Raw genomic sequence first — 57,671 nt, 5'->3', positions numbered from 1 at the left:
GCCCCCGCCAAGGTGAATCTGCAGTTGACCGTGGGCGGCCGCAGGAGCGACGGATACCACGAACTCGCCAGCGTTTTCCTCGCCGTGTCCTTGTTCGACCGGGTGACAGTGACTCCGGCCGAACAATTGGGGGTGACGCTTTCCGGCCCGACATCGGGCGGAGTGCCCGCGGACGCATCGAATCTCGCGGCGCAGGCCGTTGAGCTCCTCGCGGAGGTCAGCGGTGCGGAGCCTGCGGTCCATGTCCACATCGACAAGCACATTCCCGTACAAGGCGGAATGGCCGGCGGCAGTGCGGACGCGGCGGGGGCCCTGGTGGCGTGCAACACCCTGTGGAACCTGGGCATGAGCCGTCATGACCTCGCGTCCCTGGCCGCCGAGCTCGGCAGTGACGTGCCCTTCGGCGTCCTCGGCGGCGCGGCGTTCGGGTCGGGAAGGGGCGAGCGGCTGACACCCCTCACCGTCGGAACGACCCACCACTGGGTGTTCGCGACCGCGGCGTTCGGAATGTCCACGCCGGAGGTCTTCGCGGCCACGGAGTCCGGCCGCCGGAACGCGGGGCTGCCCTGGGCCGCGGATGCCGTCCCGTCCCCGCGCATGTCACGGCGCCTCGTCGACGCCCTGGCGGGAGACGACAGCCATGCGCTGGCCGAGACGCTGGTGAACGACCTGGAGCCGGTCGTCACGAGGCTGCGTCCCGAACTGGCCGCGACGCTCGCGACCGGAAGGGGAGCGGGTGCGCTCGCGGGCATCGTGTGCGGCTCCGGAGCCACCGTCGGATTCCTGGCACCGGACCGCCACCGGGCACAGGCCGTGGCGGAAGCGCTCAGGGCATCGGGAACCTGCGCCGCTGCCCGGATCGCCCACGGTCCGGTCCAGGGGCCCGAACCAGAAGAGACCGACACCACCGGGGAGACCCCATGACGATCCAGGCCCAGTCCGGCGACCGCGTACTGGAGACGCTCCGGCGCATCTGGGAGGAGGTCCTGGAGACTCCGGTGGACGATCCGGACGACAACTTCATCGACCTGGGCGGGGACTCCCTGCTGGCTCTCGTCGTGGCCAACCGCGCACAGGAGGAGGGCATCGACATGCCCCCCACCGGAGTGCTGCGCCGGCCGACGCTGAGGGAACTCACCGCCGCGGTCCTGGACCCCAGCCGGTTCGAGCAGTGGTAGCCGCCCGCACGATCCCGGAGGCCGCCGCCCCTTCCAGGGGAACCGGTGAAAGGCTGTGACATTGTCCTCGCGGCAGAACGTCTCCTGGACCCAGCGACACCGGCTGGGGCAGATCCTCAAGGAAGCGGACTCCGGTGTGTACCGGCCGCACCATCCTTTCGTCGCTCTCCGGATCCGTGGCCCGCTCGAGACCGGGGCGCTCGAACGGGCTTGGCTCCGCCTCCAGGAACGCCACCCGGTGCTCCTGTGCGGATTCGACCTGGGGGACTTCACCTGGCGCCTCGATGCGCCGGCCGGGGCGACCGGCATCGTCCTTGCCACATCCGCCACGGACGACCCCGCCGACGCCGTGCACCGGATGGAACGGCTCGCGGACGCCCCGTTCGACTTCGCGCACGGACCGCTGGCCCGGCTCGTCCTGCTTCCACGACCCGGCGAAACCCTCTTCGCGCTGGTCCTCGACCACCTCGTGGGCGACTTCTGGTCGCTCGACCTGCTCATGAGCGACCTGACGGCGTTCTACGCGGAGGAACTCGGACACGCCGCGGAGCCGTTGCCGCCGGTCCGGCTCCCGTATCCCGAGCAGGTGCGGGAGCAGAACGCGTACCTGGACTCCGCAGCCGGCCGACGTGTGCTGGACCGCCTCTCCGAACGGCTCAGGACGATCGGGCCGGTCCCCGAAACGCGCTTCGCCGGATTCTCGGGAGCGGCCCACGCCGGCTACGACCGCACGGGTCTGGTCCGCGCGGACTTCGGAGGCGACCTGACCCGCGCGGTCTTCTCCTGCGCCCGTGGCTTCCGCATGACCCCGTGGGCATTCATCCACGCGGCGGTCCACCGGGCCCTGTACGGGCTCAGTGACCAGCCGTCCATCGGTACCACGCTGATGACGGCCAACCGGGAGTCCGCCACCGTCCACCAGACGGTCGGATTCCTCGCCAGCAAGGTGGTCGTGGGCACCCGGCGCGATGACGGGGCCACCACGGCGGAGTTCCTGCGCGGATTCCAGCAGGCGATGATGGACGCTCTCGACACCATGGCCGTGCCCTGGCCGAGGCTCATCGCACACATGGATCCGGAGGCCTTCGGCTGCCATGCCAGGGTTCCGTACATCTCGTTCAACCCGCAGAACGCCACCATGCGGCGATGGCTCGGCGACTGGCGCTTCGTCGACTGCGAGGCGTCACCGCTGGAACTCGCCGGCAGTACCCCGGACGCCGCCGTGGTCATCTCCCTCACCGAAGCCGACGGGAACATCGAGGTGTCCCTGTACCACCGGACGGACTGGTACCCGGCCGAGGCCGTCGAGGGGCTCTGGAGAGCCACCGAGCAGACCTTGCGGGACTGGGTCCGGGAAGCCGGAGCGGGTGACGTGGCTCCGTGAGACCGATCCCCGGACTGCCCCGTCTCGAAGGACCCGCTCGGCCACTGCTCCTCGGGCAGTTCTGCTACGCCCTGGGCCGGGGGATGTACAGCACGGGAAGCATCGTCTTCTTCAACCTGTCCTTCGGCCTCTCCGTGCGGCAGATCGCACTGGCCCTCTCGGCAGCGGGCGTCGCCGCGTTCCTCGCAGCGCTGCCGGCCGGCTACCTGGCCGACCGCTGGGGCCCCCGCCCGATGGCCGTCGGCCTCACCGTGGCACAGGCACTGCTGCTGTGCCCCATGCTGTTCTCCGATTCCCACTCCGTCGTGGTGCCGCTGGTGGTGGCCCTCGGTGCGGCCGACCGGGCCAACTCCGTCGCCCGGCGCACCCTCGTCTCCCATGTGATCGGCGAGGCGGACCGAGTCCGCACCCAGGCGTACCTGCGCAGCGTCGCCAACACCGCGATGTCGATCGGCGCGCTCGCCGTGGCGCCGCTCCTCGCGGTCGGTACGCACACGGCGTTCGTGGTTCTCGTCACCATCACGATGGCGGCCTACCTCGTCGTCGCCGTGACGACCACCGTGCTCCCCACCAGGCCCCGGACCTCCCCGGTCCGGTCCGGTGCCGCCTCCGGTGATGCCTTGGATCCGGAGCGGGAGCCGCGGCCGGAGCGCCGGCGTCTCGCCGCGTTCACCCTCCTCGGGCTGCTGAACGGTACGTTCGCCCTGCACATCAGCCTTCTGGAGGTGGGTCTGCCGCTCTGGGTGACGGAACACACCGACGCGCCCGCCTGGACGGTCGCCACGCTCGTTTTCGTCAACACCGTGCTGGCGATCCTCCTCCAGGTCGCGGCGAGCCGCGGGTCCTCGAGCGTCCGGGGCGCGGCCAGGGCACTGATCATGTCGGCGGTCCTCACCGCGTCCGCGTGCGCCGTGTTCGCCATGACCTCGGGGCGCACCGGGCCGCTCCTCGTCGCCGCGCTCCTCGTGGCGACCGTGGTCCTGACCCTCGGCGAGATCCTCCAGTCGGCCGGGGAATGGGGACTGTCCTTCGGCCTGGCCCCCGCCAACGCCGAAGGCAGGTACATCGGAGCCTTCACGGTCGGGACCACGGTCCAGGACATGGTCGGTCCGGCCCTGGTCGGTGGTGTGGTGATCGCGTATGCGCCCGAGGGCTGGTTCGTGCTCGCTGCCGTCTTCCTCGTCGGCGCGGTTCTGGTCGCTCCCATGACGAACTGGGTGGCCGGTCTCCACGGTGACCGGGAGGACGTCGCCGCCGAGCACAGCGAAGGAACGTCCCGCACACCCGCCCCGAGCGAGAGGAGCCGATCGTGAAGAGTGTCCACCGCACCATCCATGAGCGCTTTGCCGAAGCCGCGCGCCGCCATCCCGACGCCACCGCGCTGGTCGATGAGGAAGGCCCGGTCTCCTACGGGGAGCTGCAGGCGTCCGTCGACGAGCTGGCCGGGGTGTTGGCACAGTGGTGCACGGAGGACGACCGGCTGATCGCCGCCCGCGTCGGTCGCAGCAGGTCGGCGCCCCTCGGTTTCCTCGGCATCCTGGCCGGCGGACGGGGTTACGTTCCCGTCGATCCCGACCACCCACGGGCACGCCGGGACCTCCTGCTCGACGACAGCGCCGCGCGGCTGGTGCTGACCGACGGTCCGCCGGAAGCCGACGAGACGCCGCTGGCCGAGGTCGCCGGCCTCACACTGGCCTCCCGCCGGGTCCGGCCGCACCGTTCCGGCACCGACATCCCGGAACGGACCGCGTACGTCATCTACACCTCCGGCTCCACCGGGACTCCGAAGGGCTGCGTCGTCGGTCACGACCAGGTACTCGCCCTGTTGGACGCCTGCGCAGAGGTGTTCGATCTCCGTCCCCGCGACGTGTGGACCGTTGCCCACTCCTTCGGTTTCGACTTCAGCGTCTGGGAGCTGTGGGGTGCCCTGCTCAACGGAGGCACGGCCTTGATCGTCCCTTCCGATACGGCCCGGGACCCCGAAGCCTTCGCAGCGCTGCTGGCCTCCCGGGAGGTCACCGTCCTCAGCCAGACACCGTCCATGTTCGGCTTCCTGGTCGGGACGCTCAGCCGGCACGGACGCTCCCTGTCCCACCTCCGCCATGCCGTCCTGGGAGGTGAGCCGGTCAACCTCCGCGACGCCCTCGCCTGGCTGGAAGGGGCGTGCGCGCCGCGTGCGCGGCTCGTCAACATGTACGGCATCACCGAGACGACCGTGCACGTCACCTACGGAGAGCTCGACGCGGACACCTGTCGGGCGGCGGAGGCCGGGCGCACCCCCATCGGCAGGCCGCTGCCCCATCTGCGGATCTCTCTGCGGGACGCGGCCGGGCAGCCGGTCGCCGACGGAGAACCGGGGGAGATGTGGGTGGCCGGCAGCGGCGTGGCCCACGGATACCTGCGGCGGCCCGACCTCACCGCCGAGCGTTTCGTCACGGAGCCCTCCGGGGACCGGTCCACGCGCCACTACCGGAGCGGAGACTGGGCGGTCCGCGGCACCGACGGGACCCTGCACTACGTCGGGCGCACCGACAGCCAGGTCAAGGTCCGGGGGCACCGGGTCGAACTCGGCGAGGTGGAGGCCGTCCTGACGACCCTCGACGGAGTCCGCGGCGCGGCATGTGTCGTGCAGACGAACCGGACCGGACAGCACATCCTCGTGGCCTACATCGTCGACGACGCGTCGGCGGGTCTGAACCCGGGGCGGATCCGCGCACACCTCGCCGACCGCATACCGGCCCACATGCGGCCGCACCGCTTCAAGCGGGTGGAGGCGATCCCGGTCACCGCCAACGGCAAGCTGGACCGTGCCGCGCTGCCCGCGCTCGCCGTGCTCGACTGGTCCGCGGTGCCCACGGGGGCGGCGTGAACGCGGCTCCCGCACTGGTGGTCGTCTACGAGCGGGGGGCGGCCAACGTCACCGAGATCGCCAGATCCCTCGCCAGGCTCGCACCGCTCGTTTTCGTGACCCGCGAGGACTCCGGGCACACCCGCCCGCTCCTGCCCCTGCTCAGGGACCTGGGCCGGGTGTTCACCTACCGCGGCACCCCGGACGAAGTGGCCGGCGGGCTGAGCACGGCCGGAGTCGGCGGCATCGTCACCTTCAGCGAGACGATGCTGGCGGTCACGGCCGAACTGGCCGAAGGGCTGGGCCTCGCCCACCACAGCCGGGAGACCGCACGGTTGCTCACGGACAAGTGCCTGCAGCGGCAACGGCTGAACGCGACCGGCACGGGTCCGGTCGCGGCATCACTGCTCACGCGGCCCGAGGACTGGCCGGACGCCGTGCACCGGGTGGGGCTTCCGGCCATCGTGAAACCGGTACACGGCGAAGGCAGCCGGAACACGTTCCGGGTCGACGACCCCGACGAGGGGCAGGTGCTCGTGCGTCGGCTCCTGGACTCCGAGTCCGCCCTCGCGGTGGAACACCTGCTGCGGGGAAGGCCGTGCGCGCCCTACGGGGACTACGTGTCGGTGGAAAGCGTCACCTGCGGCGGGACGACCACGCACCTGGCCGTCACCGGAAAGTTTCCCCTTCTGCCTCCGTTCCGTGAGACCGGCCAGTTCTGGCCGGCCGCCCTGCCGGCCGAGGAGTACCGGGGTGTGCTGGAACTCGCCGGCGAAGCGGTCACGGCCCTGGGAGTGACCACCGGAATCACCCACACCGAGATCAAACTCACCCGGGCCGGGCCACGGGTGATCGAGGTTAACGGCCGACTCGGCGGGAACGTCAACGAACTCTCGCTCCGCGCCGCCGGCCTCGACCTGGTCGAGCTGGCCGGCCGGGTGGCGCTCGGCCACCCCGTCGACATCGCCCCGGTGCGCCACGACCGGGTCGTGTTCCAGTACTCGAACCCGGTGCCGCCCCGCCCCTGCCGCCTCCTCGGCGTCCGCGGGCAGCGGGAGCTGCGCCGTACACCGGGCGTCACCGGATACCGTGCCTGGATCCGTCCGGGAGCGTCCGCGGACGGAGGGGTGTCCACGCAGGACCTGGACCTGATCACGGGTGAGGCCGCGGATCACGCCGGGATGCTGGACGTGGTCGCCGGGGCCCTGGGCCACCTCGCCTTCACGTTCTCCTTCGACCCCGCGGAGGACCCGGTCGAGATCACCGCCCGGGACCTGCCCGCGAGCGGTGCCGAACCGGAGTAGGACACGGGCGCGGGGGAGGGCTCATGCCGTGCGGCGCCGGGTCCTTCTCCGCGCTTCCTCCTCCTCGGCCTTGACGTCGGAGGCGTAGCGGTCGACGTACTCCTGGCCGGAGAGGGCGTGGATCTTGTACATGATCTCGTCGGTGATCGCCCGCAGCACGGCCTTCTCGCCCTCCATGCCGGCGTACCGGGAGAAGTCCAGGGGGCTGCCGAAGCGGATGGTCACCCGGCGGCCGAAGCGGGGGACCACCTTCCCCGGTGGCTGGAGCTCGAAGGTGCCGACCATGGCGCAGGGGATCACGGGCACCCCGGCGCCCAGGGCCATGGCCGCCACTCCGACCTTCCCCTTGTAGAGCCGGCCGTCGTGGGAGCGGGTGCCCTCCGGGTAGATGCCGAGCAGCTCGCCCTTGGCGAGGACGCCGAGCCCCTCGCGGATCGCCGCCGCTCCGGCCTCCTTGCCGGACCGGTCGACCGGGATCTGGCCGGCGCTGCGGAAGAAGGCGGCGGTCAGCCGGCCCTTGGGGCCCCTGCCGGTGAAGTACTCCGCCTTGGCCAGGAAGGTGATCCGCCGCCGGAGGATCGCGGGCATCAGGAAGTGGTCGGAGAAGGACAGGTGGTTCCCCGCGACGATCGCCGGGCCCTCCTCCGGAATGTTCTCCAGCCCTTCGATCCGGGGCCGGAACAGCAGCCGCAGCAGCGGCCCGAGCAGAACGTGCTTGAGCAACTGGTAGAACACCGGGGTGCTTCCCTTCACCTGGCGGGAAGGTCAGTGTGACGCACCCGCTGCCGGTCCCGTCACCCCTGGTACGCACGGCGTTGCAGGAGGTTCAACGGCACCGGAGGGTCACCGGGACGCGGTCAGGTGCCGCGCGAGGCCGCCATCGCGGCGGTGATCATTCCGAGGACGAGCCAGCCGAACCAGAGCCAGCCGTTGCTGCCGAGGGCCACCGAGTACGCGGCGACGACCACGAGCGTGGCGAAGGTCACCACCGCCATTGCCTTGACGGATCCGGTCATGCCCCATGGTGGCGCCAAAAGGCCGCGGTGCGCTACTGGCCACGCGTCTGCAATGAGGCCAGATAGGCGTTGTACGCCTCCAGCTCCTTGTCCCCGTCCCGGTCCGCGGCCCGGTCGGCGCGCTTCGCGGCCCGCTGCTCCGAGTGGTACCACTGGTAGACCAGCGCGATCAGCACCAGCACCGAGGGGATCTCGCTGAAGGCCCAGGCGATGCCGCCGGCCCACTGCTGGTCCTGCAGGGCGTCGATGCCGAGCGAGGCGGGCGGGTCCGCGTACGTGCCGATCATCGGCTCGGTCGCCATCATCAGCGCGATGCCGAAGAAGGCGTGGAAGGGCATCCCCGCGAACAGCTCCAGCATCCGCATCACGTAGCCCGGCCGGTGCGGGCCCGGGTCCACGCCCATGATCGGCCAGAAGAAGACCAGGCCGACGGCGAGGAAGTGCAGCATCATCGCGATGTGCCCGGTCCTGGACTCCATCAGGAAGTCGAACAGCGGGGTGAAGTACAGCGCGTAGAGGCTGGCGATGAACATCGGGATGGTGAACACCGGGTGGGTGACCACCTTCATGTACCGGCTGTGGAGCAGCGCCAGCAGCAGTTCGCGCGGGCCGCGGCGGCCGCGGCCGGCCGGCGGCAGGGCGCGCAGGGCCAGCGTCATGGGGGCGCCGAGCAGCAGCAGGATCGGCGCCACCATGCTGATCACCATGTGCTGGACCATGTGCACGCTGAACATGACCATGCCGTAGTCGTTCAGCTTGGTGCACATCATGAGCGCGATGCTCAGCACGCCCAGGACGAACGCCGCAGTCCGGCCCATCGGCCAGGCGTCCCCGCGGCGGCGCAGCCGGAGCACGCCCCAGCCGTACAGGGCGAGGCTCGCCAGGCAGCCGAAGAGGAAGAACGCGTCGAAGGAGAACTCCAGGCCCCGGCCGAGGGTGAAGGGCGGCAGGTCCATGTCCATGTGCATGTCCATGCCGTGACCGCTGTGATCCATGCCTTCACTCCCTTGACCTTGGTGCCCCACCACAGTAATGGGGCCCCCGGACGCCGACGCGTCCGGGGGCCCCATCGAGTCACCTTCGGGACATCAGAGGACGTTCTGGGCCTCGGCGAAGCGCTCGGCCGGCACCGTCTTCAGGTGCGAAGTGGCCTCCGCGAGCGGCACCATCACGATGTCGGTGCCGCGCAGCGCGGTCAGCATGCCGAACTCGCCCCGGTGCGCCGCCTCCACCGCGTGCCAGCCGAAGCGGGTGGCGAGCACCCGGTCGTACGCGGTGGGGGTGCCGCCGCGCTGGACGTGGCCGAGGATGACCGGGCGGGCCTCCTTGCCGAGCCGGGCCTCCAGCTCGACGGCGAGGAGGTTGCCGATGCCGGCGAACCGCTCGTGGCCGTAGACGTCCTTGCGGCCCTCCTCGAAGTCCATCGACCCCGCGCGGGGCTTGGCGCCCTCGGCGACCACCACGATCGCGAACCGCTTGCCGGCCGAGAAGCGCTCGCCGACGATCCGGGTCAGCTCGTCGATGTCGAAGGGGCGCTCCGGCACCACGATGGCGTGCGCGCCGGCGGCGGTGCCGGACTCCAGGGCGATCCAGCCGGCGTGCCGGCCCATGACCTCGACCACCATGACCCGCTGGTGCGATTCCGCGGTGGTCTTGAGCCGGTCCAGGGCCTCGGTGGCCACTCCGACGGCGGTGTCGAAGCCGAAGGTCCGGTCGGTGGAGGCGATGTCGTTGTCGATGGTCTTCGGCACGCCCACGATGGGCAGACCGGCCTCGGACAGCAGGTTGGCGGCCTTCAGGGTGCCCTCGCCGCCGATCGGGATGATCGCGTCCAGGCCGAGGTCGGCCACGTGCCCGCGGGCGCGCTCCACGCCGTCCCGCAGGTGGGCCGGCTGCACCCGGGAGGAGCCGAGGATGGTGCCGCCGCGGGCCAGGATGCCCGCCACGTCCTCCAGGTCCAGCTTCCGGTAGTCACCTTCCAGGAGCCCCTTCCAGCCGTCCTGGAACCCGATGACCTCGTCGCCGTGGTCCACGACGGCGCGGTGCACGACGGAGCGGATGACGGCGTTCAGGCCGGGGCAGTCGCCACCGGAAGTGAGCACACCTATGCGCATGGCACAAAAAACCTTTGCAACGTGGGCCGACGACCGGACCACGTCGTCCGGTTGGAACTACCCGTCACCCTACAAGCGGATCGGCAGTGGACTGAACCATCCTCCAAGCCCGCGTTCAATTCTTGGATGAAAAGACCGCCGGGGGGCAGCGGCAGGACTGTGCAAAGACTGCGGCCCGGACTCCACGGGGGAGTCCGGGCCGTACGTCGGGGCCGCCGGGGGCCTTATGCGGGCTGGGTGGCCGCCGCGATGCGCTCCGCGCGCAGCGCCTCGTACCACCGGTCGTCGACCGGCGGCAGCGCGTTCACGTCCAGGGCCAGCTTCAGCAGCAGGTCCGCGATGTGCGGGTTGCGGGCCATCACCGGTCCGTGCATGTACGTGCCGAAGACGGTGTCGTTGTACGCGCCCTCGGTGCCGTCGCCGGTGCCGTTGCCGCGGCCGATCCGGGTCCGCGCGAACGCCCGGGCGGTCGGGCCGAGGTGGGTGACGCCCTGGTGGTTCTCGAAACCGGTCAGCGGGGGCAGGTTCAGCTGCGGGTCGATGTCGGCGAGCACGTCGCCGACGCACCGCTCGCCCTCACCGCGCACGGTGACCACGTCCAGCAGGCCGAGGCCCGGCTGGCGCTCGCCCATGTCGTTCACGAACTCGTTGCCGAGGATCTGGTACCCGGCGCAGACCGAGAACACGATCGCCCCGTTCGACACGGCGCGCTCCAGGCCGCCGTCGCGCAGCAGCCGCTCCGCGGCCAGCCGCTGCGGCCGGTCCTCGCCGCCGCCGATCAGGTAGATGTCCCCGGAGGTGGGGATCGGCTGGTCGCTGCGGACGTCCAGGCGCTGGACGTCCAGGCCGCGCTGCCGGGCCCGGCGCTCCACGACCAGGGCGTTGCCCTGGTCTCCGTACGTGCTCAGCAGGTCCGGGTAGACCCACACCAGACGCAGGCTGTTGTCGCTCATGCTGTTGTCGTCCTTACGGCTGGGTACTAGTTGCCGACGCGTCGGCGGACGTCCTGGAAGGCGGTGTAGTTGGCGATCAGCTCGATCTGTCCGGGCGGAGCCAGCTGCACGGCCTCGTCGAGGGTCTCGCACACGCGGAAGTCCAGGCCGGCGACCTCCAGGCGGACCGCCAGGTCCAGCTTGCGGTCACCGATCACGAAGATCGGGTGCCCGGCCAGCCGCGGGTAGTCCACGTCCCACAGCCAGGAGGTGTCGGTGCCGTCGGCGCCCCGCGCGTTGACCGAGAGGATCACCGGCGTGGGCGGCGGGTCGATCAGCGAAAACGTTTCGAGCCAGCCCGCGGGGTTCTTCGCGAGCAGCAGCCGCAGCTGGCGGTTCTGGAAGGTCACCACGTCGTAGCGGCCGGCCACCGCCTGCACCTGGTACATCCGCTCCAGCGCGACCTGCGGCGGGACGCCGAAGACGGCGGCCACGGCGGCCGAGGTCGCGGCGTTCGCCTTGTTGGCGCGGCCCGGCAGCTGCAGGTGGATCGGCCACGCGCTGCCGTGCGGGTCGAGCACGTGGTCGCCGGAGAGCGCCCAGCTCGGGGTGGGGCGGCGGAACCCGCACTCACCGCAGAACCAGTCGTCGCCGGGGCGCTGCATCACGCCGCCGCAGGAGGGGCACGACCAGGCGTCGTCCTTCCACTCCTGGCCGGCCGCGACCCACACCACGTTCTGCGAGGACGAGGCGGACCACACGATCAGCGGGTCGTCGCAGTTGGCGATCACCACGGCCTTGGTGCCGGCCAGGCCCTCCCGCCACTTCTCGGCGAGCATCCGGGTCTCGGCGGCCCGGTCCAGCTGGTCGCGGGAGAGGTTCAGCAGCGCGATCGCCTTCGGCGTCGTGTCGCGGGCCACTCCGGCCAGGTACTTCTCGTCCACCTCGATGACGCCGTACTTGGCGTCGCCGCCGCCCGCGAGGGCGGAGGTGATGCCCGCCGGCATGTTCGCGCCCAGCGCGTTCGAGACCACCGGGCCGCTGGCGCGGAGGGCCTCCGCGATCAGGCGGGTCGTGGTCGTCTTGCCGTTCGTCGCGGACACGAGGACGACATCGAGGTGCTGCGCCAGCGCGCTGAGCAAATCGGGGTCGAGCTTGAGTGCGACCCTGCCCCCGATCACCGATCCGCTGCCACGCCCCGCGGCCCGCGACACCGCCGCCGCGGCCTTGCCCGCCGTCACGGCCAGCTTGGCGCGCGGCGAAAGCGGCTCCGTGTTGCCTGCCATCGTCCCTTGTCCTCCTTGCGTCGGTCCGGCCCCAGCCTATCCAGAACCTGTCGGGCCCCTGACCTCGGCGCCGCCTTGACGCCCCGGATCTCCTCATATGGTCGTCCCGCGTACCCTTACGGCCATGCGACAACGCCCTATTCCCGGCACTTCCGGTCTCGTCCGCACCATGAGTCTGCTCGGCGATCCGGTGCTCCATTCGGCCTGTGCCGAGGTCACCGAGTTCGGCCCGGAGCTCGACCGGCTGATCGAGGACATGTTCGCCACGATGTACGCGGCGCAGGGCGTGGGGCTGGCGGCCAATCAGATCGGGGTCGGGCAGCGGGTGTTCGTCTACGACTGTCCGGACGACGAGGACGAACGGCACCTCGGGCACGTCGTCAACCCCCGGCTGGTGGAGGCCGACGGGGTGGAGGTGCTCGGGCCGGAGGGATGCCTTTCCCTGCCGGGGCTGGAGGCGGGCACGGCGCGGTACGACCGGGCGGTCGTGGAGGGGGTCGACTCGGCGGGGCGGCCGGTACGGGTGGAGGGGACGGGGTTCTTCGCGCGGTGCCTGCAGCACGAGTGCGACCACTTGGACGGCGTCGTCTACCGCGAGCGGGTCGAGGGCTTCAGGCGCCGCCGCCTCGACCGTGCGATCCGCAAGGCGGGCCGGCCGTCCTGACGGGGCTGCGCCCCACGCCCTCCGGCGCTCCGCCCCACCCCCTCCGCGGCTGCACCCCGCCGGTCGCCCGGTGGGCCTGGCCCACACCGGGGCCCCCGTACGCCGACCGGGCGGGACGGGTCAGAAGCCGGGGCCGTCGGCGAGGTTGCCGGCGGTGGCGAGGCGGCCCCAGAGGAGATCGGTGAGGCCGGTGACGAGCGCCTCGCGGGAGCAGGGCCGTTCGCCGAGCCACCAGTCGCCCGCCGCGTGCATCATGCCGACGATGCCGTGCCCCCAGATGCGGGCCAGCTCGTCGCCGCCGGGCCCCAGGTCCACCCGTTCCCCGATCACCTTGGCGAGTTCCTCGCCCAGCCGCCGCAGCAGCGGCGCCGAATGCTGTCCGACCTCGAAGCCGCGCTCGCCCGTGTGCGAGTCCTCCGCCGGGTGCATCAGGAACCGGTACACCTGCGGCCGGGCCTCGATCGCGGTGAGGTAGGTGTCCAGCGTGGCCTCGACGCGGCGGCGGCGCTCGGCCGGGGCGTCCAGCGCCGCCCGCAGGGAGTCCAGCAGGGCGTCGGTGTGGCGTACCGCGAGGGCCTGGTAGAGCCCCGCCTTGTCGCCGAAGTGGCGGTAGAGGATCGGCTTGGTGATGCCCGCCTCCGCCGCGATGGCGTTCATGGACGCCTTGGGGCCGTCCCGGAGCACCACCCGGTCGGCGGCTTCGAGCAGCTCCCGGCGCCGGCGTTCGGCCGTGCCCGGCTCCCGGCCGGCCTGCTGCGTGGTCTCCATGACGTTCTCTCTCCCCGCCCGTGCGATGTGCGTGACGCACACGCAACGTAACACCCCGCCCCTCCCCCCGATCGAATCGGAGGTACTCAGACCGGATCCGATGCCGGTTGACAGTTACTACTCGTCAGTAACAGACTGTAGCCCTGCTGCGGGTTACCGCAGGTAACGAACGTGGTGCACCGATACAGCTGGAGGGGACATGGCGGAGTTCACCATGGAGCTCAACGAGGACCAGAAGCAGGTCCGGGACTGGATCCACGGCTTCGCCGCCGATGTCATCCGCCCCGCCGCCGCGGAATGGGACGAGCGTGAGGAGACTCCGTGGCCCGTCATCCAGGAGGCCGCCAAGGTCGGGATCTACTCCCTGGACTTCTACGCCCAGCAGTTCTTCGACCCCACCGGCCTCGGCGTCCCCATGGCGATGGAGGAGCTGTTCTGGGGTGACGCGGGGATCGCCCTGTCCATCGTGGGCACCGGCCTCGCCGCGATCGGCGTCGTCGCCAACGGCACCGAGGAGCAGATCGGGACCTGGATCCCGCAGATGTACGGCACCCCGGACGACGTGAAGGTCGCCGCCTTCTGCTCCTCCGAGCCCGACGCCGGCTCCGACGTCGGCTCGATGCGCACCCGCGCCGTCTACGACGAGGCCAAGGACGAGTGGGTGCTCAACGGCACCAAGACCTGGGCCACCAACGGCGGTATCGCCAACGTCCACATCGTGGTGGCCGTGGTGGACCCCGCACTCGGCTCCAAGGGCCACGCCTCCTTCATCGTCCCGCCGAACACGCCCGGCCTGTCGCAGGGCCAGAAGTTCCAGAAGCACGGCATCCGCGCCTCGCACACCGCCGAGGTGGTGCTGGAGGACGTACGGATCCCCGGTTCCTGCCTGCTCGGCGGCAAGGAGAAGCTGGACGAGCGGCTGGCTCGGGCCCGCGAGAAGGCCAAGGCGGGCGGCGAGCGCGTGAAGAACGCGGCGATGGCCACCTTCGAAGCGTCCCGCCCGGCGGTCGGCGCCATGGCGGTCGGCACCGCCCGGGCCGCGTACGAGGTCGCCCTCGACTACGCCAGAACCCGCACCCAGTTCGGCCGGCCGATCATCGACAACCAGGGCGTCGCCTTCCAGCTCGCCGACATGCGCACCCAGATCGACGCGGCCCGGCTGCTGGTGTGGCGGGCCTCCTGGATGGCGGTCGCGGGCAAGCCGTTCGAGGCGGCGGAGGGCTCGATGTCCAAGCTCTACGCGAGCGAGGTGGCCAAGAAGGTCACCGCCCAGGCGATACAGATCCTGGGCGGGAACGGCTACACCCGCGAGTACCCGGTGGAGCGCATGCACCGGGACGCCGCCATCTACACCATCTTCGAGGGCACCAGTGAGATCCAGCGGCTGGTGATCGCGCGGACCATCTCCGGCATGCCGATCCGCTAGGCGTCGTCTCCGGAAGGCGCCGTGGGCCCACGGCGCAAGCCCCCGGCGCCCGGCTGCGGCCCGGCCGGTGTTGTCAGTGGCTGCGGTTAGCGTGAACGCATCACCCACCCACCCGATTGCTGCCGGGCGGTTGGCCACTCGGATCCGCCCCGACGGACCCCGCGAGGGGACAGCGCCCGCCGGGGCGGAGCTGCGTCCGGCCCCGGCCGCGGGGCCGTTGCGGGTCCGCTGTGAGACCGTTGCGTAACAGAGCGGCGGAATGCCCGGTTTGGGGTTGGGGGTGGCGGAGAGCGGCTGCAGGATCCATCGGTGGCGCGACACAGTGATCATCGACAGGGGAGGATCCCGTGCGTTCCATCCGACGCCGCCGTACGGCGGCCGTGCCCGCACTGCTGGCGGGCCTGCTGGCGACAGTGGTGCTGTTGCCCGGCCAGGCTCGGGCCGAGGGCGGCACCGCCGCGCCGGCCCTGGGCCCCGTGGCCTTCAACCCGCCGACGGCGTCCCTGCGGTTCCCGCTGGACGCCTACACCGACTCGCCCGCCGAGCAGCGCCTGCTGGAGACCGCCCAGAACCGGCTGACCACCCGCTGCGCGGCCCGGTACGGAATCGCCTACGCCCCGCGGGACCCCGTACCGCCCGCCGGCCCCGAGGACCGATACGAGTACCTCTTCGGCCTGGCCGACCCCGCCCGTGCGGCCGCCTACGGCTACGACCAATGGGGTGGCCGCACCCGGCCGCCGGGCAAGGAGCGGCCGGAGCTGACCGAGGAGGCCCACCTGGTGCTGTACGGCGTCCGGCCCGGCGAGCCCGAGGGGCCGGAGGTGCCGCGGGGGCCCATCTCGGAGGAGGAGGCCCGGGAGCTGGACAGCGGGGTCGTCGTGGGCGGGCGCACCGTTCCCGTCCACGGCTGTCTCGGCGAGGGCTACCGGATCCTGAACCGCCCCACCAGGGCGTCCATGGACCCGCTCTACGGGCAGTGGGCCTCCTTCGACGCTCATCTCCGGGCGAAGGAGGACCCCAGGATGATCGCCGTGGTCCGCGGGTGGTCCCGGTGCATGGACCGGGCCGGTTACCCGGGCATCCCCAACCCGTACGAGGTGGAGAGCGTGCTCGGGCTGGACGACCCGGCCGGTCCCGCCGCGGTCGCGGCCGCCGTGCAGGACGTCCGCTGCAAGCGCCAGGTGAACCTGGTCGGCTTCGGGGCGGCCGTCATTTCCGCCCACCAGCGGCAGCTCCTCGCGCAGCACGCCGGGGACTTCGCCCGGTACCGGCAGCAGCGGGAGGCGCGCCTCGCGCTGGCCGCCGGCCTCGTCTGACCCGGCGGCCCGGCCCGCTCGTCGGGCCGGGCCGTCTGCAGGCCCGCCCGCCGGTGCCGGGGCCGCCCGTGGTGGAACGGCGCGGCGGTCCTTGTCACAGGGCTGTCGCGGGGCGTCACGGTCCCGTCACGGACGGCCCCGGCGGGGCCGGGCGCGGCCAGCATGGGGTGATGCGTACACATCAGGAACGTGCCGTTGCCCTCGCGTGCGCCGTCGTCGCGGCGTTCGCGCTGTCCGCCTGCGGCAGTGACGGGAAGAAGGACGAGAAGGCCGGCGGCGGCGCGCCGCCCGTCTCCGGGAGCCCTTCGCCGGGCGCGTCCGGCGGCCCGGGGGCCTCCGCGCCGGGTTCGCCGGCGCCGAGCCCTTCCGTGCCCGGGAGCGCCGAACCGTCCGAGCGGTACACCAAGCCGGTGGGACAGAAGCGGATCGTCTACCTGGCCGGGCTGAAGACCGTGCACCCGTCCCTCGTCGCCGACGAGGAGAAGGCCCTGGAGAACGGCGTGCAGCAGTGCTACGCCCTCACCCTGCCCGGGATCGACGGCGAGGAGGAGGCGGTGAAGCGCTTCAGCACCCCCGAGCACCGGGTCACCGACGTCGACGCGATCTTCATCAACACGGTCGCCAAGAGCAGCATCTGCCCCTACTGACCCTCTGCGGTCCCCGTTGGTTCCCCACGGTCCCCGCGGGCCGCTCCCCGGCCCCCGCCGGTCCCGGCCGGTCCCGGCGCCAGGAGGCGGTCCACGGCCCGCCCGAAGAGCCGGCGGCCGGCCACCGCCACGAGCGGGTCGAGGAGCCGGGGGAAGCCGAAGAGGCGCAGTTCCTCGCGCCAGTGCACCTCGCTGCCGGTGTCCGCGGCCGGGCGGACCTCGATCTCCGCCCAGCCGTGGACCAGGCGGCCCCGCTTCTCCAGCCGGGCCAGTCCCGGAGCCCGTCCGAGGGGCGGACGCCAGACCGTGACCTCCATCACGTCATTCACCACGAACCGTCCCATTCCGGTCACCGCGGTGAAGCGCGTGCCGACCCGGGTGGGGGGTGCGGTGTGGAGCGACGTACGCGTGAACGGCACCTGGGCGCCGTGCCGTTCCCAGTCCGTGAGGCGCGTCCACGCCTCGTACGGAGGCATCGAACTACCGCGAACAATCCGAATTCCGGGCATGAACGCATCGTAATCGGGCATACGCTGGGTGAACTGGGCCTCGAATACGGGTTCCGCCGCACGGCAGCGATCAGTAATACTCCTCGCCACCGTGGATGGCGGAAGCGACCGGGTGACCACCGGACCCCCGCCCCACTCAGCGAGGAGGTGCGCCATGTGCTCCCACCAGCCCCCCTGCCCGCCCGCCGAGAGCGCCGACCGGGAAGCCGCCCGCGTCCTGGTGTCCCATCCGGAACAGGGCTGGAGCCTGCTCTGCAACGGTGCCGTGATCTTCGAGGACACCGGCGAGCTGCTCCCTGACGGCCGTACGGTGGCCCCCCACCGCCCGGTCCCGGTTCCGGCCTGAGAGCGGGGGTCCCGATGCGCCAGCAGTTGATCCGCAAGCCCGTGCCGAAGCCGGCCCCGAGGGAACTGGACCTGCGCACACCGTCGGGCAGACCCCTCCCGTACTGAACGGGAGCCCCGGCAGCAGGACAGGACCCACACCCAGGACCCGCACCCAGGGCCCGAGACGGGGCCCGGGACAGGGCCCGTACCCACGACCCAGGACAGGGCGCAGCGCCCACCGGTAGGAACTCAGCCGGTGGGCGCCTGTGTACCTCCCAGGAAGGCGGCCTCGTACGCCTCGTCGCCGATCGAGGCCCGTGCCCGCCGCTCGCCCTCGTCGCGCAGGGCGGCCAGTGAGGGCGCCCCCATCTGCGGACGGCCGACCGTCCGCCACCACGCGTGGCTGTTGCCCAGCAGCCGGGCCGCCAGCTCGCCGTCGCCCAGTCCGGCCACCGCCGCCGCCAGCAGGTCCAGGCCGAGCGCGATCCCGAACCGGTCGCCGAGCAGCCGCTTCCCCGAGAGCATCGCCCGGACGTGCCGGGCCGCCTCGCCGTGCTGTCCCAGGCCCAGCGCCGCCACCGCCAGGACGTAGTCCGCGTACGCGCGCATCCAGCGCTCGCCGAGCCGTACGCAGGACTCCCGCAGGCCCGCCGCCTCCTCCACGGCCTCCTCGAAGCGCCCCAGGTCGCAGAGCGCGTACGAGGTCGCCAGCCGGCACAGCAGCCCGCCCGCGCCGTCGGCCCGCCCGCCGTGGGCGGCGCGGGCCGCCGGTCCGGTGATCTCCAGGGAACCGCCCGGGTCGCCGGGCATCAGCAGCGCGGCGCCCTTCAGGTAGGCGGCCCTCAGCTCCCGCTCCGGATCCGCCAGCCGGGCCGCGGCGGCCGTGGCCCGCTCGCCGTACTCCCCGGCCCTGGCCAGGTCGCCGCGCAGCAGGCAGACGGCCCCGGCCGCCCAGAGCGCCTGGGCGTACGCCGGTCCGGTCGGCCGGGCCGTGCGCAGGGCCCGCTCCAGGAACGCCCCGCCCTCGTGGACGTGCCCACAGGAGAACCACAGGAACCACAGGGCGCCGGCCATCTCCAGCGCGGCCTGCGGGTCGGTGCCCAGCAGGTGTTCCAGGGCGGCCCGCAGCTGCATGTGCTCGGCGGTCATCCGGCGGTACCAGTCCACCTGGCCGGACCCCAGCCAGCCGCGGTCCGCCGCCTGTGCGAGCTGCGCGTACCAGTGGGCGTGCCGGTCCGCCACCGCGTCGGCCTCGCCCAGCTCGGTGAGCCAGTCCTGGCCGTACTCGCGGATGGTGTCGAGCATCCGGTAGCGGGTGCCCACGCCGGCCACCGCGGTGCGCAGCACCACCGACTTGGCGGTGAGTGCCGTGAGCACCTTCTCCACCCGGGCCGCGGGCAGCGGGCCGCCGGAGCAGACCGCCCGGGCCGCCGCCAGGTCGAAGCCCCCGGCGAACACCGACAGCCGCGCCCACAGCAGGCGTTCCAGCGGCTCGCACAGTTCGTGGCTCCAGCCGATGGCCGTACGCAGGGTCTGGTGCCGGGGCAGCAGCGGGGAGCCCGTGTCGGCCAGCAGCTCGAAGCGGGCGCCCAGCCGCACGGCGATCTGCTCCACGCTCCACAGCCGCAGCCGGGCGCCGGCCAGTTCGAGGGCCAGCGGGATCCCGTCCAGGCGGCGGCACACCTCGGCGGCGACGGCGGTGCGACCGGGGTCGGTGAAGGCCTCGGCGGCCAGCGGGGTCGCGGCGAGGGCGCGTTCCCGGAACAGGGCCAGGGCGTCGCTGTCCGGCCCGTCGGTGGGCAGCGGGCGGACCTCCACGAGGGTCTCGCCGGGGCAGCGGAGCGGCTCGCGGGTGGTGGTCAGGACCGTCAGGCCCGGCGCGGTCTGCAGCAGTTCGCCGACCAGGTGGCGCGCGGCCGGGACCATGTGTTCGCAGGTGTCGAGCACCATGAGGAGCTCCTTGTCCGCCATCCAGGAGCAGAGTTCCTCGTCGGGGGAGAGGCTGGAGTGGACCGCGAGCCCCAGCGTGTGGGCGACGGTGGAGGTGAGCAGCTCCGGGTCGCGCAGCGGGGAGAGCTCCACCCACCAGACGCCGTCGCGCGGGGCGGGTCTGCGGGAGGCCGCCAGGGTACGGACGGCGCGCAGGGCGAGGCGTGACTTGCCGACCCCGCCGACTCCGGTCAGGGTGATGAGGCGCTGCCCGCGCAACAGGGATCCGAGCAGACCGAGTTCGTGCTCACGTCCGACGAAGGTCGCCGTTTCCGGCGGCAGGTTTCCCGGCACGTCGGCAGAGTCTGGCTCAAGGGCTCCGCCCTTCGGGCCCTGCTGTCCGTTGTTGACCGGGTACTCACCGTGCACGGACGTATTGTGCGCGATCCCCGTCCGGGGGGCGGCGTCTTCCGGCCACTCCGGTCACTCCGGCCGCTCCGGTCGCGTGACCGGTCCGCTCAGCGGACCAGTTCCACCCGTCGTTCCGCGGAGAAGGAGCCCCAGGTGCCGTCCGGGAGCCGGGCCCGGATCTTCAGGCGCCACACCGTGCCGGGCGGCTCGGCCACGGTCAGGCGGTGCGCGGCCCGGCCGTCGGGCACCGCGCCGGGCGCGAACTGGATCACCGTGGTCGGGCGTCCGTCGACGTACAGCTCGTACGCGCGGACCTCCTGTCCGGTGTCCGGCGGGATCCAGCCGAGTTCCACGGCGCCGGGCGACGCGGTCGCGGTGAAGTCGCCGGGCACGGTGGGCGGCTCCCCGTCGTCGCCCGGGGGCGTGGTGATCTCGACCGGCGGGCCGTCGGGCGAGGAGTTGTCCGCTCCGTCGCGGGCCCGGACGGTGAAGGCGTAGGCGGTGTCCGGCCGCATCCCGGTCAGCCGGGTGCCGGTCTCGGTCGCGGCCGCGGTGTGGATCCGTACGCCGCCCTGGTAGACGTCGTACGCCGTGACCCCGGTGTCGTCCGTGGCGGCCGACCAGGACAGCAGGACGGTGCGGGGGCCGTCCGGCCGGCCCGCGGCCCGGGCCGGCGCGGTCGGGGGCCGCCGGTCGCCGGCCCGGGCCGGCGGCGTGGTGACCTCGGCGGTGACGGCGGCCGGGGAGAGGTTCCCGGCCGCGTCCCTCGCCCGGACGGTGAACGCGTAGCGGGTCTGCGGCACCAGACCGGTGATGTCCGTCATGTGCCGTTCGCCGGGCAGGTCGCGGACGGGCACGCCGCCCTGGAGCACCTGGTAGCCGGTGACCCCGTCCCGCTCGTCGGCCGGCTCCCACATCACGTGCACCGAACCGGCGCTGCCGGCCTGTGCCGTCAGCCCGGCCGGGGCCGGCGGGGGATCGGTGTCGGCCCGCGCGCAGGCCGCCGTACCGGCGGCGACGACGGCGGCGAGCAGGAACGCCGTGCCGGTGGGCAGGAACGCCGTGCCGGCGGGCAGTGCGGAGCGTCCTCGCACGGGGTCTCCCTCGCCTCGCGCCAACAGGTCTGGACCTTTATGGCACGGGCGGCCGCGGCCCGACAAGCCCCGCGTCCCAGGTGTGCCCGGATGTCCTGACCTGCCCGATTGGGGGCGCGAACCGTGATCGTCAAGGGGTGGGAGCCTGTCACGGACGGTCAACACCCGTTCGGCGGACACGTCATGCCCCCGTCCGGCCCTCCGGCTGCGCCACGATGGCGCCGCACTAGGAGGTTGCGATGGTGATTTCCCTCTCCGTGGTCGTGCTGCTCCTCGTCCTGGCCTGGATCTTCCTGCGCAGCGGCGGCCTGAAGTTCTCCCATGCACTGGTCTGCGTCTTCCTCGGTTTCTGCCTGGCGGGCAGCGGCATGGCCGCGTCCCTGCAGAGCGGGCTCGCCACGGCCGCCGGGGTGGTCGGCAGCCTCAGGCCCTGAGGTGCCCGCGAGCCCGCCCGGCCGCCCGGTTCTTGATCATCCATTGCGAATTCGTGAATCATCCTCACCTTCCATGGACTCCTCCGGTCCTGCGACCTACCGTCGGGCGGCGGCGCGATGTCAGACGCAGTGTCAACAGAGAAACGGAGGACGACCGCATGTTCCGAAGAGCGCTGAACTGCGCTGTGGTGCCGGCCCTGGCCGCGCTCGCGGTCCTGAACGGGGCGCTCCCGGCCCAGGCCGACGAGATACCCCTGGCCCCCGGCCACCGCCTGGTCAGCCACTACGACGGGAGCCCGGCCACCGCCGCCCCGCTGCCGGGCGAGGCCCCGCCGCAGCACCCGTACCTCGCCCCCAACGGCCGCAGCGGGATGCACTCCGACGCCGCGGGCAGCGCCACCTCGCCCTGGTCCGGTCCGCTGGGCCGGAACCCGCAGGTGACCAGCGAGAAGATCGCCGCCCTCGGCGGCGAGTGCGCCACCGCCACCTTCGACAAGGGCGGCCGCCTGGTCACCGTGTGCGGCACCTTCACCGGGTTCAAGGTCAAGCTCCTGGACCCCCGCACCCTCGCCACGCTCGCGGAACACCAGCTCCCGCAGCGCTCCTCGACGGTCGAGGCGATCACCTCGCTCGACTTCTCGAAGATCTTCAAGGACACCTCGGGCGGTGCCTACTTCTACCTGGACGACCAGGACCGGGCCGTGCTGGCCGACTCCCGCCAGCACGTCCTGCGGCTCGCGCACGCGCAGAACCCGGACGGCAGCTGGAAGTTCACGGTCGAGAACGACTGGGACCTGACGGGAGTCGTCCCCCATGACTGCGTGAGCTGGACCAACCTGTGGCCCAGCGGCACCTGCGACCCCGTCACCTCCGTCATGCCGGACTGGGACGGCCGCATCTGGTGGGTCACCCGCCAGGGCCGGGTCGGCACGGTGGACCCGGCGACCGGGGCGATCCGCCACGTGCGGCTGCAGGGCGAGGAGATCCAGAACTCCTTCTCGGTGGCCCAGGACGGCGTCTCCATCGTCTCCGACCACGCCCTCTACAGCTTCCGCGCCGCTCCCGACGGCACCCCGCAGGTGCAGTGGCGGCAGACCTACGACCGCGGTACGGGAACCAAGCCCGGCTCCGTGAACCAGGGCTCGGGCACCACTCCGGACCTCTTCGGCAACGGCTACGTCGCCATCACCGACAACGCCGACGACCGGATGAACGTCCTCGTGTTCCGGCGCGGCACCGACGTGCCGGACGACAAGAGGCTGGTCTGCAAGGTGCCGGTGTTCGGCTCCGGGGCCTCCACCACCGACAACTCCCTGATCAGCTGGGGCAACAGCCTCGTCGTCGAGAACAACTACGGCTACGAGAACCCGACCAGCCTGCTCTTCGGCAAGAGCGTCGTCGGCGGGGTCTCCCGCATCGACGTCCGCCCCGACGGCAGCGGCTGCGACACGGTCTGGCAGAGCGCGATCCGCTCGCCCTCGACGGTGCCGAAGCTCTCCACCGGCAACGGGCTGCTCTACTTCTACGAGAAGGACCCCAACTTCTGGGGCTTCGACGCCTGGTACCTCACCGCGGTGGACTTCCGCACCGGTGAGCGCCGCTGGCGGCAGCTGACCGGCACCGGCCCGCTGTACGACAACAACTGGGCACCGATCACCCTCGGCCCGGACGGCACCGCGTACATCGGCGTGTTCAACGGCATCGTCGCCGTCCGCGACAGCTGATCCCTCCGCACCGAACGGGACCGGACGGCAGCGGCGGCGCCGTCCGCCCGGACCGGGTGCCGGACCCCCGTGCGACGGGGTCCGGCACCACGGCGGCCGCTACTTGTTCGGCCGCTTCATCCGCTCGGCGGACTCCTGGACCTTGCCCGTCATGTGCTCGGCGCGGCCCTCCATCTCCATGCGCTGGTCGTCGGTCATGTCACCGGCGGTCTCCTTCATCTTGCCCTTGACCTGCTTGGCCTTCGCCTTGGCCTTGCTCATGACGGATCCTTCCGAGAGGTGTGGGCGTTTTGCCCGGCTTTACTCTCGTTGCGGGTCCGTCGGGCCGCAACCGGGGGCGCCCACGCATCCCCGGCCCGGCACGGGGTACCCGCACGGCATGGACGACACGCCGGCGCCGGCCGGGCGCCCCCTCCCGTACTGGCTGGCCACCGCCGACCGGCCGCCGCGCCCGCGCCTCGACGCGGACCTCGACACCGACGTCGTGGTCGTCGGGGGCGGCATCGCAGGCCTCGCCACCGCCCTGGAGCTGGCCGCCGCGGGCCGCGAGACGGTACTCCTCGAAGCCGACCGGATCCTCTCCGGCACCACCGGGCACACCACCGGCAAACTGACCGCCCTGCACGGCCTGCGCTACGACCGCCTGGCCCGTACGGTGGGCCCCGAGGCCGCGGGCCTCTACGCGGCCGCGCAGCAGGACGCCCTGGAGCGGGCCGTGGCCCTCGCCGCGGAAGCGGGCGCCGACGCCGGCTTCGAGCGGCTGCCCGCGTACACCTATGTGACCGATCCCGCCCGGGCCGGGGAGATCCGCGCCGAGGCCGACGCCGCCCGGGCCGCCGGGCTCGACGCCCGGTTCGTCACCGGGACCGGCCTGCCCTTCCCGGTCGCCGCCGCCGTGTGCCTGCCGGACCAGCTGCAGATCCACCCCGCCGCCTTCCTGGGCGGACTGGCCGGGGCCTTCATCGCCGCCGGCGGCCGGATCCACGAGCAGACCCGGGTCACCGACGTCCACGAGCACGCCCGGATCCGGCTGGAGACCGCCCACGGCCCCGTCGTCCACGCCGCCGAAGCGGTCCTGGCCACTCACTTCCCGCCCTTCGGGCCGGTGTCGCTCATGGTCCGGCTCACCCCGCGCCGGGAACTGGTGATCGCCGCACCCGTGCCCGCGGCGGCCGACCCGCAGGGCATGTACCTCACCCCGGAGGACCGGATCCGCTCCGTCCGCACCGCCCCCTACCCCTCGCCCCCGGGCTCGGCCCAACGGCTGCTGATCGTGGCCGGGGAGGAGTTCCGGCCGGGTGAGCCCGGCACCGCGGAGCGGTGGGACCGGCTGGCCGAGTGGGCCCGCACCCGGTTCCCGGACTTCGGCGCCGGCGGCCCCGTCTTCCGGTGGGCCGCGCAGGACCTGGACTCCGCCGACGGCCTGCCCTTCGTCGGCCACCTCCACCCCGGCACCGAACACGTGTACGTCGCCACGGGCTTCGGCGGCTGGGGCCTCAGCGGCGGACTGATGGCCGGCCGGCTGCTGGCCGCGCACGTCCTGGGCGGCCCGCGCCCGGGCTGGACCGACCTGTTCGACCCGCGGCGGCTTCCCCCGGTGCGCGAGATACCCGGGCTGCTGGGCGGACAGGGAGAGATCGCCGGACACTACGTCGGCGACCGGATGCACCTGCCCGGAGCCGACGCCGCCGACGCCCTGGCACCCGGCGAGGGGGCCGTCGTACGGGGCGGGGGGCACCATCCCTGCGCCGTGCACCGGGACGCATCCGGTGCCCTGCGCACCGTCGACGCCCGCTGCACCCACATGGGCTGCGTGGTCGCGTTCAACGACGCCGAACAGGCATGGGAATGCCCCTGCCACGGCTCCCGCTTCGCGACCGACGGCACCGTGCTGCAGGGGCCCGCCACCACCCCTCTGCCCCCGCGGGAGCTCCGATGAGACGCCGGCACCACTTCCACACCGACCACCTCGGGCACTCGGTCAGCGCCACCGTCCAGACCGGCCACACCGTGGTGGTGGAGGTCCTGGTCGACGGCAAGGAGACCGGCTACGCCACCACGCGCAAGGACGTCCCGGTCACCGTCACGATCGAACTGCCGACCGACCCGCCGACATCGGCGTCGGTGCTGGCCGCGGCGGGCCCCGACGGCCCGCACGTCACCTTCACGGCCCCGGACGCCGAGCCCCGCCCGATGCCCCCGCGTCCCTACTGACGCCCCTGCCGGACTTACTGACGTCCCCGCCGGACCGGCTGACGCCCCTGTCGGACCGGCCGGTCCCGGTGCCGCAGTCCCGAGGCCCGACCGGGCACGGACGGCCGTCGTTCCCACCGCCGTCCGTGCCCGCGGATCCTGCTCGTACTCGTACTTTCGGGGGAATACGGTGCCCGGACCCCCAAGCCGGGCCGGCCGGCTGCCGAAGAGAGGGTGCGGGCCGGTTCCGGTCCGGCGGCGCGTCCGCGCCGTTCGATCAGCAGGAGGACTCTCCTATGTCGCGTGTGTACAGGACCGCCGGGCTCGCCCTGGCCGCCGCCGCCCTCGTTCTGGGCGGCTCCGCCACGGCCATGGCCGACAGCACGGCCGAGGGCTACGCCGTCGGCTCGCCGGGCGTGCTCTCGGGCAACCTGGTCCAGATCCCGATCCACGCCCCGATCAACGTCTGTGGAAACAGCGTCAACGTCATCGGTGCGCTGAACCCGGCCGGTGCCACCACCTGCGCCAACGTCTGACACGGACGGCAGGTGCCGCCCCGTACCGCGCGTGGAGGCGCCGACGGTACGGGGCGGCACGCAGTCCGGACACCCGGCGGATCAGCCGGTGGCAGTGCCCCGTTCGGGGGAGAGCAGCGGGTCGTCGCGCCGGACCAGCCGGTAGCCGTTGGCGGGACGCGCCGGACGGCCCGTGCGGCGCCCGCCGCGCGGCGGGCGCTTCCCGGACCGGGCCCGCTGGGCCGCCGCCATCAGTGCGCCCACCGCGGGACTCTCCCGCCGCAGCCGGTCGAAGCCGCGGATGGAGAACCCGGCGAGTGCCGCCGCGGCCGGCCAGGGCGCCCCGTCACGCATCGCGGCGAGCAGCAGCCGGAGCCTGGCCGGGGTGGGGCCGGCCCCGGGCCGGAGCCCGTGGGCGTCGGCGAGGGCGTGGGCGGCCCGTAAGGCAGCGGCGAAGGCCACGTCCAGTTCCAGCCATTCCCGGAGCATGCGCTCGGGCACCCCGGCCGCCACCGCGCACGCGGCGAGGTCGAGGCCCTGGGCGGCGGCCCGGACGGCGTCCGCCATCCGGGTGACCGTCTCCTCGCGCAGGCTGGGGGACCGGCCCAGGGCCTCCCGCAGCGCCCGGTCCACCTCGCCGGTGGGTTCGACCCGGGCCACCAGGTCGTCGGCCCAGTCGTCCCGGTCGTCCCGGTGGGTGTGCCGCTCGTTCCCGTTCAAGGTTCCCCCGTGCTGTTCCCCTGCGCGTGCCGGCGTGAGGGCCGGTGCGAGGGTCGGTGTCTGCCGTGTTCCCCCGTGGTCGCGGGGCGGCCGGGCGGCCGTCACGGGCGGCTGGTCAGGTATCCGCCCATGGAGGTGAAGTATTCGGCGGCTGGCATCTCGACGCCGTCCTCGGTGCGGACCCGGGTGAGGGCGAGCCCGTGGTTGCGGCCCGTACGGGCGTCCGCGCCGGCCACGATCACCACGCCCTCGCCCTCCCGGTAGAAGACGCGGCCGGGCGTGCCGCCGTACCGGGCCTGCGAGACCACCGCGGCGAGCACCTCCAGCCGCTTGCCCCGGTGGTACGTGAACGCGGCCGGGTACGGGGCGGACTGGGCGCGGACCAGCCGGGCGAGGTCGGCGGCCGGCCAGGTCCAGTCGATGCGGACGTCCTCGGCGGAGCGCTTGTGGAAGAAGCTCGCCTGCGAGCGGTCCTGCGGGGTGAAGCCGGTGTCGCCGGCCGCGATCCGGTCGAGCGCACCCACCGTCACCGGGGCGATCAGGTCAACGGTCTTGTGGAACAGGTCGGTTGCCGTGTCGGTGTCACCGACCGGCACGGCGCGCTGCAGCACGATGTCGCCGGCGTCGAGCTCGTCGTTCATCATGTGCGCGGTCACCCCCACCTCCTTCTCGTCGTTGATCAGTGCCCAGATCAGCGGGGAGAAGCCGGCGTACTTCGGCAGCAGGGAGTCGTGCACGTTCAGCGTGCCGTGGCGGGGGAGGCCGAAAATGCGCGGAGGGATCCACGTGCGCCAGTTGTTGGCGACGATGATGTCCGGGTCCGCGGCCTTCAGCGCGTCGAACAGCTCTTCGTCGTCGGGGCGGTTGCGGATCATCACCGGGACCCCGTGCTCCTCGGCGAGGTCGGCGACCGAGTCGCTCCAGATCTTCTCGTACGCGTGCTCGCTCCTGGGGTGTGTCACGACCATCACGACGTCGTGCTCGGAGTCCAGCAGCGCCTGCAGCGTGCGGTGACCCCACGTCTGATATCCGAACATGACAACCCGCATGGGGGTTCCTCCTCAGGACTGTAGCTGACCACGTGTGAGTAAAGCAAGGCTTACCTAACTTATCAACCGGGCCTGTTTTCAAGGGTGTTCGGTGCCCTGATCGAACGTCACCTTCCGCTTCCGCGCGTCGACAGGCTTGATTGATCAGGTTAGCCTTGCCTAAATTGTTGCTCGGTCGCCGTTCCTCCGGCGTGCCCAAAGCGGCTACACCGCACGATTGGGAGTCCCATGTCTCAGGCTCTTGCTGACGACGCACCACTGATCCATGACCTCATCGGAATCGGCTTCGGGCCGTCCAACGTGGCCATGGCGATCGCGCTCAGCGAGCACAACGCAGGCGTCGCACGCGAAGAGGCGGTCACCGCCCACTTCTTCGAGCGGCAGCCGCAGTTCGGCTGGCACCGGGGGATGCTGATCGACGACGCCACCATGCAGGTGTCCTTCCTCAAGGACCTGGTGACGCTGCGGAACCCGGCGAGCGAGTACAGCTTCCTCTGCTACCTGCAGAGCAAGGGCCGGCTGCTCGACTTCGTCAACCACAAGAACCTCTTCCCGCTCCGGGTCGAGTTCCACGACTACTTCGAGTGGGCGGCCGCCAAGGTCGACGACATGGTGTCCTACGGCTGCGAGGTCGTGGCCGTACGCCCGGTGACCGAGGACGGCGTGGTGCAGTACCTCGACGTCACCGCCCGCTCCGGCGGCGAACTCGTCACGCACCGGGCCCGCAACCTGGTCGTCGGCACCGGCCTGCGCCCCCGGATGCCCGAGGGCGTCGAACGTACCGAACGGGTCTGGCACAACTCCGACCTGCTCGCCCGGGTCGGGGAGCTGGAGGGCACCGAGCCCGGCCGCTTCATCGTGGTCGGCGCCGGCCAGAGCGCCGCCGAGAACGTGGCGTTCCTGCACCGCACCTTCCCCGGCGCCGAGGTCTGCGCGGTCTTCTCCCGGTACGGCTACAGCCCCGCCGACGACAGCAGCTTCGCCAACCGGATCTTCGACCCGGACGCGGTCGGCGAGTACTACGCCGCCCCCGAGGAGATCAAGCGCAAGCTGATCGACTACCACGGGAACACCAACTACTCCGTCGTCGACATCGACCTGATCGACGACCTGTACCGGCAGGAGTACCGGGAGAAGGTGCTCGGCACCGAACGCCTCCGGTTCCTGAAGGTCTCCCGCCTCACCGACGTGGTGGAGACCCCGGACAAGGTCCGCACCACCGTCGAGTCCCTGGTCACCGGCGAACGCACCCCGCTCGACGCCGACGTCCTGGTCTACGCGACCGGCTACCGCTCCGCCGACGGCCTCGAACTCCTCGGCGGCATCGAGGAGTACTGCCACCGCGACGAGCAGGGCCGGGTCCGGGTCGAACGCGACTACCGGGTCACCACCGATCCCGAACTGCGCTGCGGCGTCTACCTGCAGGGCGGCACCGAGCACACGCACGGCATCACCTCGTCGCTGCTCTCGAACACCGCCGTCCGCGTCGGCGAGATCCTCGACTCGATCGTCGGCCGCACGCCCGTCCGCGTACCGGACCGGGCCGGCACCGCCCCCGAGCCCGCCGCGAACGAGATCGGCTCCTCGCTCTAGCAGCCGCCCCCGCCCCGTACCAGCCCCGCCCGGTGCCGCCCGGCCCCGGGCCGGTGGCCTGCGCGCCCCGCACCACCCCCGTGAAAGGAAGCCCACGTGACCGTTCGACCACGCCCCGAGCTGACGAGGATCGCCGGAGCCGTCCCCCGGGTGGCCGTCGCCGCGGCCGCCGCGCTCGCGCTGACCGCCTGTGGCGGCGGCGACGACGGAGACAAGGCCGGGACCAGCGCGTCCGGCGGCACGTCGGCGGCCTCCGGGGCCTTCCCGGTCACCGTCGAGCACAAGTACGGCAGCACCACCATCTCCGCCGCCCCCAAGAAGGTCGTCACCCTCGGCCTGTCCGACCAGGACGCCGTCCTGGCCCTCGGCGTCACCCCGGTCGGCTCCGTGGACTGGTTCAAGGAGCAGCCGTACGGCAAGTGGCCCTGGGCCAAGGACAAGTGGGGCACCGACGCGCCGAAGATCGTCGGCGAGCGCGACGAGTACAACATGGAGAAGATCGCGGCCCTCAAGCCGGACCTGATCATCGCCCAGTACTCGGGCATGAAGAAGGAGCAGTACGAGACCCTGTCGAAGATCGCCAAGGTGGTCGCGCAGCCCAAGGGCGCCGAGGACTACCAGGCCGACTGGCAGGTCATGACCCGGCAGATCGGCAAGTCGCTCGGCAAGGAGGCCGAGGCCGGCAAGCTCATCGACGGCATCGACGAGCGCTTCAAGGCCGTCCGGGACAAGCACCCGGAGTGGAAGGGCAAGACCGTCGCGGTCGGCGAGCCCTACGAGCCCGGCAAGTTCTCCGCGTTCTCCCCGAACGACCCCAAGCTGAAGTTCTTCGCCGGCATGGGCTTCGGCACCTCCGAGGGCTACCGCACCGCGCTGGGCAAGGAGAACATCGCCGACCTCAGCTCCGAGCGCCTCGACGTGATGGAGGCCGACCGGACCGTCTGGCTGGGCACCGCCGAGACCGAGCAGGCCATGAAGGCCGACCCGCTCTACGCCAAGACCAAGGTCAGCCAGGAGAAGCGGGACCTGTTCCTGCCCTACGACAACCCCGACATCGGCGCCGCGCTGTCCTTCAACACCGTGCTGAGCATCCCGTACGCCATCGACCAGGTGGTGCCGAAGCTCGAAGCCATCAAGTAACCCTCCCCACCCCACGCACGACCAGGGAAAGGCCCTCGAACGATGCTTGACGCCGTGCCGGACCGGAACTCCGCCGCCGCGCTCCCGCTCACCGGCGGACAGACCGGAGTCTGGCTCGCCCAGCGGATCGAGCCGGACAGCTCGGCCTTCAACGTCACGTTCACCCTGGAACTGCGCGGTGACGTGGACCTCGGCAGCCTCGCCGCCGCCGTGCGGCAGGCCGTCGAGGAGGCCGACTGCCTCCACGTGCGGATCACCGAGGAGGACGGGCGGCCCGTGCAGCGGGTCCACCGCCTCCCGGTGACCGTGCCCGTGGTCGACCTCCGGGCCACGCCCGACCCGGAGGGCGCCGCCTGGGAGTGGATCGAGGAGGACCGCCTCCGGTCCGTCGACCCCGGCGAGGGCCCCCTGTCCGCCCACACCCTCCTGCGCCTCGCCGACGACCGGGTCCTGTGGTGCCAGCGCTACCACCACCTGGTCATCGACGGTGTCGGCATCGGCCTGCTCTCCCGCCGGGCCGGCGAGATCTACACCGGCACCCACCCCGTGACCGAACCCGGCTGGGAACTCTGCCGGCTCACCGCCGCCGAGGACACCTACCGGGGCTCCGGGCAGTACGCCACCGACCGCGCGTACTGGCTGGAGCGGTTCGCCGACCGGCCCCGCCCCGTACGCCTGGTCGAACCCGGCCAGAAGATGATCTCCCGCCGGTGGCGGCGCGCCACCGAACTGTCCGTGGCGGACACCGAACGGCTCAAGGCGTCGGCCGGGGCGTCCGGCGCCCGGCTGTCCACCCTGCTCGTCGCCGCCGCGGCCGCCTACGTCCACCGCACCACGGGCGAACAGGACATCGTCCTCGGCCTGCCCGTCACCACCCGCCGCGACCCCGCCGCCGCCGGCGTGCCCGGCATGGTGTCCAACATCATGCCGCTGCGCCTCGACGTCCGCCCCGGCACGACCATCGGCGAGCTGCTGACCCAGGCCGCCCGGCGGATCGCCGAGACCGTCGAGCACGGCCGCTACCGTGCCGAGGACCTCGCCAAGGACCTCGGTCTGGTGGAAGGCGTCGCCGAACTCGTCGGCCCCACCGTCAACCTCCTTCCCGGCACCGGCTGGATGACCTTCCGCGACCACGCGTCCGACCTGCGCCCGCAGTGGCTCGGCCCGGTCAGCGACCTCGCCCTCACCGTCGGCGAGTCCGTCCGCGGCGCGATCCGGCTCCTGTTCGACGCCGACGCGGACCAGTGCACCGAGGACGGCCTCGTCGCCCACCAGGAGCGCTTCGGCATCCTGCTCGACGCCTTCGCCGGCGACCCCGGCCGCCCCCTGGGCCGGATCGACCTCACCGCCGCCGCCGAACGCGCCCTGCTGCTGGAGGAGTTCGGCATCGCACCGGCCGAATCCCCGGAGGTGTCCTGGCCGGACGCCTTCGAGGAGCAGGTCCGCCGGGCCCCGCACTCCGTCGCCCTGGTCTGCGAGGACCGCGAACTCACCTACGCCGAACTGGACGCCGCCGCCAACCGGCTGGCCCGGCTGCTCGCCGAACGCGGCGTCGGCGCCGAGGACGTCGTCGGCGTGGCCCTGCCCCGCTCGCCCGAACTCGTCACCGCGCTGCTGGCCGTCATGAAGACCGGCGCCGCCTACCTGCCGCTGGACGCCGACCACCCGCGGGACCGCCTCGCCTACATGCTGGACGACGCAGGCGCCCGGACCGTCGTCACCACGGCCGGACAGGCCGCCGGCCTGCCCGAGCCGTCCGCACCCGGCCTGCTGCTCCTCGACGACCCGGGGACCGCGGCCGCCCTCGCCGCCCAGGACCCCACCGCCCTCGGCCGTCAGATCCCGCTCGACCAGGCCGCGTACGTTATCTACACCTCCGGCTCCACCGGCCGCCCCAAGGGCGTGGTGGTCTCCCACGACGGGGTCGGCAGCCTGATCGCCACCGCCACCGGACGGATCGGCATCCGCCCCGACAGCCGGGTCGTCCAGTTCGCCTCGGCCGGCTTCGACGTGACCGTCTGGGACCTGGTCATGTCCCTGTGCGTGGGCGGCCGCATCATCGTCGTACCCGCCGAACGCCGGGTCGCCGGACCCGCCCTCACCGACTACATCGCGGCCCACCGGGCCACCCACATGATCCTGCCGCCGTCGCTGGTCTCGGCGCTGCCGCGGGACTGCGAACTCCCCGAGGGCTCCGTCCTCGTCGTCGGCACCGAGGCCGTGCCCGCCGAGCTCATCGCCCGCTGGGCCGGCCGGGTCCGCATCGTCGTCGCCTACGGACTCACCGAGGCCACCGTCAACTCCACGCTGTGGCTCGCCGACCCGGACCGGACCGGCCCCGCGCCGATCGGCGAACCCGATCCCAACACCCGCGCCTACGTCCTGGACCCCGCGCTGCGCCCGGTCCCCGTCGGAGCCGAGGGCGAGCTCTACGTCGGCGGCCGCGGCCTGGCCCGCGGCTACCTGGGCCGCCACGCGCTCACCTCCGAGCGGTTCGTCGCCGACCCCTACGGGGAGCCCGGCAGCCGCATGTACCGCACCGGGGACCGGGTGCGCTGGACCGAGGACGGCAACCTCCTCTTCCTCGGCCGCGCCGACGGCCAGATCAAGATCCGCGGCCACCGCATCGAACCCGGTGAGATCGAGAGCGCCTTCATGGCCTGCCCGGGCATCGCCCAGGCCGCCGTACTGGTCCGGGAGGACCACCGCAACACCAGGCGGCTCGTCGCCTACCTGGTCGCCGGGCCGGGCACCGACGCCGACGCCGGTGACGCCGAGGCCGGGGCGGACGCCGTGGTCGCCGCCGCGCGCGACGCCGTCGCGCGGGCCCTGCCCGACCACATGGTGCCCTCCGCCGTGGTCCGCCTCGACGGGCCGCTGCCGCTCACCCCCAACGGCAAGCTCGACACCCGCGCGCTGCCCGAGCCCCGGTGGACCGCCATGACGGGCGGAGCCGCCCCGACCACCCCCGCCGAAACCGTCCTCGCCGGGCTGTTCGCCGAGGTGCTCGGACTGCCCTCGGTCGGCGTCCACGACAGCTTCTTCGAGCTCGGCGGCGACAGCATCGTCGCCATCCAGCTGGTCACCCGCGCCCGCACGGCCGGCCTCGCCGTCACCCCGCGCGACGTGTTCCGGCTGCGCACGGTGGCCGGTCTGGCCCGCGCGGCCGAGCTCGCCGCCGGGGAGCAGGACGCCGCGGGGACCCGGTCCGCCGCGGACACCGCCGCCGGCACCGCCGCCGTGCCCGAGCCCTTCTCCCTGGTCCCGCTGACCGGCGAGGAGCGGGCCGAGTACGCCGACGGCATCGGCGGACTGTACGACGTGGTGCCCGCCACCCCGCTCCAGGAGGGCTTCTTCTTCCACGCCGCCCTGGACCGCGCGGACCGGGAGGGCGACGCCGACGGGTACACCGTCCAGGACGTCCTGGAACTGGCCGGGGACGTAGACCCGGAGGCCCTGCGCACCGCCGCGCAGCGGCTCCTGGACCGCCACCCGGCGCTGCGGGCCGCGTTCCGCGCCCACTCCGGCGGCGGCATCGTCCAGGTCATCGGCGAGCGCGTGGAACTCCCCTGGGGCTTCACCGACCTGACCGGTCTCGACCCCGACGAGCAGACCCTCCGTACCGGCGAGGTCGCCGCGGCCGAACGCGCCGGGGGCTTCGACCTGGGCCGGCCGCCGCTGATGCGGGCCGCCCTGGTCCGGCTGGGCGCCGACCGCTCGCTGCTGGTCCTGACCCTGCACCACATCATCGTCGACGGCTGGTCGGTGGGCCTGGTCGTGCGCGAACTCCTCGACGGCTACCGTCCGGGCCTGCCCGCCGTCGGCGCCGCCGAGCCGTCCCCCGCGTACCGCGCCTACGCCGGCTGGCTGGCCGGCCGTGACCGGGACGGCGCCCGCGCGGCCTGGCGCGCGGCCCTCGACGGGCACACGGAGGCGGCCGGGCTGCCCCACCGGGCCGCCGGCGCCGGCCAGGACGCCGCCGGAGCCCTCACGGTGGAGCTGTCCGCCGCGGAGACCGCGGCCCTCACCGAGCGGGCCCGCCGGCTCGGGCTCACCCTGGCGGGCGTGGTCCAGGGCGCCTTCGGCCTGGTCCTCGGCGATGTCCTCGGCACCCGGGACGTGGTGTTCGGCACGACCGTGTCCGGCCGTCAGGCGCCCGTCGCCGGGATCGAGACCCTGGTCGGGCTGCTCATCAACACCGTGCCCGCCCGGCTCGCCTGGACGCCGGAGCAGCCGCTCGCCTCCGTCCTGGCCCGCTTCCAGGAGCAGCAGGCCGACCTCCTGGAACACCAGCACCTCGGACTCGCCGAGATCCAGCGGGCGGCCGGCCGCACGGACCTGTTCGACGCCCTCGTGGTGGTGGAGAACCTGCCCGGGACGGGGGAGCTCACCGACCCCGCCGGCACCCTGCGCATCACCGACTCGCGGATCAGCGACGGCGTGCACTACCCGCTCGCGCTGACCGTGCTGCCCGGGCAGCGGCTCACCCTCCGCCTGGAGCACGACCGGTCCCGCCTGGACGACCGCGCCGCCCGCGGCTTCGCCGACCGGCTGCGCGCCGTACTCGACCGGCTGACCGCCGACCCGGAGCTGCCGGTCGGCCGGCTGCCCCTGGCGCCCGCCGGCCGGCTCCCCGCCCTCCCGGCCGGCCTCACCGGCGAACCCGGCGCCGCCGCGGCCTCCCGCCCGGCGGTCCACGAGCTGATCGCCGCCCAGGCCGCCCGTACGCCCGGTGCGACCGCGGTCGTGACGGAGGACGGCACCACCGACCACGCCGCCCTGGACGCCCGGGCCGAGGCCCTCGCCCGGCGGCTGACCGCGCTCGGCGCCGGACCGGAGACCGTCGTCGCCGTCGCCGTGCCCCGCTCCGCGGAGTCCCTGGTCGCCCTGCTCGGCGTATGGAAGGCCGGCGCCGCCTGGCTGCCGGTGGACGTGGACCACCCCGCCGACCGGGTGCGGCACATGCTCACCGACTCCGGGGCCCGTCTGGTCGTCGTCACCGACGACTCCCGGCTCCGCCTGCCCACGGGCACCGGCGCCGAGCCGGTGCCGATCGGCCCCGGCCACGAGGAGCGCCTCCCGGCGGACGCGGCCCCGCTGCCCGCCGTCCGCCCGGACTCCGCCGCGTACGTCATGTACACCTCGGGCTCCACCGGGGTGCCCAAGGGCGTCGTCGTCCCGCACGGTGCGCTGGCCGCCCAGCTGACCTGGACCGCACGGCACTTCGGCTTCGGCCCGGACGACCGGGTGCTGCACCAGTACTCGACCGGCTTCGACCCCGCCCTCCAGGAGATGTTCGTCCCGCTGCTCACGGGCGGCACCGTGGTCGTCGCCCGGCCGGACGGCCACCGCGACCCGGCCTACCTCACCGGGCTGATCCGCGCCGAACGGGTCACCACCGTCGACCTGGTGCCGTCCGTCTACGGCGCCCTGCTCGCCGAGGAGGCCGGGGAGGCGGCCGCGCCGGCCACGGACGGGACCGGCACGGACGGGCCCGCCACGGACGGGCCGTGGTGGCGCACCCTGCGCCGGGCCTTCAGCGGTGGCGAGGCCCTGCCCGCCCGGCTCGCCCGCCGCTGGCACGAGGCCACCGGCGTCCCGCTCCACAACGTGTACGGGCCCACCGAGGCCGTCATCCAGGTCACCAGCCACCGGGCCGACCCGGCCGGGGCCGGCGGCACCGGGGGCACGGTGCCCATCGGCCGCGCCGTCGGCGGCACCCGCCTCTACGTCCTCGACCGGTACCTCCGCCACGTCGCGGCGGGGGAGCCCGGCGAGCTCTACATCGCGGGCGGACAGCTCGCCCGCGCCTACCACGGCCGCGCCGCGCTCACCGCGGAGCGGTTCACCGCCGACCCGTTCGGCGGGCCCGGGGAGCGGATGTACCGCACCGGAGACATGGTCCAGTTCAGTGGCGACGGAGCGCTCACCTACCTCGGGCGCACCGACCACCAGGTCAAGATCAGGGGAAACCGAGTGGAACTCGGGGAAATCGAAGCCCGGCTGCGGGACGAACCGGCCGTCGGGGAGGTCGTGGTGACCGCCCGTGAGGACGAGCGCGGCACCAAGCAGCTGGTGGCCTACCTGGTCCCGGCCCGGGGCGCCCGCCTCGACACCGAAGCCGTCCGGGCCGCCGCCACCGCCGCGCTGCCCGCCCCGATGGTCCCGGCGCACTTCGTCACCCTCGACGCCCTGCCGCTGACCCCCGGCGGCAAGACCGACCTCAGGGCGCTGCCCGCCCCCGAGGTCCGCCGCACGGCGGCCGCCCCGGCCGCCCCCGCCCCCGCGGTCGGCCGGGAGGGCCGCGAGGAGCGGCTCCGCGGCATCTTCGCCGCCGTCCTCGGCCTCGACGGGGTCGGCGCCGACGAGGACTTCTTCGGGCTCGGCGGCGACAGCATCCTCTCCATGTCGGTCGTCAGCCGCGCCCGCAAGGCCGGCATCACCATCGGCCCCCGCGACGTCTTCGAACACCGCACCCCCGCCGCCCTGGCGGCCGCCGCCGGCGGCCCCGCGGACACCACCGCCGCCCCGGCCGCCGACCCCGACGGCATCGGCGACCTCACCCTGCTGCCCATCGTCCACCAGCTCCGCGAGGACGGCGGCCCCATCGGCCGGTTCAACCTGTCGATGCTGCTCCAGGCCCCCGCCGACGCCGACACCGGCCGGCTCGCCCGGGTCCTGCAGTCCGTCCTCGACCACCACGACGGCCTCCGCCTCACCCTGACCCGGATGGACCTCGGCCCGGCCATCCCCGCCCTCTGGTCCGCCCGGACCGCCGAGCCGGGCGGCACCGACGCCGCCGCCCTGCTTCGCCGCGCTGACGCCGCCGGACTCGACGACACCGCACTGCGCGCACTGATCGCCGCCGAATCCGACGCCGCCGCCTCCCGCCTCGACCCCGACACGGGCACCACGGTGCAGGCCGTCTGGTTCGACGCCGGCGCCGGAACCCCCGGCAGGCTGCTGCTGGTCGTGCACCACCTCGTCGTCGACGGGGTGTCCTGGCGGGTGCTGCTCGGAGACCTCGCCGCCGCCTGGGACGCCGTCGCCGACGGCCGCACCCCGGCCCTGGAGCCCGTACCCGTATCGCTGCGCCGGTTCGCCCGGACCGTCGCCGAGCAGGCCACCTCCCCCGAGCGGCAGGCCGAACTCCCGTACTGGGCACAGGTCCTGGCACCCGGCGCCGAGCTCGTCCCGGGCGCCGGCCGGACCGGCACCGCCGGCGCCGCCCGCGACCTCACCCTCACCCTGCCCACCGAGCTCACGGGCGCGCTGCTCACCAGGGTCCCCGCGGCCGCGGGCGCGGACGTCACCGAGGTGCTGCTGGCCGCCCTGCGCACCGCGGTGTCCGTCCGGCGCGGCGAGTCCGCCGGAGCCACGGCCGCCGGAGGCGCCCTCGCCGACGCCGACCTGCTGGTCGACCTGGAGCGGCACGGCCGCCAGGGCACCGGCCTGGACCTGTCCCGCACGGTCGGCTGGTTCACCTCCCTGCACCCCGTACGGCTGCCCGCGGCCGGCACCGCCTTCGAGGCCCTGCGCGCCGCCAAGGAAGCCGTACGGTCCGCCCCCGACGCCGGCGCCGGCTACGGCATGCTGCGCTACCTGAACCCGCAGCTCGCCCCGGTCTTCGCGCAACTGTCCACCGCCCAGGTGCTGTTCAACTACTTCGGCCGGCTGCCCGCCGACCAGACCCGCGACTGGGCGCCCGCCGCCGAGACCGACGCGCTCGCCGTGGCACCGGACGACGGCCTGGCCATGCCCTACCCGCTCCAGCTCAACGCGCTCTGCGCGGACACCCCCGCCGGCCCCGAACTCCGCGCCACCTGGACCTGGGCCGACGGCGGCCCGCTGACCCGCGAGGACGTCGAGGGCATCAGCCGCGCCTTCGCCGCCGCCCTGCGCGAACTCGCCGAGCAGACCGCGGACGGCCCCGTCCGCGCCGCCCTCACCCCCTCCGACCTGCCACTCGTCGTACTCGACCAGGACGCGATCGACCGCGTCCAGGAAGCCGCCCCGCTCCCGGTCACCGACATCTGGCCGCTGTCCCCGCTGCAGGAGGGCATCCACTTCCACGCCAGCTACGACACCGAGGGCCTGGACGTCTACACCGCCCAGGACTGCTTCGACTTCGACCGCAGGCTCGACGCCGACCGGCTGCGCACCGCCATCGGCGCCCTCCTCGCCCGGCACCCCGCCCTGCGCACCGGCATCACCGCGGACGGGCTGCCCGCCCCCGTGCAGTTCCTCGCAGCGGCCGCGGACGTCCCGGTCCCGCTCACCGAGACCGACCTCACCGGCCTGGACGCCACCGCCCGGCAGGCCCGGCTCGACGCCATCTCCGGGGCCGACCGCACCCGCCGCTTCGACCTGGCCGCCCCGCCGCTGTTCCGGCTCCACCTGATCCGGCTCACCGACACCACCGACCGGCTGATGCTCACCCACCACCTGGTCGCCTGGGACGGCTGGTCGCAGTCGCTGTTCCTCGACGAGCTCCTCGGGCTGTACGCCTCCGCCGGCGACACCACCGGCATGCGCGAGCCCGGCAGCTACCGCGACTACCTGGCCTGGCTCGCCGGACAGGACGCCGACGCGGCGCGTGCCGCCTGGCGCGGCGCCCTGGCCGGCCTGGACGAGCCCACCCTGGTCGCCCGTACCCGCGGCGGCGAACCCGTCATCCCGCGCCGCCACAGCCTCGACTTCGAGGACGGGCTCGGCGACCGGCTGCGCACCGCCGCCCGCGAGCACGGCCTGACCGTCAACGCGGTGCTGTCCGCCGCCTGGGCGCTGGTGCTCTCCGCCGCCGTCGGCCGCGACGACGTGGTCTTCGGCGCCACCGTGGCCGGCCGTCCCGCCGACGTGCCCGGCGCCGACACCGCCATCGGCATGTTCCTCAACACCGTCCCGCAGCGGATCACCCTCCGCCCCGACGAGCCGGTCGCGGACCTGCTGCACCGCATCCAGGCCGAGCGGGTCGCCCTGATGGACCACGAGTACCTCGGACTCGCCGAACTCCAGCAGGCCGGCGGCCACGGCGTCCTCTTCGACACCCTGTACGTGCTGCAGAACTTCGCCGACGAGGGAGGCTTCCGCGCCCTCACGCAGCGGCACGGCATCACCGGCGTGGACAGCGTGGACGCCACCCACTACCCGCTCACCCTGATCGTGAACCCGGCCGCGACCGTCCGGGCCAAGCTGGAGTACCGCCCGGACCTGATCACCGACCGCCAGGCCGCCGCGATCCTGGACCGCTTCCGCACCCTGGTCGAACGCCTCCTCGGCGACCTCGGCGCCGCCACCGGCACCGTCGACCTGCTGCTGCCCGGCGAGCGCGCCGACCTGGAGTCCGCCTGGGCCGACAGCGACCGGCCCCTGCCCGACGAGACCGTCGCCGACCTGCTCGCCGCGCAGGCCGCCCGTACGCCCGACGCCACCGCCGTGGTCTTCGGCGGGGAAGTCCTCACCTACGCCGCACTCGACGCCCGGATCAACCGGACGGCCCGGCTGCTGCTGGCCCGCGGGGCCGGCCCGGAGCGCACCGTGGCGCTGGCCCTGCCCCGCTCCACCGAGATGGTCGTCGCGCTGTTCGCGGTGCTCCGCACCGGAGCCGCGTACCTGCCGCTCGACCTGGACCACCCGGCCGACCGGCTGCGCCTGATGGTCGAGGACACCGGCCCGCTGTGCCTGCTGACCACCACCGCCGTCGCCCCCGCCCTGCGCGGCCCGGACGGCCCGCTCGCCCCTGAGGTGGCCCTGGACGACCCGGCCGTCGCGGACGCCCTCGCCGCACTGCCGGACACTCCCGTCACCGACGCCGAACGGCCCGCGTTCGCGCCCGGCACACCCGGCCGGCTGGAGCACCCGGCGTACGTCATCTACACCTCCGGCTCCACCGGCAAGCCCAAGGGCGTCGTCACCCCCTACCGGGGCCTGACGAACATGCAGCTCAACCACCAGACCGAGGTGTTCGACCCGGCCATCGCCGCGGCCGGCGGACGGCGGCTGCGGATCGCGCACACCGTCTCCTTCGCCTTCGACATGTCCTGGGAGGAGCTGCTCTGGCTGGTCGAGGGCCACGAGGTGCACGTCTGCGACGAGGAACTGCGCCGCGACGCCGAGGCCCTGGTCGCCTACTGCGACCGGAACCGCATCGACGTCGTCAACGTGACCCCCACCTACGCCCAGCTGCTCATCGAGGAGGGCCTCCTCGACCGCGACGAACCGGCGGGCGAGCGGGACGTACCCGCGGGTGGGCAGGACGTACCCGCCGACGAGCGGGGGGAGCACACCGGCCGGCACCGGCCCGCCCTGGTCCTGCTCGGCGGCGAGGCCGTCTCCGACACCGTGTGGACCCGCCTCGCCGAGACCGAGGACACCTACGGCTACAACCTGTACGGGCCCACCGAGTACACCATCAACACCCTCGGCGGCTCCACCGCCGACAGCCCCACCCCGACCGTCGGCCGGCCCATCCGCAACACCCGCGGCTACGTCCTGGACGCCAGGCTCCGCCCGGTGCCGCCCGGCTGCCCCGGCGAGCTGTACATCGCCGGCACCGGCCTGGCCCGCGGCTACCACGCCCGGCCCGGCCTCACGGCGGAACGGTTCGTCGCCGACCCGTTCGGCGCCCCCGGCGGCCGTATGTACCGCACCGGCGACCTGGTCCGGCAGCGCCCCGACGGCCTGATCGACTTCCTCGGCCGCACCGACGACCAGGTCAAGATCCGCGGCTACCGGATCGAGCTCGGCGAGATCTCCACCGCCCTCGCCGACCACCCCGCAGTCGCCCACGCCGCCGTGGTCGTGCACGAGACCGCGGGCACCAAGCGGCTCGTCGGTTACGTCGTCCCGGCCGGAGGGGCCGCCGCGGACGGCGGACACCCCGCCGGAGCGGAGGAGTGGGTGCAGGCCCTGCGCGAGCACCTGAAGACCCGGCTGCCCGACTACATGGTCCCGGCCGCCCTGGTGACCGTCGCCGTCCTCCCGCTCACCGTCAACGGCAAGCTCGACGTACGGGCCCTGCCCGCCCCCGAGTTCGCCGCCGCCGGCACCGGCCGCGCCCCCCGCACCCCGCAGGAGGAGATCCTCACCGCCCTCTACGCCGAGGTGCTCGGCCTGCCCGCCGGCAGCGTCGGCATCGACAGCGACTTCTTCGAGCTCGGCGGCCACTCGCTGCTCGCCACCCGGCTCATCGGCCGTGCCCGGACCGCCCTCGCCGCCGAACTCGCCATCCGCGACCTCTTCGAGGCCCGGACCCCCGCGGAACTCGCCGGACTCGTCGGGCGCGGCGCCCGCTCCGGCGGACCGGCCCGCCCCGCGCTCACCGCGTACGAGCGGCCCGACCGGCTCCCGCTCTCCCACGCCCAGCAGCGCCTGTGGATGATCCAGCAGATCGAGTGCACCTCGGCCGCGTACAACTTCCCCCTGGTCATGCGGCTGCGCGGGACCCTCGACCGGGACGCCTGGACCGCCGCCCTCGGTGACGTCACCGACCGGCACGAGGCCCTGCGTACCCTGTTCACCGACCACGACGGCCAGGCCGTCCAGCGGATCCTCCCGGCCGGCACCGCCCGCCCCGCCGTGGAACTGCTGCACGCCGCCGAGGACGAGGTCCCGGCCCTGGTCGACGCCGCCGTCGGCCGGCCCTTCGACCTGGCCCGCGAACTCCCGCTGCGCGCCACCCTGATCGAGACCGCGCCCGACAGCCACGTCGTCGTCCTGCTGCTGCACCACATCACCACCGACGAGTGGTCCGACCGCCCCTTCCTGCGCGACCTCGCCCGGGCCTACGCCGCCCGCCGCGCCGGCACCGCGCCCGCCTGGGAGCCGCTGCCCGTCCAGTACGCCGACTACGCCCTGTGGCAGCAGGAGCTCCTCGGGGACCCCGCCGACCCGGCCTCCCCCGCCGCCCGCCAGCTGGACCACTGGAACACCGTCCTGGCCGGGGCCCCCGAGGAACTGGAGCTCCCCGCGGACCGGGCCCGCCCGGCCCGCCCGGCGTTCACCGGCGCCGAACTCGACGTCGATTTCGACGCCGCCGCCTACCGGGGCCTGAAGGCGCTGTCCCGGGAGACCGGCGCCAGCATGTTCATGGTGGTCCACGCGGCCGTCGCCGCACTGCTGCACCGCATGGGCGCCGGCACCGACATCCCGCTGGGCGCGCCGATCGCGGGCCGCGGCGAGGAATCCCTCGACGACCTGGTCGGCTTCTTCGTCAACACCCTCGTGCTGCGCACCGACCTGTCCGGCGACCCCAGCTTCACCGAGCTGCTGGCCCGGGTCCGCGACACCGACCTGGCGGCGTTCTCGCACGCCGACGTGCCCTTCGAGGCCGTCGTGGAGAAGCTCAACCCGACCCGGTCGCTGGCCCGGAACCCGCTGTTCCAGGTGATGGTCGGCTACCACCAGCGCACCGACGGCGCCCTGGACCTGCCCGGCCTGACCGTGGAGCACGTCCCCTTCCGGATCGGCTCCGCCAAGTTCGACCTGGTGTTCAGCTTCACCGAGCACACGACCGACGAGGAGGACAGCGGCTCCCTGGAGTGCCGCCTGGAGTACGCCACCGAACTCTTCGACCCGGAGACCGCCGACCGCCTGGCCGCCTGCCTGCGCCGCCTGGTCGCCGCCGTCGCCGAGGCGCCCGGCGCCCCGCTGTCCGCCGCCCGCGTCCTCGGCGAGGACGAGCGCCGGCTGGTCCTGGAAGGGTTCAACGGCGGCCCGCGCCCGGTCGACGAGCTGTCGATACCCGCCCTGTTCGCCCGGCACGTCACCACCCGCCCCGACGCGACGGCCCTGGTCGACCGGTCCGAACGGCTGACCTACGCCCAGCTGGACGCCCGCTCCAACCGGATCGCCCGCCTGCTCGCCGAGCACGGCGTCGGCACCGAGAGCGTGGTCGGCGTCGCCGTCCCGCGTTCCGCCGACATGATCGCCACCGTGCTGGCCGCCCTGAAGCTGGGCGCCGCCTTCCTCCCGCTGGACCTGGTCCACCCCGGGGACCGGCTCGCCTACATGACCGCCGACTCGGCCGCCGCGCTGGTCGTCGGCACCGAACCGGTCGCCGGGAAGATCCCCGCCGTCGACGGCGTCCCGGTGCTGCTGCTCGACGAGCCGGCCACCGCCGCCCGCCTCGCCGTGCTCCCCGACACCCCGCCGGCCGTCCCCGAGGTGCCGCTCGACCAGGCCGCGTACGTCATCTACACCTCCGGCTCCACCGGCCGCCCCAAGGGCGTGGTCGTCCCGCACGAGGGCATCTCCAGCCTGGTCGCCACCGCCGTGGACCGGATGGGCCTCCGGCCCGACAGCACCGTGCTGCAGTTCGCCTCGATCGGCTTCGACGTCTTCGCGTTCGAACTGGTCATGGCCCTCTGCCACGGCGGCACCCTGGTCCTGATCACCGAGGAGGCCCGGGTCGCCGGACCGGAGCTCACCGACTTCCTCGCCGAGCACGCGATCACCCACATGATCCTGCCGCCGTCCCTGGTCTCCGCGCTCCCGCCGGGCTGCACCCTGCCCGAGGGCTCCACCGTCCTGGTCGGCACCGAGACCGTACCGCCGGACCTCTTCGAGCGGTTCGGCGCCACCGCCGACCTGATCTGCGCCTACGGACTGACCGAGGCCACGGTCAACTCCACCCTGTGGGACTCCCGGCGGGCGGTCACCCGCCCCGCCGGCCGCGTCCCGATCGGCATTCCCGACCCCAACACCCTGTGCTACGTGCTGGACGACCGGCTCCGGCCCGTCCCGCCCGGCGTGGTCGGCGAACTGTACGTCTCCGGACGGGGCCTGGCCCGCGGCTACCTCGGCCGCCCCGGCCTCACCGCCGAGCGCTTCACCGCCGACCCGTTCGGCGCCCCCGGCACCCGCATGTACCGGACCGGAGACCGGGCCCGCTGGCGCACCGACGGAAACCTCGACTTCCTCGGCCGGGTCGACACCCAGGTGAAGATCCGCGGCTTCCGCATCGAGCTCGGCGAGATCGAGGCCGCGCTCGCCGGACACCCCGGCGTCGCCCAGGCCACCGTGCTGCCCGACCGCGACGGCGACATCGTCCGCCTCGTCGGCTACGTCGTCCCCGACCGGGACACCGCCCTCGACCTGCGCGAACTCCGCGCCCACGCGGCCGGCGCCCTCCCCGAGTACATGGTCCCGGCGCTGCTGGTGCCGCTCGACGGCCCGCTGCCGCTCACCCCCAACGGCAAGCTGGACCACAAGGCGCTGCCCGCGCCCGACTGGTCCGGCATGACCGGCGACGCCCGCCCGGCCGGCGGGACCCAGACCCGGCTCGCCGCCCTCTTCGGCGAGATCCTCAGGCTGGACGCCGTCGGCGCGCACGACAGCTTCTTCGCCCTCGGCGGGCACTCCATGGCCGCCATGCGCCTGCTCGGCCGGATCCGCTCCGAGTTCGGCGCCGAACTGACCATCCGCGACGTCTTCGACGCCCAGACCGTCGCCGGCATCGCCGACCGCCTGCACGGCGCGACCGCCACCGCGGCCGCCGCCCGGCCGGAACTCCGCGCGGCGGAGTCCGGCGGCGCGCACGGGACGCGCGCCCCGGCACCCGTACAGCACTGGCAGTGGTCCGCGTACCGGCGGTACGCGGCCGACGACCACGCCCTGGTGCTGCGCTCCCCGGGCCTGCTGGACCCGGCGGCCCTGGCGGCCGCGCTCGACGACCTCACGGCCCGGCACGAGCCGCTGCGCACCCGCTTCGCCGAACGGGACGGGCAGCTCACCGCGCTGCCGGCCGACCCGCCGGCACTGGAGCACGAGACCTGCGCCGACCTCGACGCCCGGCTCGCCGAACTCGCCGTGGAGGAACCGGACCTGGCCTCCGCCGCACCGCTGCGGGCCAGGCTGCTCAAGGCCCCGGACGGCAGCCAGGCACTGCTGCTGCGGGCGCACTACCTCGGCGTGGACGAATGGTCCGTCGTACCGCTCTTCCGCGACCTCACCACCGCCTACGCGGCCCGGGAGCGCGGGACGGCCCCCGACTGGCAGCCGCTGCCGGTCGGTTACGGCGACTACGCCCGCTGGGCACGGGAGCTGCTCGGCGACCCGGCCGACCCCGGGTCGGCCGTCGCCCGCCAACTCGCCTACTGGCGGCAGGCACTGGACGGCGCGCCCGCCGGACTGGCCCTGCCCACGGACCGGCCGCGCTCCGCGGACGACTCCGGGCCCTCGCGCACCGACCACGTCCCCTTCGTGCTCGACGAGGAGCTCCACTCCGCCCTCGACCGGCTCGCGGCATCCACCGGCACCAGCCTCTTCATGGTGCTGCACGCCGCCCTGTCGGCGCTGCTCACCGCGCACGGCGCCGGCACGGACCTGCCGATCGGCACCATGGTCGCCGGACGCACCGACGAGCGGCTCGCCGACCTGGTCGGCTGCTTCTTCAACACGGTCGTCCTGCGCACCGACACGGCCGGCGACCCGTCCTTCGCCGCCCTGCTGGAGCGAGTACGGGAGACGACCCTGGCCGCGCTCGACCGGCAGGACGTCCCCTTCGACGAGGTGGTCCGCGCGACCGGACTGTTCGCGGCGGGCCCCCAGGTCATGGTGGTCCACCACGAGCAGGCGGACTTCGCCGAACTGGAGGGCGGCATGGGCTCGTTCCACGCCGTCCCGACCGGTGCGGCACGCGGCGAGCTCACCTTGAGCTTCTACGAGCCGCGCGGCGACGGCCCCGTCCCCTGCGAACTGGTCTTCGCCACACCGCTGCTGGGCCGGGGCAAGGCGGCCCGGCTCGCCGGCGAACTGCACGTGCTGCTGCGCTCTGTGGCAGCAGATCCCGGACAGCCGCTCTCCGAGCTGTTCACCATCATGTCCACGAGGAGCGAAAACGCATGAGCGCCAACCCCACCACCTCCACGAACCCGTTCGAAGACCCGCAGGGCCGATTCCTGGTCCTGGTCAACGACGAGAACCAGCACTCGGTCTGGCCCTCCTTCGCGGAGGTGCCGGCCGGCTGGCGGACCGTCTTCGGGGAGGACACGCGGGACGCCTGCCTGACGTACGTGGAGAACAACTGGACGGACCTCCGGCCGGCGAGCCTGATCGCTGCGCAGCAGGGCTGACCCGCCGCGGCGCGACCCCGCCCGGCGGGCCCCGCGCCGGCTGCCCCGGGAGAGCCCCCGCACCCCGCCCCACGGCGGCGTGCGGGGGCTCGCCCGCTTATCGCCCGCTGCGCGGGCGGGCGCCACATGCCCGCGCAGCGCCGGGCACCCCGCGCGAGGGATCGCCCCGCGAGGGGACGCCGGAGGCCCGGCCGCCTCGGAGGAGGGGGCCGGGCCTCAGGGGTGACCCCCGTCAGGGGGTCGGGGTGCGCGGGGTGGACCAGGCGGACCAGAGGGCCGCGTAGGGGCCCCCGGCGGCGACCAGCGCCTCGTGCGTGCCCGTTTCGGCGATGCGGCCGTCGGCGAGGAGCACGATGCGGTCCGCGGCAGCGGCCTGGGGGAGCCGGTGGGCCACCAGGAGACCGGTCCGGCCCCGCAGCGCGCGTTCGGCGGCAGCCTCCAGCTCGCGGGCACCCGCGCTGCCCGCGTCGGCGGTGGCCTCGTCGAGGATGGCGACGGGCGGGTCGGTCAGGACCAGGCGGGCCAGGGCCAGCTGCTGGGCCTGGGCGACCGTCAGCGCGTGCCCGCCGTCGCCGACCACGGTCGCCGGACCGTCCGGCAGGGCCGCCACCCAGCCGGTGGCGCCCACCACGGCCAGGGCGGCGTCGAGTTCGGCGTCGGTGGCGCCGGGGCGGGCCAGGCGCAGGTCTTCCGCGAGCGGACCCGCGAACACGTGCACCTCCTGGCTGATCAGGACCACCGCCCGGCGCATCCCGTCCGGTCCGAGGTCCTCCGCGTCGACCCCGCCGAGGACCACCGTTCCGCCGGCCGGTCGGTGCACCCCGGCCAGCAGCTTGGCCAGGGTGGTCTTCCCGGCCCCGCTGGCGCCGACCAGCGCCACCCGTTCCCCCGGTTCCACCTCCAGGGAGACGTCCCGCAGCACCGGGTGCCCGTCCCGGTAGGAGTGGTTCAGTCCGGACACCTTCACGGAGCCGTCCGCCGGGCGGGCGGGACGCTCCGGGCCGGCCTCCGCCGGCAGGTCCGCCACCCCGACCAGGCGGGTCAGGCTCGCGCCCGCCGACTGGACGTCGTCGAGCAGGAACAGGGCGGCGTTGACCGGGTTGAAGAGGCTGTGGAAGTAGAGCGCGGCCGCGGTGGCCGTGCCGATGGTCACCTCACCGCCGTCCACCAGCAGGAAGCCGGTGACCAGGATCCCGCCGAGTCCGATGAACTCGGCCAGGTTGAGGCGGGAGAAGAACCCCGTCACCACGTGGATGCCGCGCAGGGCCAGGTCCACCGCCGCCCGGGACCGCCGCTCGATGAGCGCCGCGTGCTCCTCGCCCAGCCGGAAGGCGCGTACCGTACGGGCCCCGCCGACGCTGTCCAGCAGCTGGTGCTGGAGGGCTCCGGTGGCCACCCGGTGCGCCGTGTACACGGGGGTGGCGCCGCGCAGGTACCACCGTACGGACAGGATCTGCACCGGCACGGCGGGCAGTACGGCGAGCAGGAACCGCCAGTCCAGGACGGCGAGTCCGGCCAGGGTCAGGGCGATGGTGAGGGTGGAGCGGGCGAATTCGGGCAGGGCCTGGCGTACCGAGCGGGCGACGAGGGTGACGTCGCCGGTCACCCGGGAGACCAGGTCGCCCGAGCCGGCCCGTTCGACCCGGTCCAGCGGCAGGTGCAGGGCCCGTTCGACGAACCGTTCGCGCAGCGCCGCCAGGACCGTCTCGCCGAGCCGGGCGACGAGGGCGCTGCCGGCGGCGGTGGCGGCGCCGCGGCCCAGCGCGACCACGATCAGCAGGACGAGCGGCACGGTGAGCGCGTCCGTGCCGCGGTGTTCGACCACGAGGTCGACGACGTGGCCGAGCAGCGGGGCGGTCAGCAGGCCGATGCCGGTGCCCAGGAGCAGGACGGCCACCGCGGAGGCGGCCAGGGCGCGGTGGCCGCGCAGCAGCCCGCGGAGCGCGGCCACGGTGCGGGCGCCGGTCGCCACCGGCAGCAGGGCGGGCCCGGGGTCCGGCGCCGTCTGCCCCACGGAGCCCGGCTCCACGGGAGTCCCGTCCCCTGGCCTCTGCTCCATGGCAGTCCCGTCCCCGGGAGTCTGCTCCACGGGGCCCGCCTGCACGGGGTCCGGCTCCGGGCGGGGATCCTCCGCGGGCTTCCGCTCCCCGGTCCTCTGCTCCACGGGCCGCTGCTCCACGCGGGTCTCCTCCGGTTCACGGTTCATGCCAGCACCGCCGCGCGGTACGCCGGGTCGGCTCCGGCCAGTTCGTGGTGCGGGCCGTCGGCGGTGACGGTGCCGCCGTCGAGCACCACCACGCGGTCGGTGACCGCGAGCAGCGCCGGGCTGGTGGTGACCAGCACGGTCGTCCGGCCCTTCCGCAGCTCGCGCAGCCGGCCCGCGATCAGCGCCTCGGTGAGCGCGTCCACCGCGGTGGTCGGGTCGTGCAGCACCAGCACGGGCGGGTCTCCGGCCAGGGCCCGGGCGAGCGCCACCCGCTGCCGCTGCCCGCCGGACAGGGAGCGGCCGCGCTCGGCGAGCAGGGTGTCGACCCCGTCGGGCAGCGTCCGGGCGACCTCGTCGGCCGCCGCGGCGTGCAGCGCGGCCTCGATGCCGTCGGCGCTGAGCCGCGTCCCGGCGGCCCGGGCGCCGGCCCGTACGTTGTCGAGCAGACTGGTCTCGAACAGGTCGGCCTCGTGGTGGGCGACCCGGACCGCCGTACGGACGTCCGCGGGATCCAGCCCGGCCAGCGCTACGCCGTCCAGCTCGACGGAACCCCCGGCCGGATCGGCCTCGCGGGCCAGGCACAGCAGCAGGTCGCGGGCGGCAGCCGGGTCCCGGGCGACCACGCCGACCGTGGACCCCGGCGCGATGTCCAGGTCGACGCCGCGCAGGGCGCCCAGCCGTACGCCGCGCAGCCGGAGTCCGCCGGCGAGGTGTCCGGGGAGGCCGGCGGGGTCCTCGGTGGTGACGGCGCCCGGGGCGTCCAGCACCTCGGCGATCCGCCGGGCGGAGGCGCGGCCCTGGGCGAGTTCGGCGTTCACCCAGCCCAGGGTCTGGAACGGACCGAGCAGGAACTGGGCCAGGCCCACCGCCGCCACCAGCTCGCCGACGCTCAGCGAGCCGCGCATCGCCAGGTGGGCCCCGGCCATGCCGATGCCCGCGACGAACAGCCCGGTCAGGGCGAGTACGGCGCCCTCGTGCCCGGCCCGGCTGCGGGCCGCCCGCAGCGCGGCGGAGAGCGAGTCCTGGCTGGTGCGCCGGTACCGGGCCACGGCCGCCGACTCGGCGCCGATGCCCTTGAGCACGCGGAGGCCGGAGACCAGGTCGGCGGCGACCCCGGAGGCGTGCGCGGCCCGTTCCTGCTCGGTCTCGCTGCGCTGTTCCAGCGGCCCGCTGATGCGGTGGCCGAGCCAGAGCAGCGGGGGGATCCCGAGCAGCACCAGCAGGCCGAGCGGGACGGAGACGCGCAGCAGGGCGACGGCGCTGACGGTGAGTCCGGCCAGGGCGGCGATGCCGAACGGCAGCATCAGCGCGACGGCGCCGACCCGCCTGGCGTCCTCGGTGGCGATGCTGGTGAGTTCGCCGGGCAGCCGGCCGGCCTCCGCACCGCCCCGGGGCTGGAGGACCCGCGCCCCGAGCTCCACCCGGAGTTCGTGCGCGGCTTCCTCGCCCGCGCGCTCCGCGAGCCGGGCCCCGGTCCGGTAGCAGGTGGACAGGACCAGGAACAGCACGGCCAGCAGGAGCAGGCGGTTGACCAGGGCGCCGGACGAACCCGTCGCGACGGCCTGGTCGATGACCACGCCGATGACCACGGGAACGAGTGCCTCGCAGCCCTGGTGTGCCGTTCCGAGCAGGGAAGCCCAGGCGATCAGGCGCCGGCGGCCCCCGATCGCACGCCGGAGGACATCGCCTCCGGCCGGACTCCGTTCGGGCATGGGTGACCTCCGGAGATGGTCGGATAGTTAGGTAAGGCTAGTCTAAGTGGTGGCCGTGGACCGGATGGTGGGCCGGATGGGGGACGGTCGCCTACTCCCTTGCTGCGCAGTCGCGTTGACCCTGCGGGTGAGGCTCGGTTAGCCTCACCTAAGTTGTGAGGTGTCGGTGGAAACGTCGCCTTTATTCGGACATGTGCGATGTGTGCGCCCTGTGCTGTGTGACTGGGGGGAGTCTTCCGTTGGCGGTCGATACGAAGCCGGCGATCGCGGCCGGCGCCGACGGTCCCGTACGGCCGGCCGGCCGGCGGAGCACCGCCGCCGCCCTGCGTGGAGCCGGCCTGCTGGCCGCGCTGGCCGTCCTCCTGCTGGTCTCCCTCCTCGGCATCTGGTGGGGCACCAGGGACATCCCGTTCACCGAGACCTGGCGCCTGCTCTGGGCCCCCGACGGTTCGCAGGCGTCCGTCATCATCCACGAGTACCGCATCCCCAGGACCCTCCTCGGGATACTCGTCGGCGCGGCCCTCGGCCTCTCCGGCGCGCTCAAGCAGGCCCTCACCCGCAACCCGCTCGCCGATCCCGGACTGCTCGGAGTCGGCCTCGGCGCCGCCACCGGAGTGGTGCTCGCCATCGGCTTCTTCGGGGTCGTCACCGCCCTCGGCTACGTGTGGTTCGCCTTCGCCGGCGCGGCCATCGCCTCCGTGGTGGTCTACCTGCTCGGCTCGGCCGGGCGTAGCCTGGTCACCCCGGACCGCCTCGTCGTGGCCGGCGCCGCGGTCACCGCCGTGCTGTTCGCCTTCAACTCCGCCGTGCTCCTGCTCAAGCCGCGCGCCTTCAACCAGTTCCGGTTCTGGACGGTCGGCTCCCTGGCGGGACGTCAGATGGACGTGTTCTGGGTCGTCCTGCCCTTCATCCTGGTCGGCCTGGTCCTCGCGCTCGCCCTCGCGCCCTCCCTCAACGCCCTGGCCATGGGCGACCAGATGGGCCGCGCCCTCGGCGTCAACGTGGGCCGCACCCGCGCCGCCGGCATGTTCGCCGTCATGCTGCTCTGCGGCGCGGCCACCGCCGCCGCCGGGCCCATCGCCTTCGTCGGGCTCGTCGTCCCGCACATGGCCCGCTTCCTCGTCGGTCCCGACCAGCGCTGGCTGATGGCCTATTCGGCCGTGCTCGCGCCCGTCCTGCTGATCGCCTCCGACGTCCTCGGCCGCGTCATCGGTGCGCCCGGCGAGGTCCAGGTCGGCATCGTCACCGCGTTCGTCGGCGCGCCGCTGTTCCTCGCCCTGTGCCGCCGCCGAAAGCTGGTCTCCCTGTGAACGACCCCGCCGTGACGACGTCCGAGGGGACACCCGCAGGGAACCCCGGAGCGAACCCCGGGGAGAACCCGGCAGCAGGGGGGCCGGCATCGGGGAAGCCCGCCGCCGGCCCGCGGACGGTCACCGGGACCGTGTGGCGCAGCCGCGGCGGCCGGACCTCACTGCGCGTCCACGCCCGCACCGTGGCCGTCACGCTCACCCTGCTGACCCTCCTGGTGCTCGTCATGGGCATCACCCTGACCACGGGCGACTTCCGGCTGTCGGTCGGCGAGGTGATCGAGGCCCTGACCGGCACCGGCTCCGGCGCCGCAGACTTCATCGTCAACACCCTGCGCATGCCCCGCCTGGTGACCGCCCTGTGCGTCGGCGCGGCCCTTGCGGTCAGCGGAGCCGTCCTGCAGAGCCTCACCCGCAACGCCCTGGGCAGCCCGGACATCATCGGCTTCACCAACGGCTCCGCCACCGGCGCCCTGGTGGTCATCGTCGTCTTCAACGGCAGCATGAACCAGATCGCGATCGGCGCCCTGGTGGGCGGCCTCGCCACCGCCCTCGTGGTCTACCTGCTGGTCTTCGGCGGCGGAACGCCCGGCTTCCGCCTCGTCGTCATGGGCATCGGCGTCAGCGCCCTGCTGCTCGCCGTCAACAGCTACCTGATCACCAGGGCCACCTGGCAGGAAGCCCTGGAGGCCCAGGCCTGGCTGCTCGGCACCCTGGGCAACCGCACCTGGGACCACGCCGCGGCGATCGGCCTCGCCACCGCCGTCCTGCTGCCCGTCGCCTTCGGGCTCGGCCGCCGGCTCACCGTGATCGAGATGGGTGACGCCACCGCGACCGCGCTCGGCGTGAACGTGGCCGCCACCCGCGTCGCCCTGCTGTTCACCAGCGTCGCGCTCGCCGCCTTCGCCACCGCCGTCACCGGCCCGATCATGTTCGTCGCGCTGGCCGCCCCGCAGCTCGCCCGCACCCTGATCCGCTCCTCCGGCCCCGGACTGGTGCCGGCGGCCCTGATGGGCGCCCTCCTGCTGGCCGTCAGCGACCTCGCCGTACAGCGGCTGTTCTCTCCCGCCCTGCTTCCGGTGGGCGCCGGCACCGGCACCATCGGCGGGCTGTACCTCATCTGGCTGCTGGTCACCGAATCCCGAAAGAGCCGAGCATGACAGCGACACCCGCGTCCACCACCCCCTCGGCCCGGCTGCGCGCCGAAGGACTCACCCTCTCCTACGACCAGCGCACCGTGGCCACCGGCCTCGGCGTCGTCATCCCCGACCGCTCCTTCACCGTCATCATCGGCCCCAACGCCTGCGGCAAGTCCACCCTGCTCAAAGCCCTGGCCCGGATGCTCAAACCGAAGGCCGGCGAGGTGTACCTGGACGGCGCGGCCATCTCCTCGTACCGCACCCGCGAGGTGGCCCGCCGGCTCGGCCTGCTCCCGCAGTCCTCCACCGCCCCCGGCGGCATCACCGTGGGCGACCTGGTGGCCCGCGGCCGCTACCCGCACCAGCGGATGCTCAAGCAGTGGTCCGCCGAGGACGAGACCGCGGTCGCCGAGGCCATGCGGCAGACCGGGGTCCTCGACCTCGCCGACCGGCCCGTCGACGACCTGTCGGGCGGCCAGCGCCAGCGGGTCTGGCTGTCCATGGTGCTCGCCCAGGAGACCGACATCCTGCTCCTCGACGAACCCACCACCTACCTGGACATCGCCCACCAGGTCGAGGTGCTGAACCTGTGCGCCGACCTGCACGAGCGGAAGGGCCAGACGATCGTCGCGGTCCTCCACGACCTCAACCAGGCCTGCCGCTACGCCAGCCACCTGGTCGTGCTCAAACCCGGCGGCGTGGTCGCCGCCGAGGGCGACCCGTCGACCGTGATGACCGCGGAGCTGGTCGAGGAGGTCTTCGGCCTGCCCTGCCGGATCATCGACGACCCGGAGACCGGCACCCCGCTGATGGTGCCCACGGCCCGCACCCGGCACCACGCCGCTCCCGTGGTGCCCGCCTCCTGACCTTCCTCCGGACGCCCTCCGGACCGCCCTCCCGGGCCTCCCGGCCGTGCCTGTCCGCGGCGGGACGGCCGGACGGCGGTACGGCAGGACGGCCGGGAGGCGGACGTACGGGCAGGCGGACGTACGGGCCTCCTCGGGCCCGGCCGGCCCCCGCGCCCGCCGGGCACCGGCCGGAGGCCCTGCCCCGCCGTGCCCTGCCACGACCCGCCGTCGGCCATCCGCCCCCGCCGGCACCCCGGCCCGCCGCTCCACCGGCCGTACCCGCCCCCGTACGGCCCCACTGCCACCGCCCCCTCCGCCCGCCCCCGACGACCTGCGAGGAACGAGACTCCATGCTCAGTACGAGGCTGACCAACGCCAACATCGTCACCATGGACCCGCGCCACCCCGTCGCCCACGAGCTGGGCATCTGGAACGGCCGGATCGTGGGCCTGGACGACGCCGTCGCCTCCCTCCCGGCGCAGGAGGTGGTCGACCTCCAGGGCGCCACCGTCCTCCCGGGGTTCATCGACGCGCACGTCCACCTCGCCTGGACCGGCCTGAAGGCGGCCACCCCCACCGTGGCTCCCTGCACCCGCGTCGACGACGTGCTGGCCGTGGTCGCGGGGGCGGCCGCCCGCGCACCGCACGGCGCCTGGGTCGACATCGCCGGATACGACCAGCGGGCCCTCGGGCGCCACCTCACCGCCGCCGAACTGGACAAGGTCAGCGACGGCCGCAGGGTGTTCATGCTGCACGACTCGGGCCACGCCTGCGTGGTCAACAGCGCGGTCCTGGACCTCCTCCCCGCGGAGATCGCCGGGCAGGGCGCCTTCCTCGCCGAGAGCGCCATGACCGCCGCCCGCCGGCTGCGGCTGCCCTACTCCCAGACCGAGCTCGCCGACGCCGTCGAGCGGGCCGGCCGGGCCTGCCTGGCCGAAGGCGTCACCGCCTGCGCCGAGGCCGGCATCGGAGGCGGCCTGCTCGGCCACAGCCCCGTCGAGCTCGGCGCGTACCAGCTGCTCCGCGACGAGGGCCGGCTGCCCCTGCGGGTCCAGCTCATGGCCACCGCGGACACCCTGACCCCCGTCGCCGCCCACGAGGCCGACGGCATCCCGCGCGCCCTCGACCTCGGTCTGCGCACCGGCTTCGGCGACGACTGGCTGTCCGTGGGTGCGCTCAAGGTCTACACCGACGGCGGCATGATGGCCCGGACCGCCGCCCTGACCCGCCCGTACGAGGGCATCGGGGCCGCGGACCGCACCGGGGAGTTCCAGGACGACCCGGACCGGATCAGGGACACGGTCGTGGCCGGGCACCTGGCCGGCTGGCAGCTGGCCGTGCACGCCATCGGCGACCGCGCCGTCGACCTGGCCCTGGACGCCCTGGAGGCCGCCCAGCGCGCCCGGCCGCGGCCCTCCGCCCGGCACCGGATCGAGCACGCCGGCCTGGTCCGCCCCGACCAGCTGGAACGGTTCGCCGCCCTCGGCGTGGCCGCCGTGGTGCAGCCGAACTTCCTGCGGTACCTCGGTGACGACTACGCCACGATCATGGGCGAGGAGCGCGCCCCCTGGCTGTACCGGGGCCGCGGCTTCCTCGACCACGGGGTCACCCTGGTCGGCAGCTCCGACCGGCCCGTCACCGACGGGGCGCCGCTGCGCGCCGTCCAGTTCATGGTCGAGCGCGCCACCCTCTCGGGCCGGCTGGTCGGCCCCGACGAGGGCATCACCGTGGACCAGGCGCTCCGCGCGTACACGGTGGGCGCCGCCTACGCCTGCCACTGGGAGGACGTCGCCGGCAGCCTCGCCCCGGGGCACCGCGCCGACCTGGTCGTGCTCGGTGACGACCCGCGCCGGGTCGACCCCGGACGGATCGGTGCCATCGACGTGGTGCAGACATTCGTGGACGGTCGCGCTACCGTGAGGACGGCCGCATGAGCGCGCTCGCCGGACAGCACGACACCGATGTCGACGCCCTGGGCCCCTACACCCACCTCTGGCAGGATCCCGGCCTGCCCGCCCGCTGGGTGCTGTGGAACACCCCCGAGGGCACGCTCGTCTTCGACACGGAGATCAACTGCCCCGTGTTCATCGACGACGAGCCGGTCCTCGGCCGGGTCCTGCACCGGATGCGCCGGGCGGGAGCCCCGGAGAGCCGGGACTACCCGGGCCGGCCCTGCTCGTAGGACCGCCCCCGGGCCCTCACGCCAGGCCCACGCGCCCGGGCCCCGTGCCCGCACGCCCGTCGTGCCACCCCAGGAAGGAAGGTCAGCTCCTTGACCACGGTCACCACCCGGCGCCGCCCCGGCGCGACCCTGCGTTCCCCGCACGGACCGCGTCTTGTCCCGTCGCCGGTACGGCGCGGGCGCCGGGAGGACGCCACCGCCCTCCAGGCCCTGTCCCGGCCGTTCGTCCACACGGGCGCGCTCCGGGACCGGCCGCTCTCCGTGTACGCCTCGGAGGCGTCCGACTTCCTGGTGTACCAGGCCCCGGACGGCACCCTGGGCGGCTGCCTGGGCCTGCGGATGCACCCCGGGGAGGGTGACCGGGGGCCCGCCGGAGTGCTGTTCAACTTCTGTGTCGCCCGTCACATGCAGGGGCGGGGGGTGGGCGGCATGCTGCTGCGTGACGCCCTGTCCCGGGCCCATGCCAACTCGCTGTTCGCGCTCTTCGCGGCCACCACCGGCAGCGGCGCCCTGTTCCGGACCTACGGCTTCGCCCACGAGGGTGCGGCGGCCCTGGCCCCGTCGGCCTGGGTGGCCTCCCTGGACCCGCGGCGCGGTGCGCAGGTACTGGCCCGGCGGCTGGCGCCGTAGGCCGGGGTTTTCGCCCGTCGTGGGTCGGGCGGCTTGGCCCGCTGCGGGTCGGGGGGCTTCGCCCGGGCGGCGTCACGGTGGTGCCCGGGGGTGGCCCGTCAGTCCCAGTGTCATTCCGGGTCCGTCAGCCCTGTCAAGGGCGCTCCTTCGTCGCGTCGGCAAGCCGATGGCCCTTCGGGCCACCCTTGACAGGCCTGCCGGCCCCGCAACGACAAGGACTGTCGGGCCGCCCCCGGGGGATGGCACGGGGGGACCCAAGGCCACATCGACTCTGGCTTCGGCGGGCACGGGCAGCGGCTGTCGCTCGGCCGGCCGCCCTCCGGGCGGAAGCCGAATCCCGGTCGACGGGATGGCTGCACGCCAGCGCGTCCAGGGCGCCCCAAATCGCTACGTGCTCCTCCCGGCAGGCGAATTCGGCCCGTCAGGGGCCGAACACAGGCCGCCATTGACCGCTGCGTGCTCCGGGTCGTCTCGGCGGCCGACGGGCCGGTGGGGATGGTGCCTGCGGATGGCGGCAGGCGCCCACGATCGCTATGCGGTTCGGGCCGGTGTGGGCGGCCGCCTGACCGCTGGTGGCGCCCGAAAGAGCCGTCGTTTCGTGCAGTCTGCCACCTGCGGTGGCCGTGGCTGGTGGCCGGTGGATCGGGTGGCCCGCGTTCGCCGTCCGGCGGAAGCGCGTAGCGATCGATGGCGGGTGGCCCCCGTCTGTCTGACCGTCTCCACGGACGGCCTCTCGGTCGCCATGCTCGGAATGTCCACGTAGTGATCGATGGCGGCTTATGTTCGGCCACTGACGGGCCGAATTCGCCTGCCGGGAGGAGCACGTAGCGATTTGGGGCGCCCTGGGCGTCGTTTTGTGCAGTCATCCCCTCGACTGCACTGCTGCTTCCCGCCCGGAGGGCGGCTGGCCGAGCGGCAGCCGCTGCCCGTGCCCGCCAACGCCAGAGTCGATGGAGCCTGGGTCCCTCCATGCCGTGGTGGATTCCAGGGGTCGTTGCAACACGTGGTCGTGTTGGTCAGGCCGTGAGAAGTTTATGGAGGCGCTCGGCTGGG

41 protein-coding genes (1 of these 41 running past the window's edge) are annotated in these 57,671 nt (G+C 73.7%); 26 read left to right on the top strand and 15 right to left on the bottom strand.

Features of this window, described 5'->3' with window-relative positions; all coding sequences use genetic code 11:
• From AB0O36_RS19225 to AB0O36_RS19200, 6 genes are all read left to right on the top strand, one after another.
• Positions 1-924: the 3' portion of a 4-(cytidine 5'-diphospho)-2-C-methyl-D-erythritol kinase gene (locus AB0O36_RS19225; protein ID WP_365111546.1), read on the top strand. It extends 30 nt beyond the left edge of the window; only the last 924 of its 954 coding nucleotides appear in the window; its start codon lies beyond the left edge, outside the window; it ends in the stop codon at positions 922-924.
• On the top strand, positions 921-1,178 hold the full coding sequence (locus AB0O36_RS19220; RefSeq protein WP_365111544.1) for an acyl carrier protein: 258 nt from the start codon (positions 921-923) through the stop codon (positions 1,176-1,178). Before AB0O36_RS19225 ends, AB0O36_RS19220 begins: the two co-directional genes overlap by 4 nt.
• A 61-nt stretch (positions 1,179-1,239) precedes the next feature.
• Entirely contained in the window at positions 1,240-2,562 is a 1,323-nt protein-coding gene (locus AB0O36_RS19215) for a condensation domain-containing protein (protein WP_365111542.1), read from the top strand.
• Positions 2,559-3,875 (top strand): MFS transporter, encoded by a 1,317-nt coding sequence (locus AB0O36_RS19210; protein WP_365111539.1) that lies wholly within the window; start codon positions 2,559-2,561, stop codon positions 3,873-3,875. Before AB0O36_RS19215 ends, AB0O36_RS19210 begins: the two co-directional genes overlap by 4 nt.
• A complete protein-coding gene (locus tag AB0O36_RS19205) occupies positions 3,872-5,431 on the top strand; it encodes an amino acid adenylation domain-containing protein (RefSeq protein WP_365111537.1) in 1,560 nt (519 codons plus the stop codon). Before AB0O36_RS19210 ends, AB0O36_RS19205 begins: the two co-directional genes overlap by 4 nt.
• Positions 5,428-6,714 (top strand): hypothetical protein, encoded by a 1,287-nt coding sequence (locus tag AB0O36_RS19200; RefSeq protein WP_365111535.1) that lies wholly within the window; start codon positions 5,428-5,430, stop codon positions 6,712-6,714. Before AB0O36_RS19205 ends, AB0O36_RS19200 begins: the two co-directional genes overlap by 4 nt.
• Before the next feature lie 21 nt (positions 6,715-6,735).
• Here the strand turns inward: AB0O36_RS19200 and AB0O36_RS19195 are convergent, their stop codons facing one another.
• From AB0O36_RS19195 to AB0O36_RS19170, 6 genes are all read right to left on the bottom strand, one after another.
• Entirely contained in the window at positions 6,736-7,449 is a 714-nt protein-coding gene (locus tag AB0O36_RS19195; RefSeq protein ID WP_365111819.1) for a lysophospholipid acyltransferase family protein, read from the bottom strand.
• Positions 7,450-7,571: 122 nt separating this feature from the next.
• Complete coding sequence (locus AB0O36_RS19190; RefSeq protein ID WP_365111532.1) at positions 7,572-7,730, bottom strand: hypothetical protein; 159 nt, start codon at positions 7,728-7,730, stop codon at positions 7,572-7,574.
• A 32-nt stretch (positions 7,731-7,762) separates the two neighbouring features.
• Positions 7,763-8,725: a cytochrome c oxidase assembly protein gene (locus AB0O36_RS19185; RefSeq protein WP_365111529.1), complete on the bottom strand. Its 963-nt coding sequence runs from the start codon at positions 8,723-8,725 to the stop codon at positions 7,763-7,765.
• A gap of 93 nt (positions 8,726-8,818) precedes the next feature.
• Complete coding sequence (locus AB0O36_RS19180; protein WP_365111526.1) at positions 8,819-9,844, bottom strand: 6-phosphofructokinase; 1,026 nt, start codon at positions 9,842-9,844, stop codon at positions 8,819-8,821.
• Between the two features lie 224 nt (positions 9,845-10,068).
• Positions 10,069-10,797: a glutamine amidotransferase gene (locus tag AB0O36_RS19175; RefSeq protein WP_365111523.1), complete on the bottom strand. Its 729-nt coding sequence runs from the start codon at positions 10,795-10,797 to the stop codon at positions 10,069-10,071.
• A gap of 26 nt (positions 10,798-10,823) precedes the next feature.
• On the bottom strand, positions 10,824-12,062 hold the full coding sequence (locus AB0O36_RS19170; RefSeq protein ID WP_365111521.1) for a MurT ligase domain-containing protein: 1,239 nt from the start codon (positions 12,060-12,062) through the stop codon (positions 10,824-10,826).
• Between the two features lie 124 nt (positions 12,063-12,186).
• Here AB0O36_RS19170 and def point away from each other — a divergent pair, with 124 nt between their 5' ends.
• Positions 12,187-12,726, top strand: coding sequence for a peptide deformylase (gene def, locus AB0O36_RS19165; RefSeq protein WP_365111518.1), 540 nt, complete (start codon positions 12,187-12,189; stop codon positions 12,724-12,726).
• Between the two features lie 120 nt (positions 12,727-12,846).
• Here def and AB0O36_RS19160 read toward each other — a convergent pair whose 3' ends face one another.
• Positions 12,847-13,494, bottom strand: coding sequence for a TetR family transcriptional regulator (locus tag AB0O36_RS19160; RefSeq protein WP_365111516.1), 648 nt, complete (start codon positions 13,492-13,494; stop codon positions 12,847-12,849).
• Between the two features lie 199 nt (positions 13,495-13,693).
• Between AB0O36_RS19160 and AB0O36_RS19155 the strand changes: the two genes are divergently transcribed.
• The 3 genes from AB0O36_RS19155 to AB0O36_RS19145 all read left to right on the top strand — a co-directional run bounded on the left by AB0O36_RS19155 (position 13,694) and on the right by AB0O36_RS19145 (position 16,883).
• Positions 13,694-14,920, top strand: a complete 1,227-nt coding sequence (locus AB0O36_RS19155; protein WP_365111513.1) for an acyl-CoA dehydrogenase family protein — start codon at positions 13,694-13,696, stop codon at positions 14,918-14,920.
• A 347-nt stretch (positions 14,921-15,267) separates the two neighbouring features.
• On the top strand, positions 15,268-16,236 hold the full coding sequence (locus AB0O36_RS19150; protein WP_365111511.1) for a hypothetical protein: 969 nt from the start codon (positions 15,268-15,270) through the stop codon (positions 16,234-16,236).
• A 170-nt stretch (positions 16,237-16,406) separates the two neighbouring features.
• Complete coding sequence (locus AB0O36_RS19145; RefSeq protein ID WP_365111508.1) at positions 16,407-16,883, top strand: hypothetical protein; 477 nt, start codon at positions 16,407-16,409, stop codon at positions 16,881-16,883.
• Here AB0O36_RS19145 and AB0O36_RS19140 read toward each other — a convergent pair.
• Positions 16,877-17,392, bottom strand: a complete 516-nt coding sequence (locus AB0O36_RS19140) for an SRPBCC family protein (RefSeq protein ID WP_365111506.1) — start codon at positions 17,390-17,392, stop codon at positions 16,877-16,879. The genes AB0O36_RS19145 and AB0O36_RS19140 overlap by 7 nt on opposite strands.
• A 154-nt stretch (positions 17,393-17,546) precedes the next feature.
• Between AB0O36_RS19140 and AB0O36_RS19135 the strand changes: the two genes are divergently transcribed.
• Positions 17,547-17,738: a DUF5999 family protein gene (locus tag AB0O36_RS19135; RefSeq protein ID WP_365111503.1), complete on the top strand. Its 192-nt coding sequence runs from the start codon at positions 17,547-17,549 to the stop codon at positions 17,736-17,738.
• Between the two features lie 230 nt (positions 17,739-17,968).
• On the opposite strand, the gene AB0O36_RS19130 is transcribed toward AB0O36_RS19135, so the two are convergent.
• Entirely contained in the window at positions 17,969-20,077 is a 2,109-nt protein-coding gene (locus AB0O36_RS19130) for an NB-ARC domain-containing protein (RefSeq protein ID WP_365111500.1), read from the bottom strand.
• A gap of 89 nt (positions 20,078-20,166) precedes the next feature.
• Positions 20,167-21,153 carry a fibronectin type III domain-containing protein gene (locus tag AB0O36_RS19125; protein WP_365111497.1) on the bottom strand — a complete coding sequence of 329 codons (987 nt, stop codon included), beginning with the start codon at positions 21,151-21,153 and terminating at the stop codon, positions 20,167-20,169.
• A gap of 239 nt (positions 21,154-21,392) precedes the next feature.
• Between AB0O36_RS19125 and AB0O36_RS19120 the strand changes: the two genes are divergently transcribed.
• Entirely contained in the window at positions 21,393-21,587 is a 195-nt protein-coding gene (locus AB0O36_RS19120) for a hypothetical protein (RefSeq protein ID WP_365111495.1), read from the top strand.
• Positions 21,588-21,745: 158 nt separating this feature from the next.
• Positions 21,746-23,311 (top strand): hypothetical protein, encoded by a 1,566-nt coding sequence (locus AB0O36_RS19115; protein WP_365111492.1) that lies wholly within the window; start codon positions 21,746-21,748, stop codon positions 23,309-23,311.
• Positions 23,312-23,410: 99 nt separating this feature from the next.
• Here AB0O36_RS19115 and AB0O36_RS19110 read toward each other — a convergent pair whose 3' ends face one another.
• Positions 23,411-23,572 carry a CsbD family protein gene (locus AB0O36_RS19110; protein WP_365111489.1) on the bottom strand — a complete coding sequence of 54 codons (162 nt, stop codon included), beginning with the start codon at positions 23,570-23,572 and terminating at the stop codon, positions 23,411-23,413.
• A 118-nt stretch (positions 23,573-23,690) separates the two neighbouring features.
• Between AB0O36_RS19110 and AB0O36_RS19105 the strand changes: the two genes are divergently transcribed.
• The 3 genes from AB0O36_RS19105 (at position 23,691) to AB0O36_RS19095 (ending at position 26,040) form a co-directional block, all read left to right on the top strand.
• A complete protein-coding gene (locus AB0O36_RS19105; protein ID WP_365111486.1) occupies positions 23,691-25,250 on the top strand; it encodes an FAD-dependent oxidoreductase in 1,560 nt (519 codons plus the stop codon).
• Entirely contained in the window at positions 25,247-25,525 is a 279-nt protein-coding gene (locus AB0O36_RS19100) for a hypothetical protein (RefSeq protein WP_365111483.1), read from the top strand. Before AB0O36_RS19105 ends, AB0O36_RS19100 begins: the two co-directional genes overlap by 4 nt.
• 275 nt (positions 25,526-25,800) lie before the next feature.
• On the top strand, positions 25,801-26,040 hold the full coding sequence (locus AB0O36_RS19095) for a chaplin (protein WP_365111480.1): 240 nt from the start codon (positions 25,801-25,803) through the stop codon (positions 26,038-26,040).
• A gap of 81 nt (positions 26,041-26,121) precedes the next feature.
• Here AB0O36_RS19095 and AB0O36_RS19090 read toward each other — a convergent pair whose 3' ends face one another.
• Both AB0O36_RS19090 and AB0O36_RS19085 read right to left on the bottom strand, forming a co-directional pair.
• Positions 26,122-26,739, bottom strand: a complete 618-nt coding sequence (locus AB0O36_RS19090) for a hypothetical protein (RefSeq protein WP_365111477.1) — start codon at positions 26,737-26,739, stop codon at positions 26,122-26,124.
• 101 nt (positions 26,740-26,840) lie between these two features.
• The gene (locus tag AB0O36_RS19085) at positions 26,841-27,788 is read right to left on the bottom strand and encodes a methionyl-tRNA formyltransferase (protein ID WP_365111474.1); all 948 of its coding nucleotides are present in this window, start codon (positions 27,786-27,788) and stop codon (positions 26,841-26,843) included.
• 228 nt (positions 27,789-28,016) lie between these two features.
• Between AB0O36_RS19085 and AB0O36_RS19080 the strand changes: the two genes are divergently transcribed.
• The 4 genes from AB0O36_RS19080 (at position 28,017) to AB0O36_RS19065 (ending at position 46,594) form a co-directional block, all read left to right on the top strand.
• Positions 28,017-29,381 carry a lysine N(6)-hydroxylase/L-ornithine N(5)-oxygenase family protein gene (locus tag AB0O36_RS19080; protein WP_365111472.1) on the top strand — a complete coding sequence of 455 codons (1,365 nt, stop codon included), beginning with the start codon at positions 28,017-28,019 and terminating at the stop codon, positions 29,379-29,381.
• A 96-nt stretch (positions 29,382-29,477) separates the two neighbouring features.
• Entirely contained in the window at positions 29,478-30,521 is a 1,044-nt protein-coding gene (locus tag AB0O36_RS19075; RefSeq protein ID WP_365111469.1) for an iron-siderophore ABC transporter substrate-binding protein, read from the top strand.
• A gap of 42 nt (positions 30,522-30,563) precedes the next feature.
• Positions 30,564-46,367 carry an amino acid adenylation domain-containing protein gene (locus AB0O36_RS19070; protein ID WP_365111466.1) on the top strand — a complete coding sequence of 5,268 codons (15,804 nt, stop codon included), beginning with the start codon at positions 30,564-30,566 and terminating at the stop codon, positions 46,365-46,367.
• Positions 46,364-46,594: an MbtH family protein gene (locus AB0O36_RS19065; RefSeq protein WP_365111463.1), complete on the top strand. Its 231-nt coding sequence runs from the start codon at positions 46,364-46,366 to the stop codon at positions 46,592-46,594. Before AB0O36_RS19070 ends, AB0O36_RS19065 begins: the two co-directional genes overlap by 4 nt.
• A 232-nt stretch (positions 46,595-46,826) precedes the next feature.
• Here the strand turns inward: AB0O36_RS19065 and AB0O36_RS19060 are convergent, their stop codons facing one another.
• Positions 46,827-48,800: an ABC transporter ATP-binding protein gene (locus AB0O36_RS19060; protein ID WP_365111460.1), complete on the bottom strand. Its 1,974-nt coding sequence runs from the start codon at positions 48,798-48,800 to the stop codon at positions 46,827-46,829.
• Complete coding sequence (locus AB0O36_RS19055) at positions 48,797-50,512, bottom strand: ABC transporter ATP-binding protein (RefSeq protein WP_365111457.1); 1,716 nt, start codon at positions 50,510-50,512, stop codon at positions 48,797-48,799. The genes AB0O36_RS19060 and AB0O36_RS19055 overlap by 4 nt, the downstream gene beginning before the upstream one ends.
• A gap of 239 nt (positions 50,513-50,751) precedes the next feature.
• On the opposite strand from AB0O36_RS19055, the gene AB0O36_RS19050 reads away from it, so the two are divergent.
• The 6 genes from AB0O36_RS19050 to AB0O36_RS19025 all read left to right on the top strand — a co-directional run bounded on the left by AB0O36_RS19050 (position 50,752) and on the right by AB0O36_RS19025 (position 56,618).
• Complete coding sequence (locus AB0O36_RS19050; protein ID WP_365111454.1) at positions 50,752-51,822, top strand: iron chelate uptake ABC transporter family permease subunit; 1,071 nt, start codon at positions 50,752-50,754, stop codon at positions 51,820-51,822.
• A 131-nt stretch (positions 51,823-51,953) separates the two neighbouring features.
• The gene (locus AB0O36_RS19045; RefSeq protein WP_365111451.1) at positions 51,954-52,979 is read left to right on the top strand and encodes an iron chelate uptake ABC transporter family permease subunit; all 1,026 of its coding nucleotides are present in this window, start codon (positions 51,954-51,956) and stop codon (positions 52,977-52,979) included.
• Positions 52,976-53,824, top strand: coding sequence for an ABC transporter ATP-binding protein (locus tag AB0O36_RS19040; RefSeq protein ID WP_365111449.1), 849 nt, complete (start codon positions 52,976-52,978; stop codon positions 53,822-53,824). Before AB0O36_RS19045 ends, AB0O36_RS19040 begins: the two co-directional genes overlap by 4 nt.
• A 332-nt stretch (positions 53,825-54,156) precedes the next feature.
• The gene (locus AB0O36_RS19035) at positions 54,157-55,740 is read left to right on the top strand and encodes an amidohydrolase (protein WP_365111446.1); all 1,584 of its coding nucleotides are present in this window, start codon (positions 54,157-54,159) and stop codon (positions 55,738-55,740) included.
• On the top strand, positions 55,737-55,988 hold the full coding sequence (locus AB0O36_RS19030; RefSeq protein ID WP_365111443.1) for a hypothetical protein: 252 nt from the start codon (positions 55,737-55,739) through the stop codon (positions 55,986-55,988). The genes AB0O36_RS19035 and AB0O36_RS19030 overlap by 4 nt, the downstream gene beginning before the upstream one ends.
• A gap of 90 nt (positions 55,989-56,078) precedes the next feature.
• Positions 56,079-56,618, top strand: a complete 540-nt coding sequence (locus AB0O36_RS19025) for a GNAT family N-acetyltransferase (RefSeq protein ID WP_365111441.1) — start codon at positions 56,079-56,081, stop codon at positions 56,616-56,618.
• The last annotated feature ends 1,053 nt before the right edge of the window (positions 56,619-57,671 follow it).

The organism is Streptomyces sp. NPDC089799 (assembly GCF_040684755.1).
Taxonomy (GTDB): Bacteria; Actinomycetota; Actinomycetes; order Streptomycetales; family Streptomycetaceae; genus Streptomyces.
Note: the sequence above shows the minus strand (reverse complement) of the source record. Positions and strands in the feature narration are given on the sequence as shown.

Coding starts and splice junctions, on each gene's coding strand:
- AB0O36_RS19220 (WP_365111544.1), top strand. CDS start 921: ATGACGATCCAGGCCCAGTCCGGCGACCGCGTACTGGAGACGCTCCGG.
- AB0O36_RS19190 (WP_365111532.1), bottom strand. CDS start 7,730: ATGACCGGATCCGTCAAGGCAATGGCGGTGGTGACCTTCGCCACGCTC.
- AB0O36_RS19185 (WP_365111529.1), bottom strand. CDS start 8,725: ATGGATCACAGCGGTCACGGCATGGACATGCACATGGACATGGACCTG.
- AB0O36_RS19180 (WP_365111526.1), bottom strand. CDS start 9,844: ATGCGCATAGGTGTGCTCACTTCCGGTGGCGACTGCCCCGGCCTGAAC.
- AB0O36_RS19175 (WP_365111523.1), bottom strand. CDS start 10,797: ATGAGCGACAACAGCCTGCGTCTGGTGTGGGTCTACCCGGACCTGCTG.
- AB0O36_RS19170 (WP_365111521.1), bottom strand. CDS start 12,062: ATGGCAGGCAACACGGAGCCGCTTTCGCCGCGCGCCAAGCTGGCCGTG.
- def (WP_365111518.1), top strand. CDS start 12,187: ATGCGACAACGCCCTATTCCCGGCACTTCCGGTCTCGTCCGCACCATG.
- AB0O36_RS19160 (WP_365111516.1), bottom strand. CDS start 13,494: ATGGAGACCACGCAGCAGGCCGGCCGGGAGCCGGGCACGGCCGAACGC.
- AB0O36_RS19155 (WP_365111513.1), top strand. CDS start 13,694: ATGGCGGAGTTCACCATGGAGCTCAACGAGGACCAGAAGCAGGTCCGG.
- AB0O36_RS19145 (WP_365111508.1), top strand. CDS start 16,407: ATGCGTACACATCAGGAACGTGCCGTTGCCCTCGCGTGCGCCGTCGTC.
- AB0O36_RS19140 (WP_365111506.1), bottom strand. CDS start 17,392: ATGCCCGGAATTCGGATTGTTCGCGGTAGTTCGATGCCTCCGTACGAG.
- AB0O36_RS19135 (WP_365111503.1), top strand. CDS start 17,547: ATGTGCTCCCACCAGCCCCCCTGCCCGCCCGCCGAGAGCGCCGACCGG.
- AB0O36_RS19120 (WP_365111495.1), top strand. CDS start 21,393: ATGGTGATTTCCCTCTCCGTGGTCGTGCTGCTCCTCGTCCTGGCCTGG.
- AB0O36_RS19115 (WP_365111492.1), top strand. CDS start 21,746: ATGTTCCGAAGAGCGCTGAACTGCGCTGTGGTGCCGGCCCTGGCCGCG.
- AB0O36_RS19110 (WP_365111489.1), bottom strand. CDS start 23,572: ATGAGCAAGGCCAAGGCGAAGGCCAAGCAGGTCAAGGGCAAGATGAAG.
- AB0O36_RS19105 (WP_365111486.1), top strand. CDS start 23,691: ATGGACGACACGCCGGCGCCGGCCGGGCGCCCCCTCCCGTACTGGCTG.
- AB0O36_RS19100 (WP_365111483.1), top strand. CDS start 25,247: ATGAGACGCCGGCACCACTTCCACACCGACCACCTCGGGCACTCGGTC.
- AB0O36_RS19095 (WP_365111480.1), top strand. CDS start 25,801: ATGTCGCGTGTGTACAGGACCGCCGGGCTCGCCCTGGCCGCCGCCGCC.
- AB0O36_RS19085 (WP_365111474.1), bottom strand. CDS start 27,788: ATGCGGGTTGTCATGTTCGGATATCAGACGTGGGGTCACCGCACGCTG.
- AB0O36_RS19080 (WP_365111472.1), top strand. CDS start 28,017: ATGTCTCAGGCTCTTGCTGACGACGCACCACTGATCCATGACCTCATC.
- AB0O36_RS19070 (WP_365111466.1), top strand. CDS start 30,564: ATGCTTGACGCCGTGCCGGACCGGAACTCCGCCGCCGCGCTCCCGCTC.
- AB0O36_RS19065 (WP_365111463.1), top strand. CDS start 46,364: ATGAGCGCCAACCCCACCACCTCCACGAACCCGTTCGAAGACCCGCAG.
- AB0O36_RS19060 (WP_365111460.1), bottom strand. CDS start 48,800: ATGAACCGTGAACCGGAGGAGACCCGCGTGGAGCAGCGGCCCGTGGAG.
- AB0O36_RS19055 (WP_365111457.1), bottom strand. CDS start 50,512: ATGCCCGAACGGAGTCCGGCCGGAGGCGATGTCCTCCGGCGTGCGATC.
- AB0O36_RS19040 (WP_365111449.1), top strand. CDS start 52,976: ATGACAGCGACACCCGCGTCCACCACCCCCTCGGCCCGGCTGCGCGCC.
- AB0O36_RS19035 (WP_365111446.1), top strand. CDS start 54,157: ATGCTCAGTACGAGGCTGACCAACGCCAACATCGTCACCATGGACCCG.
- AB0O36_RS19030 (WP_365111443.1), top strand. CDS start 55,737: ATGAGCGCGCTCGCCGGACAGCACGACACCGATGTCGACGCCCTGGGC.